Source organism: Paenibacillus sp. CAU 1782, from assembly GCF_054551715.1.
In genome coordinates this window covers 1-57,671 of the sequence record NZ_JBTOLL010000003.1, presented here as the reverse complement: position 1 = coordinate 57,671, position 57,671 = coordinate 1, and the positions used below count along the sequence as shown (strand labels likewise).

Genomic DNA, 57,671 nt, shown 5'->3' with positions numbered 1-57,671 from the left:
GAATCGAAGGCGCTTACATTCAAATTAACAAACTGTACGTCCTCTCGCCCAAAAGCCGATTTTGAAGCCGTTGTAAAATCGGAATACCTCGTGCCAACGCCTATAATGACGTCCGCTTCCCGCGCGAGACGGTTGGCTGCCATCGTTCCCGTCACGCCGACGCCGCCCATATTAAGGGGATGGTCCCAAGGCAAAACGCTTTTTCCCGCCTGCGTTTCGGTTACCGGGATGCCGAACGCTTCGGCAAAAGCTTGCAGCTCCTTCTCCGCTCCTGAATACAGGACGCCGCCGCCCGCAATAATAAGCGGCCTGCGTTTGCCGGCGATAAGCTCCGCCGCGCGTTCAACCTGCGCCGGAGAAGCCGGGCGTCGGTCAATGATGTGCACCCGTTTTGCAAAAAACGCGGCCGGGTAATCATATGCCTCTGTCTGGACGTCCTGCGGCAGCGCCAGCGTCACCGCTCCTGTCTCCGCGGGATCGGTCAATACGCGCATCGCCTGCAAAGCCGCGCTCATCAGCTGCTCCGGGCGAACGACGCGATCCCAATACCGGCTGACCGGACGGAAAGCGTCGGCTGCCGAAATGGTATAATCGCTTGGCACCTCAAGCTGCTGCAGCACGGGGTCCGGCTGGCGGCAGGCAAAATTGTCGCCTGGCAGCAGCAGCACCGGAATGCGGTTGACCGTTGCCGTAGCCGCCGCCGTAACCATGTTCAGCGCTCCGGGACCGATAGAGGAAGTGCAGCCGTAAATTTGCAGCCTGCCGGATTGTTTGGCAAAAGCCGCCGCCGCATGCACCATGCCTTGTTCGTTTTTGCCCTGAATGTAACGAAGATCTCCTCCGTCCCGCTCCAGCGCTTCGCCGATTCCCGTAACGTTGCCGTGTCCGAAAATCCCCATAATCCCTTTTACAAATTTGGTTTCCTTGCCGTCGACCGACACATACTGATTGTCCAGAAACCTGAGCAGCGCCTGTGCCATCGTTAATCTGACCGTGTTTGTTTTGCTCATACTCTTTTGTTGCCTCCTCCCATATAGTAACCTTCGCCTCATCCTCTTCTGTCTGCGCTTGATGCTGTTCGGGTTTTGCTTTTCCATTCCAGCTAACCATCCATTCATCTATATAAGTTCAACTAGTGAAATCCAGTTCAATAGTTGAATTTATATCCACTAATCCTTCATCACGACCCATCCTTCATCGAGACCCAATCTTCATCTTGGCATATCTAATCTTCTTGGCTTATCTAATCATCATGACTGCATCAAAAGCGTCTCAGGTTTGAACGATTTAGTCCGCCATTCCAGCAGGGTAAGCGCTTAACCTGCTAAATGCCAAGCATGCGGCTAACGCCCCATGCTGCTCATTTGTGTACCTTTAAGCCAATGCCTTCTTCAGCAGGCTGATCTCTACGCCCGCCAGCATCATAATGCCAATGCCATGGTTGTCATTGACGACTGTACGCAGGTCATACATGTAATAGTCCGCGCTATACGAATATCTGGAGCCGCTGCATACGCCATGCACGTTGCCTTTCCGGTCGATGGCTTCTCCCGCTAATCCCAGCCATGCTTTTAGCGCGGCAGCCGTGTACCGGTCCGGGTCCTTCAACCAGCCAAATCGGACGCCCCTCGCAAACGCGTAAGCAAACATTGCCGTACAGGAAGCTTCCTCGTAGGCATCTCGCCGGTTAAGCACTTGATGCCATAACCCCGACTCTGCTTGCGCTGCCGCGATTCCTTCGCACAGCTCATGCAGCATATCCAGCAAATCACTGCGAAGATGGTGGGTCTCAGGGAGCTTCTCCAACAGCTCCGTCAGGGAAAACAGGCACCAGCCGTTGCCTCGGCCCCATGGAATCCGGGTTGCTTTTCCATATTTAAAATCAAATACATGAGACATCATCCCTTCAGGCTCCATTAGCAGATAGCTGCGGAACAGAAGAAATTGCTTTGCTGCTTCGTCCAGAGCCTCGCTCCTGCCGGTTGCTTCTGCGTAACGGATCAGGAATGGCGCGCTCATGTACAAATCGTCGGCCCACATCGTATTGGCGGAATATTCCCCGGGGCACAGCCGGTAAAATGCTCCGTCTTCCCGCCGCTCCAGCTTGCCCAGCATAAACTCTGCGATACGGTCGGCGATTGTCAGGAAGCTTCGGTCGCCGGTCATCAGATGCGCCTCCAGCATGGCGGAACCAAACGAGCCGCAATTATCCAGCATTTTGATCAGGACGAGCTGATGGTTGATCGCCGGAAAACCGTATTCATCGCGGTCCCATAAGGAATAGGCGTGCATATCGGTGCAAGCCCGGATATGCGAAAGCGCGTATTCGCTCAGGTCCTGTCGTCCCAGCTCACGGCCCATGCGCAGCAAGCCGTACATCGTGACGCCAAGCGGATAATCCCAACGCCCGTAATTGGTAGCCGATCCGGTCGTCCATTTGTTGCTCAACATCGCATTTTCGTAAAATGGCCGCATCCTGACATCCGGCGCATCGAGACTCCAATACAGTAATCCACCCCGTATAGCGGAAGGAAACAAGGTCGATGCCGCGCATGCCGCTTCAGGTTCGCATTCATAAGCAGGATCGACGGGTCCCGCCAGCAGCCAGGCTCCGTCATGGCCGTGTACCGGCAGCGGCAGCTTAAACGCCAACTCTTGACCTGCCCCGTGGGCAGCGGCAGTCATCGTAAAGCCCCAGCCAGCACCGCTTCCTGTTGTTTTCACAAAAACCTGTGCGGCGCCAGGTTCGACCGAAGCCGAAACGTTGTAGCTTCCAGCACCCTTGATATCGGCAACCATAACGCCGGCAAGCCAGATCGTTGTTGGCCCTTTAACTTCTCCACGGAGAACAATTTCCCGCGAGCCATAAGGAAGGTTTACCGAGCTCCAGCCATACCCTACAGCACCCGCAAAAGGAACCTCCGCCTCCCTGTATACCCGCTCAAAATTGCTCAGCGCGGCTTCCTCCGGCTTCCACTGGAGACGCGGCAGCCACTCTGCGCCGCTTTGCTCTTCGCTGACGGCATAATCCGGCTCGCCAAGCGCTCCCCCGAATCGGGGTTCGCTAAAGGGACCCGCGTATACCCATCCTGCGCTGCCGGAGCGGTTGGCGAACGGGGCCAGCACCTGAAGAATCCTTACTTTCCCTTCCTCCGCGCCAAAACGGCAGCCAAAACCGGCTTCCGTCCGCCTGGCCTCCAGCAGAAGCGTATTCCAGCCCTTCTGCAGCAGCAGCGGAATAACGGCGTATGCGCCGGGCTTTAGCTCATCAACCGCTGTGGAACGGTAGGCCAACTCTCCGTTGACATAAAAGCGAACAGGACCAAAGGACTCCAGCAAGGCGTCCAATGATCGTTCGTCGTCACTCCACACCAGTCCGTACATGTACCCGTAAGCGCCGTCACCGGCTTCAGGCATCCTGGCTTGCAAATCCATCTCGTACAGTCCATCCCCGGTTTGCAAAAAGCCGGCCTTGGAGAAGGACCTCATGGCAAACGGAATACGAGGATTCGCGCCGACATAGCGATCGGCCAGCACCTCCAGTACAGCTTTTTCGTCTTCGCCAAACCAATAACGCGCGCTTTCGCGCGGCTCCAGATAACGGGTCATTGCGCTTCCCCTTCCTTTCCCGCACCTTTCCCTGACAGTCTGATGTGTATGGTATGATCGTAAGGTGTGAGCAAATTGACTACTAATGTCTGACATCCCGACGGGTACGAAACATTGTTTAAAGCGATTGCCGCGTGGCGCTTGGAAGCGCCTTCAAGTTGAATCCAGTCATCACCCATGCTGTAACGGACGATACCGGAAGCCCATAACCGGGACGATGGTCCGGCAGGCTCCAGCCCTTCACCGCCAAGTATTCCTCCTCCGTCAAACACCAGCGACAGCTGAGTCAACATAGGTTCGGACTTGCCGCAGGCAATCCTGATTGTCCATCCCGTCTCCGTTTCATCAACCACGGCTTCTACCAAATGCGTTTGCTCATGCGTGACGGGCCTCAGCTGATGGGGAAACAAATACCACGGACTAATGCGACCGGACGAGCTGTCGGGCAAATGCTCACCCGCAACGGGGCCATAATACCCTTTTTTCTCGCTTGCCCTCAGGGTATAGCCGCTTCCTCCTTCCTCCAGCGTCCCCATTTTGACGAAGCCGGGGCCAAAAGAGGATGCCGCCTGGACGGCAAGCAGTCTGGCCGCGCCATGTCTCAGCGCAAAAAAAGAAGTGCCTTCCGTCATAACGGTTGCGCTGGTCGCTCCGTCTCGTATCCGGGCAACGGGCGCTCCGAACTCGGGATGCAGCCGGCTGTGGTAGATCACCCCGCCATGACCCGCCTTCTCCATTCCGCTCAAATAATGCTCTCTGTCAAAATCTTTGTTCAGCACAACCCGATAAACTTCCGGCAGCGGAGCCGGTGTGACGGTGAGATCCTTCAGCCCTGGCAATCGCAATAGGCCAACCAGCACGTTGTTGGGCAAGCCGCCGGGATGGTCCAGCAGTTCTCCCGCCAGCTCGGACATCGCGGCAAACAACGGATCGCCGTCATGCTCCGCCAACCAGCGTGCAGCCAGGAAATACGGTCCAAAATGATGCTTTACGCCAAAATCCTGCCGTCCGGAATAATCCGTAACCACCTCGCCGTCTGGATGAAGCAGATATGACATCATTCGCAAATTGCGGCGAACGGGCTCCAGCAGCTCCGGCATTTCCAACTGCTCAGCCGTATAGATAAGCGCAATATCGCTTACGGCATTGTAGATGCCGTTGCTTCGTTCCGTCCACTCTCCGTCCTCCGTGCAGTCCAAACCTTCCGCAAGCCATTGCAGCGCACGTTCCCTCAGCTCTTCACGCCCCGTCAGCTTATGCAGAAATCCCAGCGCCGCCGTCAAAATCCAGCGATGATTTGGCGTATGGCAGCCGCCGCTCAGCATGGCGGGAACCGTTCTCTCCAGAAAGAGGCGCAGCTGGCTGGTGGCGGCCGCAAGCGGCGGCCAATCCTCCCGCGCCAACAGCTCATGCACTTGCGCAAGACCGCCAATCACAAACCCGGTGTCCGGCGGAGAATGCATATTGGTCCAAGGCGGGGATATCGTGCCGTCTTCATGCTGGGAGGCCAGCATGTATTCTATTCCCCGTTCCATTCCGGCCAGGAGCTCCTTGCTGCGGTACAACGAAGAATCCGGATTAACAATCGCGGTTGCCCAAATCGCCAGATGCATCGCCGTCCCCAAATGGCTCGGCGATGGCAACCCGGTTGCGGGTTCTGTCACGCCGCCAAAAAACAACCCCTCCTCCTGGACCTGCCGCTTCAATCCTTCCAGCGCCCAGTCGTCATTTCGTATGACTAGCTTGTCGTACATGCTCACAACGCTCCACTCCTCCATCTTTCATCCCAAACCCCAAGCTGGCAGCCTTGCTTCGATTGAATACCGAAGCATTTCCACTAGCAACAATGCTAGCATCTGTCTCAGCCTCTACCGTCTCTGCCATACCTCTATCCCAAGCTCAACCTTTGACAGCGCCTAACATGACGCCGCTTACAAAATAGCGCTGGAGCCACGGATAGACGATCAGGATCGGCACCGTTGCAAAAATGACGCTTGCCGCCTTCAGTCCTTCCGGCACCATAGTTGTAATCTGCGAGCCTTCATTTTGCAGCAGGTCGGTAATCATGTTGTTCTGGATCATCTGATAAAGCTTTAGCTGAAGCGGATAAAGCTCCGGTTTCGTAATGTACATCAGCGTATCCTGGAAGCCATTCCAACGGGCAACTGCATAAAATAGACTCAGCGTCGCAATTACCGGCATGGACAATGGGAGCATGATGCTCATCAGCGTTCGGAAATGGCTGCTGCCGTCGATTTCAGCAGATTCCTCCAGGCTTTCCGGGATGTTGTTGAAAAACGAGACTAATATAATGAGATAAAAAGGATTGATCAATCCCGGAAGAACCAGCGCCCAAATCGTATCCAGCAGGTTCAGATTTCGGATCAAAATGTATTCCGGGATAATACCTCCGCTGAAAAACATCGTAATGACAACCAGCAGCATAATCCATTTGCGGCCTTTCAGCTTCTTCTTGGACAACGGATATCCAATTGCGATGGTCATTAGCATGCACAGCGCCGTCGTCAATAAAGTCAGCCCCACAGTAAAACCCAAGGAACGGATCATAGCCGCATTGGTAAAGACTTTGGAATACGCCTCAAAATTTACCTCGACGGGAAGCAAGCTTACCTTGCCGGAGGTTATGGCTCCCGGCGAGCTGAGGGAAACCGCAAAAATATGCACAAAAGGAGCCAAACAAACCAAGGTAGTTAATAAGAGTATGATAAAATTGGCGGTATTAAACGTCCGATCGGCGGTTTGAGCTTTCACGATTCTCCCGCTCCTCTCCATATCAGCTTAATCAGGAGGGTGCCTCCTGTTTATTTTCAGATTACATAATGCCTTCGTCGGTCAGCTTTTTGGACGTATAGTTGGCGCCTAATACAAAGATCAGACCTACAACCGCCTGGAAAAGCCCAACAACTGTGGCAAGCGTATATTGGCCGGACTGAATGCCCACCCGGTATACAAAGGTACTGAGCACATCCGCGTATTCGCGAACCGCCAAATTCCCGATCACGTAAGGGCGGTCAAAACCGATCGTAATCATGTGCCCAAGGTTGATAATGAGCAGCACCACAATTGTTGATCTCAGCCCCGGCAGCGTAATATGCCAAATTTGCTTCAGTCGTCCCGCGCCGTCGATTCCCGCCGCTTCGAACAATTCCTTGTTGATGCCCGTCAGCGCCGCCAAATAAATAATCGTTCCCCAGCCTGCGCTTTGCCACACGCCAACCAGCAGGTACGTAATCAGCCATTCATTTTTGCTGGTAAGGAACGGCACGGCGTCAAAGCCAAGTCCGGTAATCAGGTTGTTGATCATGCCCGATTGGGTGCCGAACACCTGATATACGATCCCCCCGATAATAACCCAGGAAATGAAATGGGGAATGTAGAGAATCGTTTGAGAGAGTTTTTTGAACCATACCATTTTCATTTCATAGAGCAAAATCGCTAAAAACAGAGGTGCCGGAAAAGAGATCAGCAGATCCAGAAAGTTCAACATCAGTGTATTGCGAAGCGTCAGATAAAAATCCTTCATCCCAAATACTTCCCTAAACGCCTCCAGACCAATCCACTCGCTTCCCCCGATGCCCTGGAAGAAGTTAAAATCCTTAAACGCAATTTGAATCCCGTACATGGGACCATATCTGAAAATCAAAAAATAGGAAATCGGCAGCAATAGCAGTGCATAAAGCTGCCAGTATCGAAGCAGATAAGAAGTTGTACGCACGGCGGTTTCCTCCCTGATGGCGCCGGGCGGCGGAGCCGAGGCCTCCGGTCTTTTAGACCTGAGCCCCGGAACCATGCTCAACTAAAGCATGCTCCCCCGCATCGGGCCAATCTCTTTATTTGGACTGCATTTCCTTGTAAACCTCGGTACGCTCGTCCAGAATGGCCTGGCCGCCGCTTGCCATATAATCCTTCATCATCGATTCGTAAATGCTTTCGAATTGATCAGGCTTAGCCATCGTCGTTTTTACAATAATCTCGTTGAACTTATCTTTAAGCGTTGTTGCGTATTTGGTCTGCGCTTCAATTGGTTTCGACATCAGAAGCGGTTCGATACCGTCCGTATGTGCGATTTGTTGCGCTGCTTCAACTTCTGCAAAAAACTTGCTTGGCATTTGCATAGCGCGAGCTTTGAGGTTTTTCTCCTGGCTGCCTAGCTGCTTGCCGTTGGAGATAATGCCCATGTCGCCGGAGTTGTACAGACGGTCAAGCACTTCCTGAGGCTGATCATCCATTGCTAACGCAATGCCGTCGACCAGCTTGTAGTTTTCGTTTTCGATGCCGTTTTGGATGTGGAACAAATGGTCGTCCGAAGCCATCCACTCCAGGTATTTAATTGCTTCCGCAGCGCGCTCGCTGGATTTTGGAATCATGATGTACATGCCGTTTGCCGCATATAGCGGTTTAGGATGTTTGCCCTCTTCATTCGTGAACGCATCAATTGGCGTCAGCTTGGCGCCCGGAATATTGGTTTGCAGCAGATCATACATAAGATTTTCATAGAACGGGTTAATGTCATCCTCCGAGAAGAAACCAATTTTTCCGTTGGACACGTCTTCGCCCAGCTTTTTCTTGTCATTGTCCAGGCCAAAGTCTTTGCTGATCAACCCTTCGTTGTACAGCTTGTTCATAAATTGCAAGCCATCCTTGAAGCCAGGAAGCAGGATTGGATAATCGTTGGAACCAAGCTGCTGGGTAAGCGTATATTTTTGCTCGTCAGTCATGGACTTGATAAACGACCAGAGCAGCGGCTCGAATTGAGCGTTTGCAATCGTCATGCCCATCGGGATCACTTGACCGCCTGTTTGGCCGGGATCTTTTTCTTTAAACGCTTTCAATACCTCATAAAGCTCATCTGTTGTTTGCGGAATCTCCATGCCCAGCGTATTCAGCCAATCCTCGCGGATAAAGGAAGCATATTTGCCAATGTTGGAGCGTTTGGCCGGAATAGCATATTGAACGCCGTCGTATTTGCCGTAAGCCAATACGTCTTCGCCAATAAACTCTTTAAGCTTTGTGCCATGCTCATCCAGCAGCGCGCCTACATCCGTCAAGCCTTTTTGCGAGGCGTAGCGGTTAAATGTGTTGGGATCGTACGTAAACACGATATCCGGTACATTGGAGCCGCTTGCCATCAGCACGTTCAGCTTTTCTACTTCCTCGGACCGCGGAACCGGAACAAATTCAACGTCAATGTTGTTGGGATCTCCAAAGCTTTCCTGTACATAATTGGTTAAATAGTTGTTAGTAATTGTGACTCCCGCCGGCGAATTGCCGCGGTCGAACACTTCAATCTTTAATGTTACGCGTTTAGCCGGCTTTTCTCCGCCGTTTGATGAACCCGGTTCACTGCTGCTGCCCGAATTGGACGAGCATGCCGTAAACACCATTGCACAAGCCAAAATCAAAGCTGCAACCGACCCTTTTTTTCTCCATACATTGCGTTTCTTCCCGTTCATTGTTCCAACCCCTTCATAATGTGATGTTGGTCATCCGATGAGGCGTACGCGTTTAATGTCAACGCTTACATCTGCTTTGATTCACGTCGTCATCGGATTGGCTACAGTATGTCATGGAAGTTCGGGGCGCCGCAATAAACCAGTTTCTGATCCATAAACCTTGCCGTTTTTGGGCGAAAATAAAGGGAATAAACGTTTTTCGTATGCTAAACCAAATTCAAATTATGCTGTTGTAGCGCGCTTTTCCGGGTTTCATCTGCAGTTTTCTGAAGTCGCCCGGGGTTACCCCGACCAGCCGCTTGAAGACCCTTCCGAAGGTAATGGAGTTGGCGTATCCAACCCGCAATGCAATTTGCTGAACCGTCTCCGACGTATCCGCCAGAAGCTGTTCCGCGCGCTCCATTCTCAGCTGTACCAGAAAATCAACAAACTTCATATTAAACTCTTCCTTAAAGAGATAACTGCCGTATTTGGCGGATACCTGAAAACGATCGCTTAAATGCTTCAGGGACAAATCGGGATTATCAAAGTTTTCTTCAATATAAGATCGCATCTCGTTAATCATGGCGCGATGGTTTTTGGTTTCGCTATAAGCAACGTACGTCCGGTAAATTTCCGTGAGGCGATCCAGGAAAAGCGACTTTAACCCTTCCAGCGTTGAAGCGGCATCAACCGCTGCCCGCCAGTCCACGGCTTCTTTTCCTTCAAAATGGGCCGTCAATTCCCTGGACATGCCGTCCATTTCCCGTGCCAGCATTTCCAGCGTCGTATCCAGAAGCATCACAATTTCCGTGTCGCGCAGACAATCCCGCTGCATCTGCCAGAACATTGCCTCCGCGCAATTCCGCCAGCTGCCATCGGCAAGCCGGAATTCCCTCACCAGCTCCGCGCCGGACTGGACGTAAACATACCAGCTGCGGCTGCCAGGACCCGGCATTTCGTCGCTGGCGAAAACCGTCCGGTCGCCAAGCGACATTTTGTGCTGCAGAGCTTCAAGCGCCGCGGAATAGGATTGCCCGATTTCGGTCCAGCTTCGGACGACAGGCCCTATGCCAAACAGCAGCGACATGCGCAAATGATCCTTGACCCAGCCGTTTCCTTTTTGCGCGAAATCAGTGATTTGATCTTTTGCAGGAGCATTCTCATCGCTGAAACCAACGATAATGCCGATCCGGTTTTCGGATACCCACTCCGCTAGCCCGTACATGCCGTCCGCTTGGGCCAGCTCCTGCATCACATTCATAAGGGCAAATTTCAGCGCATGCTGGTCCCTTGAGGAAAAATCGCTCCGAAAATCGCCGTATTGGCTAATTTCCGCCACAATAAACGACATTTTGGACAGGGTTACCCCTTCCGGCACCAATCCCAGCTTCCATAGTCGCCCTTTTACCTTTTCAAGCTGCTCGCCATGCACGATATCATGAAATAGCTGCCGCCGGTTGACCAGCAAATTCTCATGGCGCTGCTTGTCATAATCCTCCGTTTTTTGAATCAGGTTTTCCAAGGCATGATCGATAAAAGCAAGTTCGTCCACCTTCTGGCCAAATGTGCCGCTGCGCAAGGAGACCGACTCCACCCGGTTCATCATAACCCGGATCGGTTTATAATTTTTCCGCGTGATGTAAATGATATACAAGGATGCAAACAATACCGTCAACACGCCAATACCGACCCAAATATACGAAACCAGCGACAGCCACATAAACAATTGCTCCGTCACGATGCCGCTTTCGAAAGTCCAACCCAGCAGGTCCACTTCAACGCGATTTAGCACCTTGGGCGGTTTGCCGTCTGCTTCCGCGCTTCCGCTTATGGTGGAAAACAGCAGTTCCCCGTTCCCGTCCCGCACATTAAGGACCGACACTTCATCGTTGATCATTGTGCGAAGCATCTGCTCCACCGCGTACATATTTACATTAATGATGACTATGCCATCTGTGCCAAAAGGAAGCGGCTCCCGCTTATACATCGAAATGATTCGCTGCTGCGGCTCCAGCTTCAGCTCGTGGTACGTGCGAATATCCGACCAGCCGCCGTATTCCGGGTTGGCCAATGCCTGTTCAATAAAGGCTTTATCCGCAAAAGAGTCCCAGCTGACAAGCCCGCTCCGTGTCAGCACCTGTTTGTCCTTAATCCGGTAAATGTACATGGAATCAATCAGCGTATCGCTGGCCACGATATCGCGCATGCTGGCCACCACATCGAATATGATCTGACTGTTTTCATTTGCCTTCTCGGGCTCCAGAAATTCCCGGTAATTATTATTTTTTTGAACCTCGCTCAGCATATCCATTTCAATAGCTTTCAGCGAGCGGGTTATCCGATCCGCCGCATAGTTGGTTGTGGTACGGTCCGCTTTGATGGTTTCTTTGTGAGAGATATCATTAAGCATAATAAAGGAGATAAAAACAAGAATCGTAACGGTAAACAGAAATATCGGAAAGTAGGAAAAAAACAATCTCCTGAACCAGTTTTTATTCATTGCGGCACCTCCATTGTTGTAAGCGCTTACCAATAAGGGTAAGCGCTTACCTTCACGCTCTATTCTAACCAATATTCTCATTCGTTTCAATGGAAAAAATACTGAGCATAACGCCGAACGTCAGGATGGAGCCGCCTGCAAAAATGTGAACATAAAGGCGTGCGCGTGACTGGAGTTGCCGCTCATGAAAAAACACCCCATTTCTAGCGGAAGCCGGTTCAACATCATGTTGATTTCCGATATCCGCTATATGGGGTGCATGTTATGTCTTTAGAGTCTTAGCCTTTGGCGCTAACGGTATATTTCTCACGAGCTTTTACCGTCGCTTCAACCATGATGCGAAGCGCGGCTACGGTTTCTTCCTGTTTGCGCGTTTTCAGGCCGCAGTCCGGATTGATCCAGAACAGCTCCGGCGGCAATACGCGCAAAGCGCGGTCGATCATGGAGGTCATCTCGTCGACGGAAGGAACGCGCGGGCTATGGATGTCGTAGACGCCAAGGCCGATTTCCTTGTCATATGTGAATTCCTCGAAGCTGCCAACCAGCTCGCCATGACTGCGCGATGTTTCAATGGAGATGACGTCAGCGTCCAAAGCGCTGATGGATTCGATGATATCATGGAATTCGCTATAGCACATATGAGTATGGATTTGCGTTTCGTCCTTCACTGTGGAAGTGGACAAGCGGAACGCTTTGACCGTCCAGTCCAGGTAATGGCCCCAATATTCGCGCTTGAGCGGAAGTCCCTCGCGCATTGCCGGCTCATCCACCTGGATCATGCCGATACCAGCGGCCTCCAAAGCCTCAACCTCTTCCCGAAGCGCCAATGCGATCTGGTAAGCAACCTCCTCGCGCGGCTTGTCATCCCGTACAAAGGACCAGTTCAGAATGGTAATCGGTCCTGTCAACATGCCTTTTACCGGTAGCTTGGTCAAGGATTGCGCATAAACCGTTTCCGTCACGGTCATCGGCGCAGGCAGCTCCACGTCGCCGAAAATAATCGGCGGTTTTACGCAGCGTGAACCGTACGATTGAACCCAGCCGCCCGACGTAAACGCAAACCCGTCCAGCTTTTCACCAAAAAACTCAACCATGTCATTGCGTTCGAACTCGCCGTGCACAAGCACATCCAGGCCAAGCTCCTCTTGAATGCAGATCCAGGTTTGGATCTGCTCGTTGACGAAACCTTCATATTGCTCGTTGCTCCACTCGCCCTTGCGCCATTTTTGACGTGCGCTGCGCACTTCCGGCGTTTGCGGGAAGCTTCCGATTGTTGTTGTCGGCAGCAGCGGCAAATTCCAGCGCTTGCGCTGCGCCGCGCTACGAACTGCTGTATAGCTTGGTCTCGCGGAAGGCTGCGAGTCCAGTTCCGCAATGCGGCGATGAACTTCGCTTCGAGCGCGGGAAGGCGATTGGTTCAGCGCATCGCGGCTTGCTTTGCTAGCCGCCACTTCGCCTGCAACAGCTTCGGCTCCCCCTTGGCCGCCTTTAGCCAATACGGCGATTTCGGTCAGCTTTTCCTCTGCAAAAGCCAGCGCCTCGCGCAGCACGGAGTCCAAGCCGTGTTCTGCCGCCGCGCTTACCGGCACGTGCAGCAGGCTGCTGGAAGGTTGTACGACGATGCGATCCGGGGATACAATGCCCGCCAGCTTGCCCAGCAGCTCCAGCTTTTCACCCAGATCCGCTCTCCAGATGCCTCTTCCGTCGATCAAGCCGGCTCCAAGCACTTTGTCGGCAGGGAAGCCATGTTTAATGACGGATTCCAGATTGCGCCCGCCGTCATGGACAAAATCAAGTCCGATGCCTTGTACCGGCAAAGCCGTTACGGCCTCGTAGTAGTCGACCGCTTCAAAGTAGGTTTGAAGCTGGATGTTGAGACCCGGCGCAGCTTTCGCCAATTCACCGTAGAGCGAAGCGATCAGCTCCAGGTCGCGGTCGCCAAGCGTCGTGGCCAAAATAGGCTCATCGATTTGGACCCATTGAACGCCTTCTTCCGCCAGTTCCCTCAGGATTTGGCTATACAGCGGAAGAAGCTTGCCGATCCAGTTCTCCAGCTCTTCCTGTCCATATCCTTTGGACAATTTAAGAAAGGTGTACAGGCCCAGCAGCACCGGGCGGCCGTCGATGCCAAGCTCCGCTTTTGCTTCGCGGTATGCTGCCAGAGGGCGGTTGATCGTCAGCTTTGGTTCAATGCCGCCAAGCTCCGGCACGATATAGTGATAGTTGGTGTTGAACCATTTGGTCATTTCGCATGCCGTTGCTTCTTTATTTCCGCGTGCAAGGGCGTAATACAGCTCCAGACTTGGCACTCCGCCGTCATATTGGAAACGCGATGGTACCAGGCCGAACATGGAGGAGGTGTCCAGCACATGATCGTAGTAAGTGAAATCGCCAACCGGAATAATGTCGATGCCGCGCTCCTGCTGCGTTTTCAGATTGCCCAGGCGAATGCCTTTCAGCTCCGCGTGAAAATCCTGTTCGTTAAGCTTGCCGCTCCAAAATGCCTCTAATGCTTTTTTCCATTCACGGTTCCGCCCGATGCGGGGATAACCCAGGTTGCCGCTTTTCATATGGTAATCTCTCCCTGTTCAAATGTAATTGATCTATATAAGTTGAATAAATAATTTCAGCGAAGAGGGGCCGACATGTGAAAAGTTCTTCCAAGCATATGCTTTTCTACAGAACCATTCATACTCTAGCCTGCCGCTTGTTCCTATTGTCCAACTTATTTCTACAGCTTAAATGCTTGCAAGAAGAAGATACCATACGGGAAAGGGTATAAAGTAACACTCATTAGCTATTGCTGGTTATAGCCAAAAGCTATATCGGAAAAGATGCCAAAAAACCTGCCCAAAGACGGGCAGGCATGGCATTGACTCATTATGTAGCTCAGCGGACTTTTTGAACTACCTCTCAAAATGAAAGTTCAAAAAGTTCGCTTTTCAGTACCAAGAAGATGGCAAGAAGCTAGAAATCGAGGAGCGGAGCTTAGTGTAAGCTAAGTGAGCACCTCCAATGTTTCCGGAGGAAACATGCTTCGTAAGCATACGCTTATTTCAGCTGAATGCCATATTCGACGCTGGCCATGACGCCAGTCATGCCCCGTAATGGAACGCGGACTTTTTGAACATCCTCATAAAATGAAAGTTCAAAAAGTTCGCTTTTCAGTACCAAGAAGATGGCAAGAAGCTAGAAATCGAGGACCGGAGCGTAGTGATAGCTACGTGAGGACCGGAGATTTCGGCTGAATGCCATATTCGACGCCGGCCATGACGCTAGTCATGCCCCGTATTGGAAAGCGGACTTTTTGAACATCCTCTCAAAGCGCCAGGGTTTCGTGTAGCGCTTCGATGTAGGCCGCCCCCAGCTTGGAAAGCGCCGCGTTCCGGTGGGCGATCCAGCCAACATGAATGCTTTCGTCGCTTTCCAGCGGAATCGGGATAATTTCATTGCCGTTCAAATCGGCGCTTAATACGCCTGTAGAGATCGTGTAGCCGTTAAGTCCAATCAGCAAATTAAATAATGTGGCCCGGTCGTTGACGCAGATGCTTTTGCGATGGGACAACGTGCTTAATATTTCTTCCGAAAAATGAAAGGAGTTGTATTCTCCCTGCTCAAAATAGAGATACGGATACTCCTGAAGCTGGTCCAGCGTCACGCTGGCATGCTGAGCAAGCGGATTTTTGACGCTGATAAAAATATGGGCCCGCGCCTTAAACAGGCTGGTAAACGTCAAATTGGCATTTTTGAGCAGGCGGTTTATTACTTTGGAGTTAAATTCGTTGACGTAGAGAATACCGATTTCGCTCCGCTGAGTTTTTACATCCTGAATGATCTCATGGGTTTTCGTTTCGCGCAGCGCCAATTCGTATTCGTCGTGTCCGTGCTCCGCCACAAGCTTTACGAAGGCGTTGACGGCAAAGGCATAATGCTGGGTTGAAACGGAAAAATGCTGCGGCGCGGGTTTGGCGTTCAGATACCGGCTCTCCAGCAGCTCCGCTTGTTCGATGACTTGGCGCGCGTAACCCAGAAATTCCGCCCCGTCCTTGGTCAAGGAAATGCCTTTGTTCGTCCGTTCAAAAATGGTTAGCCCGATCTGTTCCTCCAGCTCTTTGATTGCGCTCGACAAGCTGGGCTGGGAAATAAACAAACGTTTGGCCGCTTCGTTCATGGAGCCCCTCGTCGCAACCTCGATTACATACCGCAATTGTTGAAGCGTCATGCTCCACCGCTCCTTTGCCACTGGGCATCGCTGCGGGTGAAATGCGCAACGGAATCACGGGTCAAAATCCGCTCCGGCGTTTCAAAGGGCGCATGCTGCAAATAATGAATCATCATCCCCGTTCCTCTCCCCATGTACATGTTGTTTCCCATTATACCACTGGAGCAAAATTCCGGGAAACGTTGTGATCCCAAGAAAAAAAGGCCGCTTTGCTCCGGGGAGGGAAGCGTACAAACACTCCGTTCCGGTGCAAGCGGCCTTCCTAAGAAAAAAACTTCATGACGCTATTGGTTTACTAATAACATCTAACCTCGTAGATGCTTGCCGAGGCGTCGCCGTTGGTCGCCTGGATAACGATGCGAATGGCATCCGTAACTACCGGCGCTTCAAGCCGATGAACTCTCAGCCGCTGGTAATTGCCCCGTTCTTTGGCCACGACCTCCCATTCCCCATTAATCCACGCTTCGATCACATAATCCTTTGGACATTGCGGATCGCGATAAAACGGCGCGTAACGATGATATTCCGTGCGCAGATGTCCCGGAAAGGTGAAGTGCACCTCACGCAGCTTCCGTGCATCCTCCCAGTCCAGCTGCAGCCATTGATGGAGCGGCTGGCTTCCGTCCGACCGCCAAACATTGGTATACCGATGCGGTCGAGTGACGCCGCTGATGACATTGCCCGGCTCGTAGCAGCCCTGCGGCGGCGAAACCCGATAGCTCATCGTGGAGCCGTCTCCCGAGTAACGTCTCATCCGACCGGCTCCGATTTCGTAGGCGGAAGGATGTCCCGGCACAAATGCGCCTGCGGAATGCCATTGCACGTTTGGATTCGGCAGCAGATCCAGCCTCACATATGATCCCGGCTTCAAGCCGCTTCCTTCACCCAGATTAAGCTCCCATCGCACCCACTCTTTAGCCGACCGTGGCGGTATATCCAGCCTGTGGGTTGCGAGAACAGTTCCTGTATCCACGCGATAATCCCAGATGTGATCCACTGGCACCAGCTTTAAGTCAAGGGATTGGATGATGTCGCTGTCATTGCTCAAGCAAACCTCCAGATGTGCAATCCCGTCTCTTCCAACCGCAATCCATTGACCCCGGCGGTGATCCAGAGGTTCAGGCGGAGCTGCCGGGTTGTTACGGTTCCATGCAGATTCCAGCCCTCCCGTATGGTCAACGCTTTCCGGTCCGGCTCCATGAAGAAGCTCCTGGCTGCTGGCCGTAACCTTTGCCTCCCGTGCAAAATCATCCGGGTCCTCGTTAACGACATTGGGCAGGAAGCAGCCGTCGCGCAGCAGCTTTTGCTGCAGCTCCTTTGCCGCTTTTTCCGGAAGCTCCTTCAGCGGAATGCCCTTTTGCAGCGCCATTGCCGCCGCCGTTCCCGCCGCCTGTCCCATCAAGGCGGTGGTCGCCATGACGCGGACCGTGCCAAGCGCCGCATGCGTCACGCTGACGTTGCGGCCAGCCAACAGCAAATTGTCGGCATCCTTTGCAATCAATATCCGCAGCGGGATGCCGTAAGGACCGCAGTAGCTTTTGACCGCGTATTCCGTCGTTTCCGTGTAACCTTCCGCGCTGGCCGGTTCCGCCGTAGGGGCCAGGAGGCCGCCCGGGGTATGCAAATCGATAAACCATCCCCCAAATGCGATTTCATCGGGAAACACCGTACGGTTTAAGGGGTCGTGCTCCGTCATCAGGTATTGCCCCATCACTCTGCGGCTTTCCCGCTTGCCCGGCACTTGGCCGATCCAGTCAAGCGCCAGATTTTTGGACTGCTCCTTCAGCTTGGGGTCCTTGTTTTTGATCCAGTCCCAAATGCCCAGCGTATGGCGGGTCAGTTCATGACGGATCGTTTCATTGTCGTAAACCGTATTCCACGGTACTCCGATCTCGATCCACCAGTAGCCCGCTTCGATGTCGTACACCATACGTCCCTGTTTGTCGAAAAAATCGGGATCATCGTAGCTCACCGCCCAGTCGGGAGCGGCAAACGGCACCGGTCGCCCCATATCCTTCGCCCGAAAATGAATGGAATTCCCCATTGTTGCATCGCTTGCCTCCAGCGGCGCATGCGGCTCATTAAACTCGTCGCGGCCTTCGGAGCCCCAGCGCCACTCGCAACCCGCCATATCGGAAACAACGGCATCGCCCGTGCAATCGATAAACACATCGCCCTGGATTTTCAACAGCGTTTCCGCCCCGGCCACACGGCCCGAAACGGCCGTCAGCTTCCCTTTACCATCCTGTTCGACCTCAACAATGGACGTGTTGAGATGGAAGGTTAAATTGGGCGTATTCACCGCCATGTTGTACATCGTCAAATCCCATACGCTGTTGGTCCAGCCGTTTTCACGGATTTTCTCATGGTTAAGCGCTCTTTCTTCAATCAGCAGCTCCGATATAATGCCCGTTTCACGGGCATAGTTGTGGAATGCGGCGGCTCCATGCGGAGTTACCCGAATTTCCGACGAGCTGTTTCCGCCAAACACCGGCCGGTCCTGAATCAAGCATACGCTTGCCCCCGATCTCGCCGCAGCCACCGCCGCGCAAAAACCGGCCAATCCCCCGCCGCATACAACAACCTCATAACGTTCTGTCACATTTTTCATCTAACAACATCTCCTTTATTAGAATAAACCTATAAGTTCAACTGACGATAAATTTTACACGTGTAAAATTTTAAGTAAAAGAATAGCCCGCCGGCTCCGGGCATTTTTTTTATACGGAGCCGCGAACAGTCAACTCGGCTTCAAGCACTCCTGCGGCAGGCCTTTCGTTGGCTTCGCCGGTCATTGCAGCGGTAATTGCACCGATAAAATAAGCCGTTCCCAGGCTGCCCAATTCTTCACGCGGATACACCAGCGTTGTCAGCGGAGGCGAGGTTTCTCCCGACATCAATATGCCTTCACAGCCGGCAACCGCCAACTGAACCGGGACGTTAACGTCCATCTTTCGGCAAGCGGACAATACGCCAAGCGCCATCAAATCATTTACGGCAACGATCGCGGTGTAAGGCAATGTGGCCCCTTGAGCGCAGCTCTCCAGCTTTTCGGCCATAACAGCGCTGGCCTTTTCAAAGGTTCCGCCACCAAACAGCGTCATCTCATCGCTGCACATCAATCCTTCGGCTTCCGCCGCTTCACGGAACGCAATTGCTCTGGAACTTGTATAGTGCCGTGGTGAACCATGGGTCATGAGCGCTACCCGTTGGTGTCCGCGTTCCTTAAGATGCGCGGCCAGCTTTGCCATCGCTTTTGTCCAGTCCAAATCCAGGGACTTTACCCCTTCATGGGCGATCGCAGGCGCCATCAGCGAAAAAAGCGGCGTGCCGGTAGATAAAAAATGATCAATGGTATCCTCTCGCAGCGATTGGCCCAGCAGCATAACGCCATCGACCCGGCCATGAAGTTGCTCCTTTAACTCTTCCTCGCCTTGTTCGCTGTACGAGTGGAAAAACACGGCATATCCATGCCGTTGCGCCGTTTGTTCGACATGCAGCAGCACGCCTGCTTCAAAGGGATTGCCAAGCGAACCAACAAGCACGGCGATTTGCCGGCTCTGCTTCATCTTCAGTCCCCGCGCCATCATATTGGGACGGTAACCAAGCTGCTGTATCGCCTCCAGCACTTTGCGCCGGGTCGTCTCCTTGACTACCGGCTTGTTGTGCAGCACATAGGACACAACCGCTTCCGATACGCCGGCCAGCTCCGCTACCTGTTTACGCGTAGCCATACATCGCCTCCTCCATATAATTTACTCGTGTAAATTTATTATATGACGCTCTCTTCTCTTTGACAACCGTTTTTTTCCTGCAAAAACTCCAAGGAGATGTTTGGCTCCGGTATTGTCAGATCTTTGAAACTTTTTTGAAATGATGAAAATATAGGGAAAACGACGCAATTGATAATAGCGTTTCATACGTTGGAAGAGTATGATAGAAGTGATAAATTTAGGACAGCCGGGAGCAGCTTATGATGACACTCACACGTTTTAAAACATTATGCGTGCAATTCCAGCAACGCTTGCAGAACAATCTGGCCTTAACCGCGATACGGAACGGCTTGCTTTATTTGATTCCCTTGCTGTTTATCGGCTCGATCGCTCTTGTGCTCGCCAGCTTGCCTATACCAATCTATCAGGAGTTGATGGAGCGGTTGTTCGGCGGCGACTGGCAGAGAGTATTGCTGGCAATCCGCAATGGCACCTTCGGCATCCTTGCCATCCTTATGCTGCTCGGCATCAGCTATGCTTTTACCGTAGAGTTTAATACCCGCAAAAATAGAACAGTCAGCCCCATCATCGTATGCGTGGTTGCACTGGCCTCCTTTATAGCGTTAACGGGGCAACGCTCCCCTAATGTGGCCTTTTCCGAATTCGGCGCCATGAATATTTTTTTCGCCGTTGCCACTGCCCTACTTTCCAGCTATCTGTTCCTGAAGCTTTCTGGCATTCCGCTTTTTGCGCTTAAGACGTTTAGTCACGGCGCCAATGCTCAATACATAGAAGCTTTGTCCTGGTTATTTCCAACTGCATTGACGATCGGACTTTTTGGCACGATTAACGCCGCTTTGGCAGCATGGTGGGACATTACCAATATCTCATTATGGTTTTCCGATTTACTTGTTTTGATGTTTACTCAGATTCACTCCAAAGAAATCGCCGCTTTATTGTTTGTTCTTCTCGTACATGCTTTCTGGCTGTTCGGCATACACGGCAACAAAATTCTGGAGCCCGTAGCTCAGCAATTGTTTGCGCCACACCTGAATTATAATCAGCAATTGCTGGCCGCGGGGCAGGACGGAGCCGAAATTTTTGCCCGCTCTTTTTTTGATGTGTTTATATTGATGGGCGGTTGCGGCAGCGCCATATCGCTGATGCTTGCCATCTTGCTGTTCAGCAGGCAAAAAACAGACAAAAGCGTCGCCAAGCTTTCCATGGTGCCTACGATTTTTAACATGAACGAACTTCTATTGTTTGGCCTCCCCATTATTCTGAATCCGGTATATGCCATTCCATTTGTGGCTGCGCCGCTCATTATCGGCTTTATCTCTTACGCCGTTACGGTTGCAGGCTGGGTTCCCGTCACCGTCAATCATGTTGATTGGACAACGCCGCTGTTTTTAAGCGGTTATGCCGCAACGGGCTCCATACGGGGAAGCTTGCTTCAGCTTTTTAACCTGATCGTGGGTATTATGATATATTTGCCGTTTGTCCGGTGGTCGGATGCCATTTCCAAAGAACGGATGAAGAGCAGTCTGGACAAGCTGTATGCTTTGTTTAAACCTTTTGAGCGGCAGGGATCGATTTTGCTGCTTACCCGTTCCGATGAAGCCGGGATTTTGGCCAGAAAATTGGCGGATGATTTAAAACATGATCTTCAGCACGGAAGACTTGCCCTCTTTTATCAACCTCAGGTAAATGCTCAAAAAGAGGTTTTTGGCATGGAGGCGCTGCTCAGGTGGAAACATCACGAGTTTGGCCTGATCTATCCCCCGCTTGTAATCGCGCTTGCGGAGGAGGCAGGATTAATAGACAAGCTTGGCTACTGGATTATGGATACGGCTTGCGGCGAGCTTAAACGGCTGGAAGCACTCAGCAGCAAAAAACTGACGATGTCCGTCAACATTTCCGGAATGCAGTTAGAAAACAGAGGGCTGCTGCAGGAGCTGGATGAAATTCTGGCGCGTTATCAATTATCGCCGTCCCAGCTCGAAATCGAAATGACAGAGCAAATCGCGCTTACCTCCAGCCAAGTCATTTCGGATCAAATTCAACAGTTGAAAAGCCGGGGCGTCAAGCTGGCTATGGATGATTTCGGGATGGGGCGCAGCTCGCTGCTGTATTTAAAGGAATATGATTTTGACACGGTTAAGCTGGACGGATCGCTTGTCCGTGAAATTTTATATAACCACAATTGCAGAGAAATTATTTCGTCCATTGTTTATTTGAGCTCTTCCTTGGGCTTTTCCGTTCTTGCGGAGTTTGTGGAGTCAGAGGCCCAGGCAAACATTCTCGAAGAAATCGGGTGCACAAGATATCAGGGATATCTGTACAGCAAACCTCTTCCTCCGGAAGAGCTGCATCAATATTTAGAGGCGATAGAAAAAGAGGCTGCTGAAGCTTGAGCTGCTTCTCCTCATCCACCACAGATCAGCAGACCGCAGGGCTGGCAGGCGGTTGGACTGGTAGCCCATTGGACAGTAGGCCGGTGAACTTATAATGTTTCACTTATAGTAAAAGGCCGCTGCCATGGATTCAAATCCAGGCAAGCGGCCATTATTGTCTATCACTAACTAGCCTCAATCAGGTTTCTTCCTTGAGGTTAGCAGCGTAACGGTCATCGCTGACCGTTAGAACCGAAAATTGCTCGATTCTCCTTGTGCAACGGTCATCCGTGTCCGTTAGCGCCCAGAATTAGTGTATATGAGGCAGAAAACGAGGTGTAACGGCCACAAATGACCGTTAGAAGCTCGCTTTCCCCCAAAAAAGGCTCCTAATGGCCACAAATGACCATTAGAAACACCTTTCCCAAAAACAGGCTCCTAATGGCCACAAATGACCGTTAGAAGCTCGCTTTCCCCCAAAAAAAAGCTCCTAACGGCCACAATTGGCCATTAGAAATTCCCTTCCCCAAAACAGGCTCCTAATGGCCACAAATGACCGTAGGAGCGGATACACCATCCGCCATTCGCAGTACTTCATTAACAATAAGTCCAGGCTCGCTATACATGACCATGTGGCCGGATTCCGGTGCATCGATGAAACGTCCGTTTTGAAGTGAAGACACCGTTTTTCGATGTGCTTCGCCAATGCCTATTCGAATCTTTTTCTCCATAAAGGTAAGCTTGGAGCCAGAAATAAGGCTTACCTCAAGATTTCCCAGATGGATTGGCTTCCTCCGCAGCTCGGCCAGATCGTCCAGAAACGGAGTCATTTCGGCAACTGCAGTCTGGGCTGCCCGGAGGGTGAAATCCTCCTTCACATGATCCTCCGCGACATCCTTGGGCTGAACCATGCCTTGTTTGGCCGCACCCATCAAGCGGGTTAACCCAAGCTTTGCCATGCCTGGGGCCAGCTTGCGGGACAATGCAAACTGAAACGCCGCGGCCCGCGAAAAATAAAGATCGGAATTTTCGTCGGCAGGGTCCACCAGCACCAGCCCCCTCAGACACGACGGCTCCGTTGCCAGCAGTCTTTCCGCCGCTCTGCGGACGATCGGACCTCCCCAGCTATGCCCTACCAGTATGAAGGGGCCCGGGCCCAAATCATTCAACAATAATAGAAGATCCTCCGCTATTCTTGCCAGCGTTCGCGGCGCAGGATCATCATCGCTCCGCCCGAAGCCGGCACGGTCATACACGACGGCGCGCATTTTCTCCGCTACGACGGGCTGAACCAATCCCCAGTTGGAACGCGAACATCCCATGCCGGATTCGAATACGACGGTCGGGGCCCCCGTTCCCTTGACCATATAGTGGAGCTTTCTTCCATTCCCGGCGTCCGCGTATTTGCTTATTCCATATGTATGCGAGTCTTGCATCATTCTGATCTCCTCTCCAGAAACTGCTTCAGAATCATGGCGTGATTACATGCCTTGTCCTTGGCGGCATAAAGCAAGGTTACGCTCCCTTGGGACGCCCACTCCAGCAATTGCTCCACATACGGCGCCATCTCCACCTGCGACAGTTCTTCCCGATAAAGGTCGGCAAAAACCTCCAAGCGGTCCGGTTGATGTCCAAACCAGATCCGTATAGAAGGACTCGGCGTAACCTCTTTCATCCAAAGGTAAAGCTTTGCATCGCTTTTTTTGACACCTCTGGGCCACAATCGGTCCACAAGAATGCGTTTGCCGTCAGTATCGTCGGGATCTTCATAAATGCGTTTAATGACAAAGGGCATGCCAGGATCACCTCATTGCGCAAATATTCCTATGTCTTCATTCAGCCAGAGCAAGCTTAACCGCGCTTTCCGCGTGAATTCTAGCCGTATCAAATACGGGCAGCGAACAGCTATCTGGATCAACCAGCAAAGCAATTTCCGTACATCCAAAAATAACGCCTTCCGCTCCCTGAGCCGCCAAAGCGCCGATGATGTCCATCATGGCTTTATGGGAATCCTCCTTGATGATACCCCTGCACAATTCCTCGAAAATAATTCTGTTCACGGAATCCCTGTCCTCCGCCTCCGGAACGATAATATCCAATCCATGACCGGCCAGCTTTTGCTTCAGGAAATCCTGCTCCATCGTATAGCGCGTGCCGAGCAATCCAATTTTGGACAAACCCTGGCTCTTGATGACTTCGGCGGTTACGTCGGCTATATGAATAAGCGGCACGTTCAGATCGCGCATCACCCTATCCGCAACCTTGTGCATCGTATTGGTGCAAATGAAAATAAAGTCGGCTCCTGCCCGCTCCAGATTTTCCGCACCTTCCGCAAGCAGTTGTCCCGCTGTATCCCAGTCGCCTTGCTTCTGAAGCTTCTCCACCTCCGCGAAGTTAAGGCTGTTCAGCAATATTTTCGCAGAATTCAACCCGCCCAGCGATTCAGCTATAGCTTCATTAATAATTCGGTAATATTCAATTGTCGATGTCCAGCTCATGCCGCCCAATAGACCAATCGTTTTCATTATGTCAAACATCCCTTATGCTAGATTGAGATTCCCTATGGACACTCTTCCTTAAAGCTAACATAGCCCGCCCCATAATTCAATGTCGCGGGCTTTTTGAACTACCCGAAAAAATAAATCGAACGGGATGCAAAAGACCGCCAATCCTCCAGGTTGCCTGGGCCGTTGGCGGTCTTCTTACGTTATTCCTCGCAGTATTCTACGCTTGCTTTTTGGAGTACTTCTTGCCGTTTTCTATGTTGTTTTCTCGTTATTGTAGTGGGCTTCAGTCTCATAGACGCCAACCGACATCAAGGTCGGCTGCAGACGCGATTCTGCAATGACGACCCGCAGCCTGGAGGCACGAACCGGTTCAAAACGGCATATCTTCTTGTAACCCACGAGAGCGCCCTCATAAAATGGCTTCCAGTGGACTCCGTCCCGTCTCTCCAAACGGAATGCTTCAATTCGCTGACCAGCCTTGATCCACTCCATCAGAACGACACGGTCAAATACCAGGTTGCTGCCAAAATCCAGTTCCAGCATTGCCTGCTCCAGTCCCTCGGGCGGGCACCAGTACGTATCGCCGCGACCGTCTACCGCCTTGGCCGCATTATGGTTGTCGTCTAACTCAGCAGACGACGTCGTCGCAGCGTTAAGTGCAACATTAGATGCATATCTGGCCCGAAGCCAGTCACCAAACGACTTCATCCGGGCAACGTCATTTTCATGAATCAGCCCTCTTCTATCCGGTGGCAAATTGAGCAAAAAGGTCGCATTTCCGCCAACGGCCCTTTCATACGTATCTTGCAGTTCCTCAAGCGTTTTGACCTTGCTGTCCTCTTCAGAATGATAAAACCACCCCGGCCTGATGGACGTGTTTACTTCTGCGGGATACCAGATTAATTCCTCCGCTTCCGCAACAACCTCCCTGCTGCCAAGATCATCGTCACCCGAGCCGACGCGGCGGGCAAATTCTCCGTCATCCTGCTGCTGCGATTCCGATTGTATTTTTTCATTATCCTGCATCGTTGCCGGAACAACGCTCCATTCGCGATCCCGCGTATGTCCGCCTTCATTGCCGCACCAGCGCACATCGGGACCGCAGACCGAAATGACAGCTCCAGGCTGGAGCTCTCTGATGACAGCGTAATATGCATCCCAGTCATAAATCTGCCGCTTGCCATTAGGCCCTTCCCCGCATGCGCCGTCGAACCAGACGCAGAACAATTCACCATATCCCGTAAGCAGCTCGGTTAGCTGGTCGACAAAATAGGCATTGTAACGCACCGAATCTCCGTAGCTTGATTCATGCCGATCCCATGGCGACAGGTAGACTCCGAATTTGATGCCTGCCGCACGGCATGCCTCCGACACTTCCTTCACCAGATCCCCTCTGCCCCCGCGCCACGGACTGCTGGCAACAGAATGCGCGGTGAGCTTGCTTGGCCACAGACAAAAGCCATCATGATGCTTGCAGGTCAGAATCAATCCTTTCATGCCAGCTGCAACGCAAGCATCCACCCATTGAACAGCGTCCAGTTCGGAGGGATCAAAGATGGCTGGTTCTTCAGTGCCGTCTCCCCACTCTCTATCCGTAAACGTATTGACCGTAAAATGAATAAAGCCGTAAAATTCCGTCTGCTGCCAAGCTAGTTGTCTATCCGAAGGCACGACTCGGGCTGCTTCGTTCATAGAAATACTCATCTAAGCTTCCGTCCTTTCTTGGGGCGTGTAAACAATCCTGCATAAGGTCATGTTTTAAGATCATGTTTCAAGGTCATGTTTCAAGATCATGTTTCAAGGTCATCCTCCACAGTCACCTTGCCCCTGTGGCGTTTGCATTCTCGAACTAGCCTAACTCGGGCTTGTCAGTAAAATATACGGTGTGCGACTTTGTCCCATGAAGCTCGAATACGATGATTTCATTGCTGCCCTTGCGCAATAACGGTGCGGAAACATACAACGTGCGGGTTGGCCCTTCCACCCAATAGCGGCCTAGATTGAAGCCGTTCAGCATGACATGCCCCTTGTTCCAGCCGTCCAGGCGCAAGAAGGTATCCGCGGTTTCCTCCACCGTAAAGAAGCCTCGATAAAACCTCGGATCACCGGATGCAGCGGCGGACTCCATATCTCCTATGGTTGGAGCGAGCACGATCGACAATCCCGCGAACAGGGAACCCCAGTCCGTGGCATATTGCTGAATTTGCATCAGGTTGGATAAGCCAACCGGAATCGTTTTTTGGCATCCGTCGTTATGAAGGTCATCGCCATGGGCAAAATTATGCGGATCAACGTGCCAAAGTAGCCGAAGCCGTCAATCATGGCCGCTTACTCGTAATCATGCGGGATCGATTTCATGAATCCCGTCAGCAGGAAAACGGAAAACGGCAGGCTCCCGGTCGCATAAATCGAGTTAAGCCAGAACAGATTGTCCAGTATGTTCATATCATTCATCATAATGAATAGAGGAACAATAATATAGACCCCTCCGACGAATATGCCGGCCATATAGAAATTTTTGAAGAAGGTAACGCCACGGAAACTCATTCGTCCGATGGCATAAGCGGATGGAACAGCCGGAAGCAGCAGCACGGCCATCGACATCACTACAACCGCAACGGAATTCAACATATAATCGCCGATTCTGGCCGTTGTGAACGCTTGGACATAGTTGTTCCATTCAAATCCCCGCGGCAAACTCCACGGATTGTCCATTACCTCGGCATTTGTTTTGAAGGAGGACATCACATTCCACAGAAGGGGATATACCACAATCACAGCCTGAAGGATCAGAAATACCCGAAGAGCCAGAGTGCCAAAACTTCTCCATGCTCCTCCTTGTCTCTGGGAGCCACTGTCTGAACCGGGAGCTGCGGGTTTTGTTGGTATCGTCGATGAGGATTGGTCCATATTAATGCGACCCCCGTTCCGTCAATTTATTACTGATCAGAGCAAGTACCATGGATATGACAAAAATAAACACGCCAATCGCCATCGCATTAACAAAATTGGAATTAGTGAACGCCTGACTATACAGATACCCGCCATATACATAACCATGTATTAACCCGCGGCTTGCCAGATTAGCGTGACCGCAAGCGCTCACAGCACCGTGCGTTGATCGCCAAGCCATGGCAGTGCCAGCTCACCTAATCCAATTAGCTCAAGACCGGAGTTCAGAAAACCCGTCGTCGGATGGTAAATAAACGACCACAAAATAGCAATAACGACAAAGGACAAAATGCTAGGGAAGAAAAAGACTTTGCGATAAACGTTCCTTTCCCTTAGCTTGGAGCGCGTTAATATAGAAGCGTTGATTAGCGCCGCCAGGAGCGTTAATACGGGAACAATCAACATCAAGAACCCCGTGTTGCGCAGCGACTGCAGGAATACATCGTCGCGGAATAAATCACCGTAATTTTTCAAACCGACGAATACCGGACCTTCGCTAAGACCGGTCCACAAATAAAGCGACTTTTGGAAAATTTGTACGGTGGGATAAACTTTGAACAGCATAAACAACACAAGCCCGGGCAGCAGGCAAATTGCGATAAACCATGCTTTTCTTCCCTTTAGTGTCATAAACCGCCCCTTCCTTTCCTTGCTTACGATTGGTTGCTTTCATTATAGATTCAAGGATCATATCTCCAAATAAACAAAAGAAGGGATGTATATGGATGATTTTATGAGATTGGAACAGGGACATGTCCCACCATAAAATCGTACAGCTTTTCAGGAAAAATCAAAATTTGTGCCTATACAAAAAAAGAGGACCTGGAGAAGCGCTCATTCTCGCGCTTCTCCAGGTCCTCTTTGGTATTCATTAGTTTATCAGGCATGAATCAGGGAGGCCAGCAGTCCTTCTAGCCTGCCTTCATTTTGTTCAAGCCAGTTAACTCGTTCAATCAGTTGGCTGGCAAGGTAGGAAAACGCGGTAGAATTGTCCTTACCTGCTGCGTATTGTCCAATATATATGTGTAGTACAGCTATATGGTACAAACGCGTCAATGCGGGTAATTGGCTTAACTCCTTAACCGAACAAGTTCGAAACCTTGCATACCCTTTTACAAATGCCGCCGCCATCTCATATGAATTGCCGGACATCTGGAGAACATGGTTGAAACTGATAACGAATTCTAAAAATGAGATATCGACTGAGAGAAAATCGAAGTCCAAGACCCCTGTTATGCAGTGGTTTACGGATAACAGATTGAATACCAATAGGTCGTGATGGACCCATTGACGGGGCAAAGCCAATAAAGCCTCCCTATTTGCTTCAACGAAAGCCAATGCTTCGTTATAGTAATATTTTTGCTCATCTGCAATGGAAAAAGGCGGCTGTCTCCAGAAGGAAGCTATACTTTCTTCATTAGCAAGCGGATGTAGCTGATACAGGTCAATAAATGAAATACCCTCGTAGTTATTATTGATCGGATGTTTATATTCGCTTAATCTGGCACTAACCTCACCGACGACGCGACCTAATAAATATGCATCGTCTAGTGTTTGAAGCACCGGAGCTGTTCCTTTAATATAAGTGACGAGAGCACCCATTGATCCGTCCGATGCCGTCACAAACAAATCGCCATTTTTTGTTGGCAGAAACAACGGAACATTAAACGAAACATCTGAGCCTTGCAGAAATGATGTCACATCCATCTCTAATTGCAAACTTTCCAAAGACTTGGTGTAACGGTCATAATGACGAACTACGTATATTTGGTCGTTCATCGTGACGAAGCAGGTTGTATTCGTTAACCCGAAGGGCACTGGTGAAGTTTTTACGAGTTCCAGAGGGAAATAATGTTTAATTATGGCCTGCAATTCATTCATCAATTAAGCCCTTCCCTACTCCAAAATCGCAAGTACATTTATTTTATTATCCCCTATTCAAATACTGCTCCCACTCATGCTGCAAATCTTGCTCGGATTGCTGGAAAATTCCCTGGAAATCATCCGGATTCCGGATGAGTTGATTTAGCGCCTTCTGCCCGTATTGGGCGACAATGAAATCGACGATTAAATAGGTGAACTGAAATCCGCCCTTGGTTCCAAAATCCCAGGATTCATCGTTCAGCTCCCGGAATGTCGGAACACCCATTTTCTGAATGTAATGACTCACGCTTTTTCGGGTTTCTTCTTTGCTCATGCTTTTTGCCTCAATGCCTCCGATCCCCTGAATCAGCCATACGGGCGCTTCGGGATTAATATCCCGAACCAGCCACATCGTATACAAATGCACCGTTGCCGTCAGAATCGACTGATACGTATGCTGAGGTCCCGGATTTAGCGGAGAAACGATTTTTAAATAGCGACCTTTGAAGGTTCCCATAAACCAGTCAGGCGCATTTTCTTGTCCCGCAGCTTGATGGAAGGTTGCCAAATCGGGAAAAATTTCAATGATGATTTTTTGGGAGGGCTTGTGGCTGTATTTGGCCGTCAAACGCTCTACGCTGCCTTTTAACTCGTTGAACAAATCGGCATGGACTTTCTCCTGCTTCTCGCCCCCATTATTTCCTGCATCTTTATTTACAATGGCAACCATATCCTGAATGCTCTTCATGGCAATGTCACCCCATTCGTTTAATTGGCTTCGCAGTTTTTCCAACGCCCGGTACAATCTGTTTTTAACCGCGCTTTCACGCATACCCACGATTGCAGAAATGTCCGACAACGTGCAGTCCACAAAAAATCGCAAGGAAATGATCTGCTGGTCCAGCTCGTTTAGCTTCTTTAACGCGGCGCTAATGTCGACGCGAATCTCCACGTATTGAGCAAAATCAAGAGAAATGGATTGTGATTCGTAGGCTGTAAAATCATAAGGATATTCATTTTTACGTGATCGGCTTCGATATTCATTTTTTGCCGTATTCTGAGCGATTTTGAAAATCCAGGTGAACAAGCTGGAGTTTCCATTAAACGACCGTATATTTTCAATTGCGCGTAAAAACGTTTGCTGTGTTAAATCCTCTGCTGCCATATCACTCACTTTCAGCGAAAAATAGGTGCGGATTACCTTACGGTATTGTTCGCAGGCAGCTTCAATCGGTTGGAGTGTGCCATATTCATCCGGATAAACATGGCCTTGTTCATGGACTCGAGTCATTGTAAAACCACCTCCTACACTACATTAGACACCGCAGCCGGCCAAAAAGCCACATACGAAAAAAATTCATTCTACGTACGGTTTCCTTACGGTCAAATTTGTCTGATAGAGAACTTGATATGTTAATGAAATGCAGAAAAATGAGGCGTGCTACGCCATTGACGGGTCGTTCATCCGCTCTTCTCAAAGGATTGTTTTCTATATTCGCCCGGCGTAACTCCAACCACTCTCTTGAATACCCGATTAAATGAAAAGTAATGAAGGTACCCTACTTGCAATGAAATATCTTGAACGAGATCATCCGATGAGGTTAACAGATGCTTGGCATGTTCAATTCGTTTACGCGTTACGTAATCAACAAAATTTTCACTGAATTCTTCCTTGAACAGTCGGCTTAAATAACTTTTATTAAGCTGAAATTGATGACTAAGCAGCTGCAAGGATAAATCTGGATCGCGATAATGCTGATCAATAAATTTTTTTGTTTCATGAATTAAATCTTGACTATTACGTCCGCCTCGAAGCCGTTCCATCTGCTCAGTTGCCAATTCCAGCTGCAGTAGAAATGAGTCACGCATCGCTTCAAAAGAGTCGAACGTTCTCAACTCACCACTCAACTCCGTCATTGTATTTTCCCAAATGTCTTGATAAGGTGTCGGAAGCTCGGACATTTCCTTTGACACTTGAAAAAGCATGAAGTTTAACAAATTCACGATATCTTGAAGTAAATAATATTTGCTATGAACAACCTCCATTAGTTGGTTAAAGCTAACCTTCCAGTCTAGATTGCGCTGCTTGAAATGCACCGCAAAATCGCGAATTAGCTTAAGCTGCTCCACCATACCGTCTAGAACATTTCCCTCCAGCTCCCAATAGGCGATAACTCGATTGCCTCCAACGGAAGTCGTATAAGATAATGCCTCTGCCGCTTCTTGACAGGACTGGGCAATCTCCGCCAACCTGCTTGTTCCCGAACCAATGCCAATAGAAATGGAGTAGTCCAGGTTATTTTTTATCCATAGTCTGACCTGGTTGCATAAATCACTGATCCTCAAGTTAACAGGCGCATGTTCATCGGTCATTTGGAACAGTACGGTCAATCGGCCATTATCCAGCCATTCCGACCAAATCTGAATGTTGCTCGATTCTATTATTTCCTCCATGACATTCGACATGACGTATTTCATAAGATACTGATCGCTGGAGCTGTAAGTGCTGCAGAAATCACTATACTTATCGATCTCAATAATAACAATATGAAATAGTGGGGTGTCGCTTAAATCCATGTACAAATGAATTAGTTTCTCGCTTTGATCAGAAGTCATTGCTGTTCCCCCGCCTATCAGCTCGGTAAACAGTTGCTTTCGACGGTACAGCGCATTTTCTTTATTTACATCACTGTATTGATTGGCAAGCTCGATGAGATGATTGACTGCCTTATCAATAAAGCGGGGATGATCATTAAGAATTTCAGGTAGTTCCCCTGATTTTGATTTGATATATTGGGATATCCCGGTCATCATACTGTCAATGGGTGATGTATATCTCCTGGCCAAATAAATAATAATAACCGTTCCTACCAGGATTGAAATTACCCCCAAAGCTATCCAACCGTCATAAAGATTCGTTATAATTCCATAATTGTACTTGTCCTTTATTCCATTACGTATTTCCCAGTTCATATAATCAGAGTGAAGATGGGAGATAAGATCGCTGCCGTCCTCATCGCCCTCAACAATTGCATACCCGTTCTGATCATGTATCGTCGTAAAGCTGACATTAAGTGTGTTCATATCCTGCACCATCTTTTTAATGGCGCTCGTAGATACATTGACAACTAAAAAACCACTGGGTTTCGATAACAGTGGAATTTCCTTTACCAAGGACACTACGGGATAAGCGTTTTGTTCTGAAGTGAACAATTGATAGGGTCTGCTGCCTGTCCATCTATAAGAGAAGTCTCCGGCTAGCAATTGCTCTACAAATATCTGATCACCAAAGTCGTCCAGAGAAAGCGAAGCATTGGTGCTTAGCACCTTCCGATCATTTGTACGCACGATATAGATAGAATCAATAAGTGAAAAATCGATTTTCAGGGTGTTGAACTTTTTGGATAAACGACTCTCGAGGATATAGGGATTACTATCATCTTCATCGTTCAATTTGTACAAATACCTTTTTATATCCTTATTGTTATTGATTTCACCAATGATCAACCGCTCAATGTTTTGTAAGGAGGACTCGATTTGCTGTGTCACATATTTTGCATAATGATCACTGCTATTTACCGTTTGACGTTCCATAACCTGACTAATGACCATAAAGAATAGAAACAGGAGAATGCCAACTACAAAATAAAAGACAGGAAGATACGTAAAAATCCATGTATTAAACCATGATCTGGACTTCATATTCACGACTCTCCTCAAGAGTTCATCCATGAAATAATCCTGTCGGCAGCCACGACACTCTGCCGACAGGATGTATGTTTCGTCTAAAAATTCATATCATATAGATCCTTTGTAAATACCCATGTATCCTTATTTTCCTTGTACCATTCTGCATAAAATTGTTCGACCTTCTGACCATCGGATTTGCTCCAAAGAGATTTTGCATCCTCGACAGCCTTGACTACCGGCGCATTGCTGCCTCCAACAATTGCTCTGTTCCACAGATCCGCTATCGGTTCATTGGCATTGGAGACAATAAACTGAATATCCTCTGGCAGACCAGGCATATATTTGGTAACCTCGGGCAAAGGCCGGTCCTCATTGATATAAAGCTGAAAAGCCTGTTCCAGCAAGTCATACACTTCCTTGTCAAATGCATTGGATTGGTCCAGATCATCCATATATCTTGTGAATTCATTAATAATATGCTGAGAGCCCAGCATTCGGAAGTCTCCAAGCCAGCTTACTTCCTTTTCGTACTTCTCCTGATCAATTGTAACTTCCTTACCGTCCTCCATCTTGTAATGAACGCCTTCATGACCATACTTCAGCGTATGTGCAACAGATTCGCTGCTTAATAAATCAACATATTTCATAATGGATTGCTGATCTTTAGCTTTTATATTGACAACGCCCGTCATTTGAACCGGATCATTAAAGAAAGGACTGAACTGGCCAAACTCACTGCGCGGTATTGCGATAACTGCCATTTTGGCATCAGGGTTATTTTGCTTCAAGATTTCATAATTGTTATAAACCTGCATAGCATTACCCATATAACCAAATATCAGTGTCTTGCCTTGCAAGAAATCCTGCAGCGCTTTTTCGCCATTCTTATCCGTTAAGAAATCCTTATCAACCAGACCTTCATCGAATAACCTCTTCTTATAGCTTGTCACGGCTTCAATACGATCCCAATCCCGTACCATTTCACCATTCTCGACTACCCAGGTTGTATTCTGAAAAGCAGTGTCCATCCAGTTGTAGCCACTTAAATTGGTGCCGTATGAGTTTGGATTGTTACTGACAAAAGTCTTCATTACTTCGAAAGCCTCTTCCATTGTTTGAGGTACTGCATGCCCAAGTTCATCAAGCTGATCCTGGCGAATAAAGAGATACGCACCCGGAATATATCCAAGAAGCCGTCCAAATTCATACAGCTTGCCATCCGCTTTTGTTCCCAGCTGCCTTAAAAGTGGAAATTCATCCAGAAGCGCCTTATAGTCTGTACTATACTGATCAATCATTTCGTCGATCGGCATAATCTGTTTCTGCAAATACAGCTGATTGCGATAAGCGCCGTCATAATCCAGAATGAGATCGGGTCCGTCTCCTGCTGCCAGCAATGCATTTAACTTTTGGACAGATTCCCATCTCGGGACTGGAATGTAATCCACCATGACGGTTTCATTAATCCACTCAGTCCACAGGTTCTTCTCAACTGTACCTATTTCCGGGGGAATATTTCCCCGATCATACATGGATACCGTTATTGGCTTTGTTTGTTTATTAGAACCGTTTTCTTTACTCTCATTATTATTATTGCTAGTTGTACATCCTGTAAGTATTAAAGAAATGATAAGAAACAAGCTGACAAACGGGATGAAGCATTTTTTTGTATACGTTTTCATATTTTACCTCCATGATATCATGTTATTTCTAATCTTACACTAACCTTTAATAGCCCCAATCAGCATTCCCTTTATAAAATACTTTTGCAAAAAAGGATAAATCATCAACATCGGTACAATCATGACAATGATGCCAGCCGCCTTTATCGATTCCGGAGTAATCGATTTGAAGTCCTCAGGGGATAAATTCCCTATTTCCTGAAGAATGGACTGACTTTGAATCATCTGCTGTACCATTACAGCCAAATTGTGCTTATCTGCAGTATTAATAAAGATCAACATATTGAAAAAAGAATTCCAATGACCTACCCCGTAGAACAAACCCAATGCGACAATAACGGGGATCGACAGCGGCAAGAAAATACGAAATAGTATTTTCCACTCTCCTCCTCCATCCATACGCGCCGACTCTACCAACTCCTCGGGAATATTCGTGAAGAATGTACGCATGACCAGCATGTTGTATACACTCACTAGACCCGGCAGCCAGATTGCACCGTATGTATCGATGAGCCCCAACGACTTTACTAGCAAATATCCGGGAATCAAGCCTCCAGAGAATAACATGGTAAACACAATCGCCAAGGTAAAGAATCGTCTTCCATACATATATCCTCGCGATAAAGGGTAGGCGCATAATATCGTGAACAACAGATTAAGACCGACGCCTACTAGTGTAATGACAACACTGTTCTTCAATGCCGTTATGATTCGGGTGCCATCAAGCAGCTTATCATATGCCTGACTGTTGAACCCAACGGGCCACAGACCCACAGCGCCGGAAATAATGGCCGATTGATCACTGAATGATAATGCGAAGAGATGGATCAGCGGCAGAATACAACTGACCGCGAATAGAATCAACAGGATGTTACTCACATTTTTTAACACTTTATCTGCAAAAGAATCTCTCAAGCTTCATCCCCCTACCATAATCCATTGTTGAATCTTCGTGCGATCCCATTTGCAACAAGGACTAGAACAAGACCTACCATCGATTCAAAAAAACCAAGTGCGGTAGCCAGACTGAATCTTCCGCCATTGATCCCGACCTTGTAGTTCCATGTGGAAATAACCTCCGATATATGCGATACCACGGAGTTTTGTAGAACATACACCTGGTCAAAGCCAACCTCCATAATGTTCCCAATGGATAAAATCAGGATGATGAAAATAACAGGTTGGATAGCCGGAAGCGATACATGCCAAATTTGCTTTAATCGGTTTGCTCCATCCAGGCTGGCAGCTTCGTATAGGGCCTGGTCAACTGCTGATAGCGCAGCTAGATAGATGATTGCCCCCCAACCCGCGCCCTTCCAAATCCCAGAGCCAATGAAGATCGTTAACCATGACCCTGCATTGTATAGAAACGGGAAGCTGTCTCCAAAAACAAGCTTTACGAAATGATTAATAATTCCATTTTCTTGTGCAAAAATGGTGATAATAATACCGCCGACAATAACCCAATTGAGAAAGTGCGGCAAAAAAACGGCGGTCTGCACACTCTTCTTAAACCAACTGCTTCTTATTTCATTAATCATAAGTGCAACCAGAATTGGAAATGGAAAACCAATAACAAGCTGTAAGATACTTAGCATTAGAGTGTTCCGCAATATGTTCAACATACTGGGGTTCGTAAATAACAGCTTGAAATTGTCGAATCCGATCCATGCACTTCCCCAAATACCATCTGTAAAATTATAATTTTTGAAAGCGATGATAAGCCCCGCCATTGGTGAATACTTGAACACAACAAAGTACAAGATGATCGGGATAAACATAATAAATAAAGGGACATTAAGCTTAAGTCTCCGTTTGTTGATATTCATTTGTACCCCCTCAAACTGATCGTTCGGCTGCAGCCAACTCTAATTATTAGGAAAGGCACCTTTATTATCAAGTAGCACATTTTTTAGGAGCCACAATTCTTCACTCTTTCCCTTGGACTTCTCGAATTCATGCCTGAAACAAAAAAAGACACCTCAGCAAAAAAAGGTGCTACGTCGTTTTACAGTGTATTCAATTTATGCCGACGGTCGCAATCCTCCGTCCCAGCTCTTTCTTAAAATAATTGCCCAAAAAGTCTGATACCGTGAATCGTTATTCAGCAAAACCGGTCCCTCCCGGAAAAGGGTGTCTTGGAAGCTTCAAACATTTTATCCGCTTTATTTTGTTCCTACCCTCAAGACATCCTTTACCGTCCGGTCCTCTTTGCTGAATCTTTATTCATTCCACTTGACTTTTCGGACAGCCACCTCCTCTGCCTCGTTCCATATGCCTGCCATAGAAATCCGGTGAACAATGAAAAAACGTCTATGCCTGCAGCACCCGACCAGGCATGGCCATATAGGCAACTCCCAGCGCATGGGGACCAGTATGGGAGCAAATGACGCAACCTGCGTCGATAATGGCAACCTCCTTGACGGAAGTGCGCTCCAGCAAGCCGCTGCGCAGCGACTCTGCAATCCTGTTGGACAAGGTCTGGACGATAATAACCAACTCCGGATCGATACTGCTTACGTTCTCCACCATTTTTTCCATAATGCTGTTGACAGCCTTGTCCATCTTTCCTCTGTGCTTCCGGCTCGCCCGAATACGACCGTCCTCTACTTTAAGCTGTGGACGTATATTCAACAGGCTTCCCAGCATATTTTGGAGACCGCTCACTCTGCCGCCTTTATGCAAATAATCCATTTTGTCTACCACCACGTCAAAATGGACGCGCGGAATATTTTCCTTTATATCGTCAACAATACGTTCCATTTGCTCGCCGCGCTCAATGGCTCTAGCTGCCTGAATTAGCAGCAACGACGCTCCCGCCGACAGATTCAAGGAATCAATGACGGTTATACGGTCTGCCGGAATATCATCAGCTGCAATAACGGCATTTTGATAAGAGGAAGAAATCAATGAAGAAATACTGATATGCAATATATCGTAGCCTTGTTCAATATAAGGCGCGTAAGCCGTACTGTAATCGGAAGGCGCAGGCGCGGCCGTACGTGGATATCCACCCTTCTCTTCAACCTTCCGGTACATCATCTCAGCCGTAATTTCCGCCTGATCCTTAAGCGTTTCTTCTCCAATGGTAACGTATGCATGAACGACGCCGATGTCGTATTGCTTTATCCATGACCGCGAGGGGTCAGCAATGCTGTCCGTAAACAATTTAATTGGGCGCAAGCTCATCACTCCTGTATCTGTAGGTGTTATTGCCCCCCATTATACAGTCCGGATTGATATCGCGATATTTACACTTGTCATATCTTTTGCATAAAATAGTGTCCTTTTTCATCATCCTTCACACTTTAGTCAATTTTTGCGAAATCTTAAAAAATGGGATGGCCGGGGTTCCGTTCCGCCCTTCGTTTAGGTCTGGTTTTTGACATACTGCTTTGGCGTCTGCCCGTAAGTCCGTTTGAACATGCGGATAAAATAGCTGGCATCCATGCCGAGCTGCTGCGCAACCTTCTCTACGCTGACCCCCGGCTGCTCCTCGAACAGCTGAATACTTCGCCGCATGCGCAGGTTCAGCAAATATTGCTGCGGCGTCACGCCGTAAGCCGCCACGAACAGCCGGTGAAAATGCTGAACGGAATACCCCGCCGCTCTGGCTACGTTCGCAAGCAATAAACGATCCTGATAATGATCGTGAATAAGCTGCACTGCCACTGTCAACGCGGCTTGCGGCGTTTGGGGAACCGGATTCCTCCCGCCGGCGGGGCTTCGCCGCTCAGAACGTCCGCCGCCTGAAATATCCTGCAGCATAAACAGCAGCATGTCATACATAAGCCGCGATGCCTCCCAATAAGCCTGGTCGCTGCTGCGGTTAATCAGATGCCAGATGGTTTCCAACTGCTCCCACAGCTTGGAGAACTGGGGAGCCTTGACAGGCTTCAGCAGCGCAAGCTCCAGCGATTCCGCCATAGACGGAGCGGCCTTTCCTTGAAAAGAAACAAATCCCAGATCCCATAATTCTTGAGATTGTTCGGGATAATAGGAATGCGGAGTATTGGCAGGAAGCACCATCAGGTTGCCTGCCGACAACACTATAGTGCGATTGTCCTCAAAACGGAAGATGCCGGAGCCCGACCGGCACAAAAAAATCTGGTGAGCGGGAAAACCCTGAGGCCGATCCAGCGCCTTTTGCTCATGGCTGCCAACGCAATAAACATACAGAGGCATCAGATTTTCGAGGCTGGCTATTTGCGCAATCAAAAATGGCATCATGATGGGCAAAACTCCTTCATGTTAAGATCCGACGATTTTTCGCTGTGTCTGTTCTATGATTATAATTCAAAGGTAAGCTATGATCAAAGCATAGCAAGAACACGTTTAAAAAGTCCCGTTTTCAGTAACACGAATACGGCTTTTCGGCTGAATGCCATATTCGGTGTCTGCCCTGCCGGAAGGTGCGTCTCGTAATGGAAGGCTGACTTTTTGAACAACCTCAGCAAGAGAATTATACGATTATGAAACAGGAGTGATAACCTTGACAAAAAAACATTTACCCGTTAGCCCAAAGCTGCCTGTGCTGATGCACGGCGCCGACTATAACCCGGAGCAATGGCTCAAATATCCGGAAATTTTGAAAGAAGATATCCGCCTGATGAAGCTGGCTGGCTGCAACGTTATGGCCGTAGGCATTTTTTCGTGGGCGGCGCTTGAACCTGCCGAAGGCGTATTCAACTTTGAATGGATGGACAACCTTCTGAATTCCTTTGCCGAAAATGGCATTTACGCATGGCTGGCAACGCCAAGCGGCGCGCGTCCGGCATGGATGTCGCAGAAATACCAGGAAGTATTGCGCGTGGAATACAACCGCGTCCGCAATCTGCACGGCATGCGCCATAACCATTGCTACACTTCGCCGGTATACCGCGAAAAAATTACAATTATGAATAACAAGCTGGCCGAGCGTTACGCCAATCACCCTGCCGTCATCGGCTGGCACATCTCCAATGAATTCGGCGGCGATTGCCATTGCGATCTCTGTCAGGACGCTTTCCGCGCATGGGTTAAAAACAAATACAAAACGCTGGATGAGCTGAACCACGCTTGGTGGACTCATTTCTGGGCGCATACCTACACCGATTGGAGCCAAGTGGAGTCTCCTGCCCCGCACGGCGAAAACGCCGTTCACGGCCACAATCTGGATTGGCGCCGTTTTGTTTCGGAGCAAATCAACAATTATATCAACGTGGAGGTTGCCGCTGTTCGCGACGCAAACCCAGAATTGCCTGTAACGACAAACATGCATGCGATCGACGGGCTGGACTACCGCAAAATGGCGAAAGTGCTTGACGTAATCTCATGGGATTCTTACCCGACCTGGCATGATCAAAAAGACGACAGCCAACAGGCGGCAATGGTGGCCTTCTACCATGACCTCTATCGCTCGTTGAAATTGAAACCGTTCGTCCTGATGGAAAGCACGCCAAGCAGCACGAACTGGCAGGCCGCAAGCAAGCTGAAGCAGCCGGGCATGCACAAGCTGTCCTCGCTGCAAGCCGTTGCCCATGGCGCCGATTCCGTGCAATACTTCCAATGGCGCAAGAGCAGAGGCTCCAGCGAAAAACTGCACGGCGCGGTCGTTGACCATGCCGGCCATGAAAATACGCGCGTCTTCCAAGATGTAGCCGAGCTTGGCCGCTCGCTGGCCGACTTGCCTCAACTGGTAGGCACGGATACGCCTTCGCAAGCAGCTATCATTTTTGACTGGGACAACCGTTGGGCCGTCAAGGATTCCCAAGGCCCGCGCAACTGCGGCATTGGCTACGAATCCACTGTTTATGCCCATCATCGCGCGTTCTGGGAGCAAGGCGTACCTGTGGACATTATCGGCTCCGAGGATTCCTTCGATCGTTACAAGCTGATCGTTGCTCCTATGCTGTATCTGTGCAGCGAAGAAACCGGCAAAAAACTGGAGCAGTTTGTTGAAAACGGCGGCACGCTTGTTACGACCTACTGGTCCGGCGTGGTTGGCGAAACCGACAATGCCCACCTTGGCGGCTTCCCGGGCCCGCTCCGCAAAACGCTTGGCATCTGGGCAGAGGAAATCGACGGCCTGCACGACCACGAGCGCAACGGCTTGGCGCTTGACAGCGGCAACCGCCTTGGCCTCAAAGGCACGTATGAAGCACGCGAGCTTTGCGAGCTGGTTCATCTTGAAGGCGCTGAGTCGCTTGGCGTTTACACCGATGACTTCTATGCCGGCCGTCCCGCTTTGACGGTTAACAACTTCGGCAAAGGCCGCGCCTACCATATGGCTACCCGCCTGGGCGCCGACTTCCTGCTGGACTTCTACACAAGCTTGATCGCCGAAACCGGCGTTAACAAAGCGCTGGAAAGCGAGCTTCCTGCCGGCGTAACGGCGCAGGTTCGTACCGATGGCGAAAATGATTTCCTGTTCGTCATGAACTTCAGCGGCGAAGCTGTCGAGCTGGCACTGGACGGCCGCTCCTACACCGACCTGGAAAGCGGCGAAGCCGGCGTAACGAAGCTTGCCCTGCCGGTTAACGGCATCCGCTTGCTAAGCCGCCCCGCGCAAGGCTAACAAAAATCGGATAGCTTGTCAGCTTGTCAGCTTGCTAGCTTGCTAGCTGGTTACTCAGCTGGTAAATTTTAGCCTAATTAATTGGATAATTAATATGGTAGCGCTGGTTGGTTGGTTTGCTAGTTGGTCTCTTGATTGATCTGCTGGTTGCTCTCTTGATTGGTCTGCTGGTCGGTTATTGGTTTGGTGGTTGGTTCGTTCATATGGCAGTTGGTTAATTGGTCGGTTGTCGCTGCTCAGATGAGTGGCGACAGCTCGACTCTAACGGACAAAAATGTCCGTTAGAAGCCAATTTCCATTGTATTTTGAATTCTAATGGACATTTTTGTCCGTTACAGCCTTTTTTCCTCGATTTTTTCGAGATTTTCGGCTTTAATGGACATGCATGACCATTAGAAATGCAAAGTACCCGGAAATCGAGGTCTAACGGTCATGAATGTCCGTAAGAGCATAAGGACCTCAAAAATCTTGAGAACGCCAATGCTTTTCAAATCTCAAGGACTGCATCCTGGGACTGAATCATGACAAAATCTCATGGATTGACTCTCTAGGACTGTTCCTCTTCGACTGAATCTCTGCGAATGAATCCTGCGACTGAATTTCTTAAGCCGATAATATTTGGCACCACGCAAATCGGCATAAGCTTGCTATAATCGCAACATAAATCGGCGTAAGCTTGCAATAATCCCAACATAAATCGGCGTAAGCTTGCTATAATCGCAACATGCAGATCGGCATAAGCTTGATATGATCGCAATCGCAACACGCAAAAAAGCGCAGCTGCTACTGGATTAGTGGTTTCTCCACCATTCCTGCAAGCAGCATGCGCTTTTTTATTTTGCCGCTACGAGTCATCGTTTTCAGATTTCATAAAAATAATGAAATCCCCAATGCGTTTCAAATAAGGTGATTACAATTGCCCTATTACTATTGCTCATTTCAATCGCTCTGTCAGCTTCACTCTTCAAGCGTAATCACCACCCAATTGGCTTCACTCTTCAAGCGCCTTCACTAGCCAAATGGTTCCACTCTTCAGGCGCCTTCATTAGCCAAATGCTTCCACTCTTCAAGCGCCTTCACTCGCCAAATGGCCTCACTCTTCAAGCGATGGCACTCTCCATGCGACTTCACTCATCAAGCGGCTTACTTCCGTCGACGATAAATGAAATATCATGCGCGAATTCATTGATCGCCAGATTTCCGGATTGCGCATCCGTGACCGGTACTCCGTTAATAACAACATTTTGGAAAACAACGCCTTTTACAAGGCGATCCTGGCTAAAGCCGTAAATGCGCGACGGATTGCGATTTGACCCGTTGTAGACAATATCGGAGTAATGAATCCCCTCGATCCGGCTGCCCGGCACAGGATTATAATCCTTGTTCCAAATTACGCGAATATCCAGCAGCTGCCCCAGTTCAAAATCCTCGACCCGAATGTTTTTGTATTTTACGTTGCGCACCGTGTTTTTGTCTCCGGCGTTGATGGTCATGGCTCCCCAGTAATTTTCCTGCGGCTCGTGATGCTCCAGAATGTCGATGTTTTCATAGTGAATATTTTCAATGAAGTCACCGTCCCGATGATGATCGCCATGAGTCCCGATCATGAGCGGATGCGCCACGTCTGCCCATAGAATAGCATTCGTCACCTTAATATTGCAGGAATCGCCGTAGAAGTCCCACCGGCTGCCGTAAATGGCGATGCTGTCGTCGGAGGTTCGCAAAAAGACATCGTGTATGACGATATTTTGACTTGCCATAATATCAATGCCGTCCGACCACCCTCTTGTGCTGAAGGTCTTGAAATTTTCGATGCGGATTTGCTCCGACTTTCCGATGTAGATGCTGTAATGGGGCGGATCAACCGTTATAATGCCTTCAATCAATATACGCTTTGAAAATACGATGCGGATTCCCCGAAATGAGGAAAAGCGATGAAAATCGGATAGATAAACAATGCCTCGCCCATATATGGACACATCCTCTACATGATCGCAAACCAGCGATCCCACCAATACGGCGCCGCCTGCAAGATAAACATCCGTTCCCGAAGGGATGTGCAGCAGCGTCTCCTCCAAATAATGCATCCCCGGCGCAAAATAAAGCAACGGACGGGGACCTCCCGCTTCCTTCTGTTCCACGGCCTTGCGTACAATGTCGATGGTCCGGTGAACGGCTGGATTCAATAGAATGACGCCCTCGGAATCCGTGTCGGGCTGCTCATGCTGCAGCGGATTGCCAAACAAATGCAGGTTGGAAAAGCGCTCGTCGTTTATTTCAACGGATAGCTTTGCCGGGCCGCTCAGCTTGAACAGGATGCGGTTGCCCTCCAGCAAATAAGGAACCGCCTTGGATAAAGGCCGAATTTGCACGGTGACTACTTGCGACTTGCGAGGTTCGACGCAAATTTCCACCTCTCCCTCCATATCAAAATAAACCAAGGAGGCTTTACGAACCTGATGCATATCCACCTTTACTTCATACACGAACAATTCTTTCCACTCGCCTCCCGGCGTTCTTGCCCATACTACAAAATCATTATTACCGTTAGCCGCCGCCGGCGCATCGTACACAACCAATCTATTGACCACCAGATTCGCCCCCCGATGAAAAAGAGTCGCCGCCGTCCCGCAGAAACTGCCGGATGGCGGCGCTTTGAATAAAGCTATTTTGATGCGAAAAACAGTTTAAGCGCTACATTCCTTTGATCTGAAGAAGGTTATACTACACTCCTTTGATCTGAAAAAGGTTATACTACACTCCTTTGATCTGAAGAAGGTTATACTACATTCCTTTGATCTAAAAATTATGCTATATTCCTTTGATCTGAAAGTGGTTGTGCTATAACTATTTGCTGTGAAGAGAAAAGTTTAAGGATTATACTTGTTCCTTTGGAGTGCTACACATTACGTTCCTTGTACACTTTATTCACTTCGTCCAGCACTTCCTGACCGCCGGATTTCAGCCATTGCGATACGAACTCGTCGAAACCTTTGTCGGTATCCACTTCGCCGCTGATTGCTTTAACGAAAAACTGATCCTGCATCGAGCGCAAAATTTCGTCGTATTTCGGCTTGGATTCCAATACCGCCGGACCCAGCGCATCCGTTATCACTTTTACGCCGCTTGTATATTTTTCGCGGAATGAGATTTTATCTGGCGTCATGTAGAACTTCTCCATCGCCACCACGCGGCCGTTCAACGCGTTATAGAATCCCCCGATCCCCATTTCCGCCCGCTTGTCGGCAATGCTGTATTCGTCTGTCCAAACAACAACGTCGCCGTCAAACGTATAAGAAACGCCTTCTTCGCCATACACCGTTTTCAAATAACCTTCTTCGTTTGTTGCCATATACTCAAGCATTTGCAGAATGCGCACTCTTTTTTCCTCATCATCCTCAAGCTGCGCGCCAAACAGCATGGGGGCTTGCAATGCGCCGTTTGACATGGAGTAACCTTCACCGTTTGGTCCCGCGACCGGCGGTCCAACGACCAGCTTTCTTCCCTGCTCGATCGAAATTTGGCCAAAATAACCGTCATCGTAAAGGTGATGCCACATGCCCGTATCGAACATGCCGGTGCGCGCGCTTACAAACTTTTCTTGAATTTTGCCGTTATCGTCCGTGATAAACTCGGGATCAATGATGCCTTTTTCATACCAGCTATTCAGCAGCTTCAAGCCTTGTCTCGTCTCCTCTGACAAACCGGAATAAACCAGGTTGCCGTCAGCGCCTACCGCATATTGATAGGGATTGATGCCAAAGGCCGAAAAGACAGAGTTAAACATTTGATTTGTTGCGTCCTTGGCTCTTCCCGTCATGCCGTAGGTATCGTTTTTGCCGTTTTTGTCGGGGTCCTCAAACGTAAACTTCGTCAACACGTCTTCAAGCTCCGTCAAATTTTTAGGAGGTTCGGAGTAACCGATTGCTTCCAGCCAGTCGCCGTTATAAGCCGGAAGGAATCCCGTCGAGCCGTTATGCCATACCCGGGGAACGCCCCAGTTTTTGCCCTGGTAACGTCCAACAATCCAGGCATTTGGCGCAACCGCCTCAAAATCCGCTACATAGCTTGGCATATAGGTACGAATGTCTTCTTCGGAAATGCTGGCGATAATCCCTTGGCGCGCCCATTGAACCATGTCCGAGTCGATCGCGTCACCAGGCAAAATATCCGGAATTTCGCCGCTCGTCAGCATGACGTTGATTTGTTCCTTCCAAGTGGCGCGTTCGAATTTGATGTTTTTGATTTTAACGTTAAACTTTTCCTCCAGATATTTCTGGGCGTAGTTGCCGTCATCCTTTGGCGGATCAAACGTATTGGCTATCGTAATTTCAATCGTTTTTCCATAAGGGCTGTTTGCGTCCGGGGATTCCGCAGGCTGCGATGAGTTCGACGGCCCCGGTTCGTTTTTGCTGCCATTGTTGCCATTATTGCCGCCGCTGCACCCGGCGAGAAGAGACACGGACAGCAAAGCTGCCGCAGCTGTCATTGCAATGCTTTTTCTTTTTTGCAAGGTAAATCCTCCCTTTTTATGTTGAATGACTCAGTATTTAAACGGAAGGCCCGGTCGGTCAGGCCCTCCGGCTAAACCAGATTAACCTTTTAGCGAGCCTACCATAATGCCTTTAACGAAATATTTTTGCAGGAACGGATAAAACATCAGGATTGGAAAAGCGGTAAACATGATGGTTGCCGCCTTGATGGGTTCGCCGTAGCCGATCTCGGATTTCCCGGGATTGGCGATCATCTGGAGCTCTTCCCCCGTTATAACAAGCCTTCGGAGGAAGGTTTGCAAAACCAGCTTGGAATTGTCCTGAATGTATAATACAGCGTCAAACCAGGCATTCCAATGAGCGACCGCGCCCCATAATGCCAACGTGGCCAAAATAGGCTTTGACAGCGGAATGACGATCCCGAACAAAATACGCATATCGTTGGCTCCGTCGATTTTGGCGGAATCCTCGATTTCATCCGGAATGCTCATAAAGAAGTTGCGCAGGATCAGCATCGAAAAAGTACTGATCAGAGTCGGAATAATGTAGACGAGACGGCTATCGATCAGTCCAATCCCCTTAATTAGCAGATACGTCGGAATTAACCCGCCGCTGAAAAACATCGTAAACACGATAAACATCGTATAGAAGGTGCGGTGCGGCAAATACCTCCGGGACAGCGGGTAAGCCGCCATCGACATAAAGACCAGCGACAGAGCCGTCCCCACAACCGTCCGAAATACCGAGTTGCCAAGGCCGGTCCAAATATTGGTGGTGTTAAGCACACGCTCCCAGGCATACAGCGATATCTCCATCGGGAAGATATGGATGCCCAGCCTGCGCGCTTCTACCGGCGTACTGAATGAAATCGACAATACATGAACAAAAGGATAAAGCATGGAAATGCATAAAAGCGTTATGAACAAAATCAGAAAGACCTGAAATATTTTGTCGCCGCTGCTCATCTTTATGCCCATCAGAAAATCCCTTCCTGTCCCATTTTTTTCACGACAAAGTTTGTGGTCAGCACCAGCGCAAAGGCGATTACGTTCTTAAACAAACCTACGGCTGTTGTCATGCTAAGCTGGAAGTTTTGCAGGCCGACCCGATACACATACGTGTCCAGTATGTCCCCGACCTCGTAGACCGCGGGATGATAAAGGTTGAGCACCTGGTCGAAACCGGCGTCCAAAATGCCTCCCATACGCAAAATAAACAGGATCGCGATGACCGGAAGGATCGACGGAAGCGTAATTTTGAGCATTTGCTGCCAGCGATTGGCTCCGTCTACAACGGCTGCTTCATATAAAGTGGGATCGATCCCCGCAAGCGCAGCCAGGTAAATAATCATCCCCCAGCCAACTTCCTTCCAGATCCCCGATACGACCAGCGTAAAGCGGAAATACGCTTTATCACCCAGGAAATAAATCGGGTCCAGACCAACCAGCTCGATCAAATAATTGACAATGCCAACGGAAGGCGACAACAAAGTGACCAAAATGCCGGAAAGCACGACCCATGAGAAAAAATGGGGCAAATACGTAATGGTTTGCGCCACCCGCTTAAACCGTGCCAACCTGATTTCGTTAAACAGGAGAGCCAGTATGATCGGTGCGGGAAATCCGAATAAGATGTGGTACAAACTGATGATCACCGTATTCCCCAATATTCGCAGAAAATCGGGGGATCGGGTAAACAGATATTCAAAATGCTGAAGGCCTACCCACGGGCTGTTCCAGATGCCCGCTCTTACATTAAAATCTTTAAAAGCCAGCTGTATCCCGTACAAGGGACCATAGTGAAATACCGCATACCATAGCAAAACAGGGATCAGCAGAAAAAAGAGATATTTTGTTTTTTTGTACTGTTTCCACGTTTCCGCGAGCCTGCTCTTGAAACCGGGTTTTTCCCGCCTTCCCGGTTTCGTGCCCAAGGCGCTAGAAGGATTCATTCAAACTTGCTCCTTTCTGGATGTCGCACTGTCGTTCATGCCGGAAGCAAGCGCTTTGCCCCCTCCGCATTACAAACATACAACCGTGAAAGCGCTTTTTCTACTGCAAAATCATTTAAAAACCTGCAAAAACATCAGATAAAGGGCTCTGCTGCATCTTTTGAATAAAAAAGCACATCCCGCCTTGGGGAAGGCGTGATGTGCCTGGCTGCTTGGGTAACAGAACGGGCCTCGCATTGCGGGATGGCGAGTTTCGGCGCTGCTTGAGAACATCAAACGGTACCTCATATGCCGATAACGAGTTTCGGCGCTGCCGGAGAACGTCAAACGGACTCCCATGTGCCGCATGTACCGGAGCGGCTAGTTGCAACGTTGCTCTACAATAGCAAGTTGATTCCGTCGATGGCGGCAGCCCTTCCAGCTCAAGTATGCTCGGGCACTTGCTGCTGTGCCTTTAATGCCCTTCTGTATTGCACCGGCGTTATGCCAAAGCGGACTTTGAATTTGTTGTGGAAATATTGGGAGTTTCGGTAACCAACTTGCGACGCCACATCCGCAACCGACATCCGCGGTTCGTCAAGCAGCAGCTTTGCGGCTTTGTCCAGACGGGATCGGGTTACATATTCCGTGAAGGTTTCCCGCATGACTTCTCCGAACAGCGTGGAAATATAGGCCGGAGCCAAAGCTGCTTTTTCGGATAATACATTAAGCGACAAGTCTTCATGAAGATGCTCGTCAATATAGGCTTTAAGCTGCAAAATAATATCGGTATGCGCATGGCCGCCGGATTCCTTGACATGATGGACAATCTGCTGCGAATGTTTTCGTATGGCGGCGATGGTATCGTCAAGCGAATCCTTCTTTAATTCGTCGAACAGGCTCGACGGCTGAACGACCTTGAGCAATTGCAGGTCGATTACCGCCTGGTAAAGCGCCGACACCAGCTGCAGCAAACTTAATTCTACCGCCTCCAGTTGGTGACCGCCTCGAGACAATGTTGCGGAGAAATCGTCCAGGAACCTGCCGGCTTGTTCCATGTCGCCCGCTTTCAGCGCGTTAACGAACTGCTCGTAAGGCATCAGATGGGGCGCTGCGTCGTAGCTGGCCACTTCGGCGTAGGACATAATAGCCTCCGGCCCGTAGATGAAGGAATAACGGAAGGTGCTCTTCGCAAACTGATAGGAAATCGGTATTTCATCGCTGCTGCTGACACGTGGGCCCAACGCCGCGCCAAAGGAAAGCTGCTCGGCGGCATGTCTGCGAAAGTCGGCGAGATGGGTTTTGATTTGCTCCTCCGGCCGAATCTCGGCGGGATCGACAAAATATATAATCGCCGCCTCTTCTGCGTTCAGGCATACCACCTCGTATTCCCTAACAGCGTACATCGCTTCGTACAGCGTCCGAAGCTGAGTAGCATCGCCCTTGGTAATACGGATGTAAGCCGTCAGCAATGCCATTTTTTCCGGAAAATCGCCGGTAAACTCCAGATTGAGATTGGCGCCCAGCACCAGGTTTTTCATTTCGTTTTGTTTGGCGCTGGTTTCCAGGCGAGATATCTTCTGATCCATCTGGTTTAAGGCATTGCCGATATAGGCATATTCATTGCCTGTTGTCTGGGCCGGATGGCCATAGCTGGTTCCAATGCGCTGCAGCAGCCCCTGCATAGGCATATACAGCTTTTTAGAAAATAGATACGACATCAGAATTCCTACAAGGAGCACGATGCCGCAAATCATAAAAATGCTGTTTTTGAAGCCCGCGAACGACAGCGAGAAGCTTTGAACCGGACGTATGATGGCAAAACTCCAGCCCAGCCCCGGCTGAGAGGAAATCATATGCGACAAGATCGCATCCCCCTCATCACGTAACGGCACCTCGATCAACGGCTGGGGATCCGAAATCGCCTCCCGCACCACCTCGGCATAATCCATGCTGTTGGCTCCGGTCGCCATAATCAGTCGTTGTCCTTCATCGAACACATACAATTTTTCATGGGGCGAAGTCACGATTTGAGCAATCGCATTTTCCAAATAATCGACCGTTGCATCCAGGAAGAGGTAACCTTTCGGCTCTAGACTAGGCTGATTGTACGGCAGCTTCAATACAAAGGTCAGCGCTTGTTGTCCGTCCGGCAACTCCCGCGCAATCCAGTGTCCGTGCAGATCGGGCGAAAGCTTCTCCATAAAGGCGGAATCCTTGGAGTTGCCCGGGGCCATAAAAAACGACGTTTTGTCGATCACGTAATTGCCGCTTTTAAAATAGATGGTTGAATTAAATACGCCGTCATTCGTCAGCGCATACATCTCCAGCGCTTTGCTGAACAGAGCAATCCGGCTGGAGTTGCCCTGCCACGTATTATCGAGCAGGTAATTCAGATTGGCATCATTTTTGGCAAAACCGGCTGACAGCGAGATGTTCTGTGCGAAGTTTTCCAGCTTCAGCAGCAGCGTTTCTTCAATATAGTCTCGTGCCGACTCCAGTCTCTGCTGGCTGTCTCTAGCCATCTCTTCCTTCATTAACCCGCTAGCTCGCGTATATAAATATCCGCCCGCCAATGAAATCAGAATGACAGCCATCACCGTATACGAAAAAATCATTGAAGTGAAAACACTGCTTCTATATTTGGACATCGTTTTCACTCGCCCCCTCTAGTAAGTGAAAATATGCCCTTCTTGCCCGCAACGGCAAAAACGGCATATTTTTTATAAACGCTAGCTTAAGTGTATAGTGTTTGACACTTTATTGAAAGCGCTTTTCCATTGCAGTTTTTTTGATTTTTATGTGTGATCTTTCATTCCCATGTTTTTTCCGCGCAACCGGAAGCTGCCGCCAATAAAACAATCATGTTCCAAGCGCCCAAAAGATATAAATGAATATAGGGAGAAGAAATACGCGAAAACGCAAGTTGCGTTATCAAGCATTTGGAAGGGCGGGATAGGTTGTGGAATATTGGGTCAGGGTAGCGCCGGATGTGAGGATCTATGTTAACGATATAAACCCCGGGGGGCGGAATCCGATTTTGTTTATTCATGGATGGCCGGCCAACCACAGAATGTTTGAGTATCAATACAATGCCCTTATCGGGGCTGGCATTCGCTGTATCGGAATTGATATGAGAGGGTATGGGCTCTCCGACAAACCGGTGTGGGGTTACGATTACAATACGCTTGCCGACGATGTCAGAGGCGTAATCGATGCATTAGGCTTGCGCGGCATTACTCTCTCCGGACACTCCACAGGCGGCGCAGTCGCCATACGTTACATGGCACGGCATCAAGGACACGGCGTCTCCAAGCTGGCTCTTTTTGCGGCTGCGGCGCCAAGCCTCATCCAGCGTCCCGGGTTTCCGTATGGATTGAAGCTTAGCGATGTAGAAGAAATTATTCATGCCGCTCATACCGATCGGCCACAGCTGGTGTGGGATTTTGGCGAAAAGCTTTTCTACAAAAAAGTGACCGCTCCTTTTTCGGAATGGTTTTTCCAATTAGGACTGCAGGCGGCAAGCTGGGCAACGATTGCTGTCGCGCATTCCTGGATCGCGGAGACGCTATTTCAGGATTTGGGGCAAATCAGAGTGCCAACGCTGATTCTGCATGGCATTCACGATCAGGTCTGCCTCTACCCGCTGGCGCTCGCCCAAAACCAAGGCATTGCCCATTCCAAGCTGGTGCCGTTGGAGGAAAGCGGGCATGGCTTATTCTACGATCAGCGGGAAACCTTTAACCGCGAGCTTCTTGGTTTTATCGGGTAAGGAGTGGATGCAAAAAGAGCCGCTGCGATTATTGAACCGCATCGTTTGGCAGACAAAAGTCGCCCTTCGGGACATTGTTCATGAATCGCAGCGGCTCTAACCGCATAATTGAAATGAGAACCGGCTGTTACTGCCCGCCAATACAAACGGAGCGGATCAAACCTCTACTCCGTCCCTCCCGAAGCAAAAGCATTCATCTCGGAAAGAACGCCTCGAACCGCCTGCAGTATCTCCTCCAAAACCTCTTCCTCATCGTCTTCCTCAATCGACTGGAAGCGTACGCCTGTAATAGACCCCGGAGGAATAACAACTTTCTGGAGCTTCAACTCAAATTGAAAGGAATCACGATATGGCATGCCGTCCAGGTCACGGTAACAATAAAAACTCGAAATATCATTTTCATCCAGGATCAAAATTGAATTTTCTACGATTTTCATTGCAATTCCTCCCAGACTGCTAGCTGCCGCAGATTATTTCTATTCGCTAGTATTATACCAGCTAGTCACCGATCAATCGACCATTTACCGGTATTCCGGCTTAACGGTCACCGTGGCGGTTACCTCGGCTAGCGCTTCATTCAAATCTTTATCCTGCGTCAAATCAAGGACGGGATAACCCTCGCCGTCAAAATGAACTCGCCGCAGACCGGAGCAGCGCGGATCATCCAATCCAGCTTTGGCGTGGTAGACATTCCATACGATGCCATCATCATCCGTAACATAGGAGTTATGCCCCGGACCGTATTCTCCCGGCACGTTCCGGGAGGTCAACAACGGATAGTTGCCCTTAGTCCAGTTGGCGGGGTTCAGCAAATCCGCTCCATTATCAATGGTAAGCAATCCTACGCAATAAGAAGCGTCCGTCGCCGCGCTGGAAAAGGTCAGAAACAGCTTGTTTTCCCCATAAAGAGGAAACGGTCCTTCATCCACAAAGGTTCTGTTGTTGGCCCAGCCATAATCGGGCTTGGAGAGGAGGATAGGTTCGCTTGCCAGCCTCCACGGCTCCTTTAAGTCCAGCTTGGCCAGATAGAGCCAAGCCCCTAGATCATCGGGAAGAAACTGCCGCTCCGACCATGCCGCGTAAATTTCGCCTTCCCAATGAATCACCGTCATATCCAGCGAAATGGTTTTTCCCGCTTCGCACAGATCCGAACCGTCCATCCGCACCACGCGCCTTGGCTCCGACCAATCTCCGGCGCTTAAGGGGTTTCCGTCTTTTTTCAGCTTCATCACATGAGCTTCTTCTTCAAAAAATTCCTTTGGCGTCGCCGCATGGAAAATATACAAATCGTCTTCTATGATATGGAATTCAGGCGCCCATAACAATCCGCCGATATGCTCATAAGTCTCCGAATTGATAATTTGCACCTCTTGAGCATCGACAAGGCCCTCCAACGTTTCAGCTTCCCGCACCGAAAACGTTTTTTGCCCGTCGGCATCATTTGTTGCGATAAAATAATACTTTCCCTTCCATCTGGCGATGTTGGGATCAGCCCGATGGGACGCAAAGGGGAAGTCAAAAAATGTCTGGCGCAGCGTTCCTTTTATTTCATAGGTGCCTTCGCTCGACCAATCCACGCCTTCAGTCTGCCAATCCACATTTTTTGGCGAAACCGTGCCGTCGCTGTATAGGGCTTTGGCCTTCACTTCACGCAGCTGCGCCTTGCCGGAAACCGTAATGGCACCTGGCCCTTCGGTTCCGACATGATGGGGAGAAGTCAGCTTGCCGACAAGACGGTCGGCAATGCTTTTTGGCACAGCGATGTGATTCCGGGCTTGAATACCTTCGATCTCCGCGGACACAGACTCCAGAACAGGAGGTTGCGCCAATGCCGGTGCGGAGATTTCACCCGGCTTCGAGAGATCGGCGATGACGTTTTCATACCCCTTCCCCGACTCATCTGACCAGGTGATCACGTATCCCTTTTTAGCTTCGCTGTAATGGCAAGCAGCATCCTCTACAAAAACGCTGCCTTTGAGGTCGAGCAAGCCAATTTCCTCGTATTGAAGCAGATCGTTCGTTACAGCAAGCAGAACGCTGCCTTTGCTCAACTCGTCATTTGCGCCGTCTGCCTCCGTACGGATTGCCATTACGCCAAAACCGCCATCCTTAAGCGCAAACAGATAAGGCTTTTTCAGGCTTTTGGCTGTGAGCGTGCCGTTTTCGTTATCCGTCGCTTTGGCAAAAAACACGCCGGAGTTGTTATTCAGCGCCTTGTAGGCACGACCGTTCTTGCTGTAGGCCAGATGCATGCTGTAAGCCAGCTTTGGCGCATACAACAATTCTTCTTGAGGCAAACGCGTGTAGCATAGAATATAGCCTTGTTCATGATCAATCGACATGGGGCTTCTTCCTTTCATCTTTCAGCGTTATTAACCCAAACGGTACAATGCCGCTCCATGCGGAGGCACGATCGCTCCCAGCTTGCCGCCTGCAAATTGCACGGTATTTCCACTCCAAAGTTCCTTTGCTTCGCCGGTCTCTTCGGAAAGGCCCAGCTCCGACAACGTAACGGATACGTCCGTTGATTCATCATTCGTATTGAACAGCGCAGCATAAGTTTCACCATCCGGCCCTTGCGCCGTCCAGACGACCTTGCCCTCCGCGCGGCTAACCTTCCTGGCTCCGGAGCTATTGCGATGCATGTGCAGCACGTCGCTGTTAGTCAGAAGCGACAGCGTCCACTCGTCATTGTCGCGCATCTCGCCGCCAAACATAAGCGGGGAGCGGAATATGCTCCACAATGTCATCATGGTAACCTGCTCGTCCTTCGTGAAGTTTGTCCAGCGGTCTCCGGAGTTGCTCCGAATGCCGATCCGGCCGAGCGGAAGCATGTCGCAGTCCGGCCAACAGCCCGGCTTTGGTCTGCCTTCCCACGTTTCGCAGCGGTCGAACATATCAAGCAGCAGCGACCATTTGTCCCAGAAGTCGTCCGTCATTCTCCACAAGTTGGCGTTGGCTTCAAAGAAGTCGGCATGTTTGACGGGCGCAGGTCCCGGCGACAGACTAAGCACCATCGGACGGCCAGCATGATCGATCGCTTTGCGGATCAGTTCAATCTCGCCCAGATGGGTTCCGCCATGCAGCCAGGAATCGGCGATATCGTCAACCTTGATGTAGTCGACGCCCCATTCCGCATACATTTCGAACAATGAGTTGTAATATTCCTGCGCGCCTGCTTTGGAAGCGTCAACGCCGTACATATCCGTATTCCATCCGCAGAAGGAGCAGGTATGGGCGATATCGCGCGCCTTTAGGTTTGTTCCTTTAATCGGCGTGTTGTCGTGAACGGCTTGGCGAGGAATGCCGCGCATAATATGAATGCCGAATTTCAGACCTAGCCCATGCACGTAATCGCCAAGCGGCTTAAATCCTTGTCCGCCTTCCGCAGACGGGAAGCGGTTTACTGCCGGAATCAAACGGGAGTAGTCATCCATCTCCAGTCTAACGAATGGCCGGTAGGCATCCGAAACCGCCCCTGGCTCGGACCATTGAATATCAACTACGATATATTCCCAGCCGTGCTCCTTCAAATGTTGAGCCATATAATCAGCGTTGCCGCGAACTTCGGACTCCGTTACGCTGGCGCCGTAGCAGTCCCAGCTGTTCCAGCCCAAAGGCGGAGTTGGCGCAACTTGATGATGATTCATGAAAAAACCTCCCAGTATATGATGAATGGTCATTTATTGCAGATATACTCTAATCATATATCCTGCAAAAACGCTATTCCACCGTAATATTTTTTCATGAATAGCACAAAATTGCTCTTTTACAAGCATGGCCATTAATCAAAAAAAAGCCTGCTGTAAGGAAGCTCCCTCGACGAACGGAAACGGGCGGGCGTATGCCCAGTCAGCTTGCGAAACACCTTGATAAAATAGCTGCCGCTGGAATAGCCGACGGAGGCGGCCACCTCCTCGATGCTGAGGTTGCTTTGGCGCAGCAGAGATATGGCTTTTTCAATACGAATCCGGCTCAAATATTCGCCTGGCGTCATGCCCGTAAATGCCGCAAAGGTACGCAAAAAATGATATTTGGAGACGCCAACCTCCTGCGCCAGCTGTTCCTGTCCCACCATCTCGCTGTAGTTGGTTTCCATAAATTGTACCGCTGCTTTAACGGCTGGCGGCCAATCCGCGCCTGCAGCGCCTTTGTTCATGGAAAAACGGGCAAGCTCCATGATAAAACGATAGGTATGTGCTGATGCGGTGTAAGGATCGGTGATTTTGCCTGTAAGCGCTTCCCGGTATAAGTCATTGAGAGCTGCGATTGGCCCGCTTCCTTGCGGCAAATAAGGCGTCTCGCCAATCCTTCCCTTGATCTCCTCCCATATGCCCATTACGGGATGGGGCCGGAGCAGGATATAGAGAAACTCCCATTCCTCCGTATCGTCAGGCAGCCAGTAGCGGTGATTTCCCGGTATTTCAACGAGAAAGGCTTGTCCCCGCTCCATTCGGTAATGTCTTCCCTCAACCTCCAGCTCGCCCCGCCCCTCCAGCGTATATTGGAATAACAGGAGAGGCCCGTCGGTTCTTGTCAAACCGTTCCAATTATAGGTATGACTACGCTCCAGTTCAAATCCGATAGCAAACAAACCGCAAAGAGGGAGGCCGGGCTGCTCGGCAAAACGAAATCCATAGGTGCCTCTATGCTGCTCCAGCGTCATGCCACTATACTCCTTTCACAGCTTTTTTTCTTGAGTTTCAAAATAAATGTCATTCATTACACCATACCATAATCCCGTGAATGTAATATAGCATAGCTTGCCATCCTTACTACATTGCTCCGCATACAACACGGTCTTATTCATTGATTAATTCTGTGCCTGCTGCTTTATTTTTGAGGTTTTGCGCAAAGCAACGGCTAATGAGGCAGCCGCGATCGAAATGATCATAATCAAGAGAAGTGCCATTGACTGTGACGCGACCCCGGGTCCCCCGTACAACAGGTTCATGCTTCCTTCCACTGCGTAGGTTGCAGGCAAAATCGTGCCTAATCCATGGTAAAAATCTGATAGCAATTCACGAGGCATCGTCGCCCCGGAAGTCACGAGCTGAGAGGATAGGGTCATAATATTCAACAACATGCCTGCGCTGCCGAATACGATCAGGAATAGCTGAGAAACAAACATAAAGGTCAAAATAAACAAGGCTTGAAAACCCCAGACCGCGAAAAATCCTTGCTCAATTTGTCCGCCTAATGCAACGAGGAGCGTAGTTCCGACTAATGAAACGACGACCGACGAGACAATGTTAATGATGCCCCGTGCCGCAAACTGTTGCCAACGCCCCAATTGAGATGATGTCATCATTGCCGATTGTTGAAGATTTAGGCTCAAAAGCATCGCACCGATGTACCCGGCAAGGACCATCATCATCGGTACCATCTGGTTATTCATACCTTGGACGGGATTTGAATAGGCAATCTCGGGCATGACTCGTTCTGACAATAACTCGGCGGCACTTTCCGCTTGCTGTGCAGGCATATTGGTTTGCTCCAGCAATTTTGCTGCACTTAAAGTAATGGCCTGTTTATTAACAGCGGATGTTACCTGGGTTGCGATGTTACCCATCATGCTCTTTACTGTTGCGGCATTGGACTCATTAATATCAAAATGTAACATTGCTTTCCCATCCACATTCATCGCATGTTGTGTAAAGTCGGCCGGGATAGTAATGACCATTTGCAATTCGCGCTCATTCAACTGATTTTTCGCAGTGAATTCATCCATAACCAGCAGCGTGTTGACAGGCAGTGAATCCTGAAGTTGTTTAGCGATCTCTGGGCCCATCTCGGTATCCAGCGAAACGATACCTACACTTAGATTTTTCAAACGATCAGCACTTGTCGTGTCGTTATAACCGGTCATCCAGATCACAGAAAAAATGATCTGAAACATAATAGCTGTAATGATCCCCACTTTGGTTGTTGGTTTTTTGAAAAAGGTGTTCAATGCTGTTTTCATGATGTTTAATCCTTTCTCCTTGCATTTCGGCAGGACGTAAAATAGATTTTTCACTCTCTCCTCACTAACAGCAAGATGGAGTTTCCCGGGTCTCTTTATCTGTGTCTGAATAGTGACGAAAGTGAACAAAACTATAATAACACCCCCCTGTCAACACCCTGCATAAAATTAATTCATTGTCAATGTATTTATTTTTTATTCAGATTTCTGGAAATGGGATTCGATCTTATCTATCTCTGCATAAAAAAGGGGCTGTCCAAAAAGCCGATCCGCGTATCTGATTCAATTAAAAACGCTAATGGACATCCGTGTCCGTTAGCGCTTATTTTTTAACTTTTTGCGTTTGTAACGGACATTGATGTCCGTTA

The 57,671-nt window shown here is 49.5% G+C and carries 39 protein-coding genes (1 of these 39 running past the window's edge); 3 read left to right on the top strand and 36 right to left on the bottom strand.

Annotated features, from left to right (window positions below; genetic code table 11):
* The 11 genes from iolD to ACX93W_RS10950 form a co-directional block, all read right to left on the bottom strand.
* Positions 1 to 1,010 carry the 5' portion of a 3D-(3,5/4)-trihydroxycyclohexane-1,2-dione acylhydrolase (decyclizing) gene (gene iolD, locus ACX93W_RS11000; protein WP_459392419.1) on the bottom strand. The gene continues 856 nt to the left of window position 1, outside the view, so only the first 1,010 of its 1,866 coding nucleotides appear in the window; the start codon lies at positions 1,008 to 1,010; its stop codon lies beyond the left edge, outside the window.
* A gap of 364 nt (positions 1,011 to 1,374) precedes the next feature.
* The gene (locus ACX93W_RS10995) at positions 1,375 to 3,609 is read right to left on the bottom strand and encodes a glycoside hydrolase family 88/105 protein (RefSeq protein WP_459392418.1); all 2,235 of its coding nucleotides are present in this window, start codon (positions 3,607 to 3,609) and stop codon (positions 1,375 to 1,377) included.
* On the bottom strand, positions 3,606 to 5,363 hold the full coding sequence (locus ACX93W_RS10990) for a hypothetical protein (RefSeq protein ID WP_459392658.1): 1,758 nt from the start codon (positions 5,361 to 5,363) through the stop codon (positions 3,606 to 3,608). Before ACX93W_RS10990 ends, ACX93W_RS10995 begins: the two co-directional genes overlap by 4 nt.
* Positions 5,364 to 5,508: 145 nt before the next feature.
* Positions 5,509 to 6,381, bottom strand: a complete 873-nt coding sequence (locus ACX93W_RS10985; RefSeq protein WP_459392417.1) for a carbohydrate ABC transporter permease — start codon at positions 6,379 to 6,381, stop codon at positions 5,509 to 5,511.
* A gap of 61 nt (positions 6,382 to 6,442) precedes the next feature.
* Entirely contained in the window at positions 6,443 to 7,345 is a 903-nt protein-coding gene (locus ACX93W_RS10980; RefSeq protein ID WP_459392416.1) for an ABC transporter permease, read from the bottom strand.
* A 115-nt stretch (positions 7,346 to 7,460) separates the two neighbouring features.
* Entirely contained in the window at positions 7,461 to 9,083 is a 1,623-nt protein-coding gene (locus tag ACX93W_RS10975) for an extracellular solute-binding protein (protein WP_459392415.1), read from the bottom strand.
* A 217-nt stretch (positions 9,084 to 9,300) separates the two neighbouring features.
* Positions 9,301 to 11,565, bottom strand: coding sequence for a helix-turn-helix domain-containing protein (locus tag ACX93W_RS10970; protein ID WP_459392414.1), 2,265 nt, complete (start codon positions 11,563 to 11,565; stop codon positions 9,301 to 9,303).
* A 278-nt stretch (positions 11,566 to 11,843) separates the two neighbouring features.
* Complete coding sequence (gene metE, locus ACX93W_RS10965) at positions 11,844 to 14,135, bottom strand: 5-methyltetrahydropteroyltriglutamate--homocysteine S-methyltransferase (RefSeq protein WP_459392413.1); 2,292 nt, start codon at positions 14,133 to 14,135, stop codon at positions 11,844 to 11,846.
* A gap of 749 nt (positions 14,136 to 14,884) precedes the next feature.
* Entirely contained in the window at positions 14,885 to 15,787 is a 903-nt protein-coding gene (locus ACX93W_RS10960; RefSeq protein ID WP_459392412.1) for a LysR family transcriptional regulator, read from the bottom strand.
* Between the two features lie 295 nt (positions 15,788 to 16,082).
* Positions 16,083 to 18,398 (bottom strand): FAD-dependent oxidoreductase, encoded by a 2,316-nt coding sequence (locus tag ACX93W_RS10955; protein ID WP_459392411.1) that lies wholly within the window; start codon positions 18,396 to 18,398, stop codon positions 16,083 to 16,085.
* Between the two features lie 109 nt (positions 18,399 to 18,507).
* The gene (locus ACX93W_RS10950; RefSeq protein WP_459392410.1) at positions 18,508 to 19,521 is read right to left on the bottom strand and encodes a LacI family DNA-binding transcriptional regulator; all 1,014 of its coding nucleotides are present in this window, start codon (positions 19,519 to 19,521) and stop codon (positions 18,508 to 18,510) included.
* 239 nt (positions 19,522 to 19,760) lie between these two features.
* On the opposite strand from ACX93W_RS10950, the gene ACX93W_RS10945 reads away from it, so the two are divergent.
* On the top strand, positions 19,761 to 21,914 hold the full coding sequence (locus ACX93W_RS10945) for an EAL domain-containing protein (RefSeq protein ID WP_459392409.1): 2,154 nt from the start codon (positions 19,761 to 19,763) through the stop codon (positions 21,912 to 21,914).
* 518 nt (positions 21,915 to 22,432) lie between these two features.
* Here the strand turns inward: ACX93W_RS10945 and ACX93W_RS10940 are convergent.
* The 15 genes from ACX93W_RS10940 to ACX93W_RS10870 all read right to left on the bottom strand — a co-directional run bounded on the left by ACX93W_RS10940 (position 22,433) and on the right by ACX93W_RS10870 (position 38,817).
* Positions 22,433 to 23,332, bottom strand: coding sequence for an alpha/beta fold hydrolase (locus tag ACX93W_RS10940; protein ID WP_459392408.1), 900 nt, complete (start codon positions 23,330 to 23,332; stop codon positions 22,433 to 22,435).
* Entirely contained in the window at positions 23,329 to 23,688 is a 360-nt protein-coding gene (locus ACX93W_RS10935) for a DUF488 domain-containing protein (RefSeq protein ID WP_459392407.1), read from the bottom strand. The genes ACX93W_RS10940 and ACX93W_RS10935 overlap by 4 nt, the downstream gene beginning before the upstream one ends.
* A 37-nt stretch (positions 23,689 to 23,725) precedes the next feature.
* Complete coding sequence (locus ACX93W_RS10930; protein WP_459392406.1) at positions 23,726 to 24,418, bottom strand: aspartate/glutamate racemase family protein; 693 nt, start codon at positions 24,416 to 24,418, stop codon at positions 23,726 to 23,728.
* A 234-nt stretch (positions 24,419 to 24,652) separates the two neighbouring features.
* The gene (locus tag ACX93W_RS10925) at positions 24,653 to 26,104 is read right to left on the bottom strand and encodes an alpha-L-fucosidase (protein ID WP_459392405.1); all 1,452 of its coding nucleotides are present in this window, start codon (positions 26,102 to 26,104) and stop codon (positions 24,653 to 24,655) included.
* Between the two features lie 145 nt (positions 26,105 to 26,249).
* Positions 26,250 to 26,609, bottom strand: coding sequence for a hypothetical protein (locus ACX93W_RS10920; RefSeq protein WP_459392404.1), 360 nt, complete (start codon positions 26,607 to 26,609; stop codon positions 26,250 to 26,252).
* Positions 26,610 to 26,728: 119 nt separating this feature from the next.
* Positions 26,729 to 27,310, bottom strand: coding sequence for a carbohydrate ABC transporter permease (locus ACX93W_RS10915; protein ID WP_459392403.1), 582 nt, complete (start codon positions 27,308 to 27,310; stop codon positions 26,729 to 26,731).
* A 192-nt stretch (positions 27,311 to 27,502) separates the two neighbouring features.
* Positions 27,503 to 27,982 carry a carbohydrate ABC transporter permease gene (locus ACX93W_RS10910; protein WP_459392402.1) on the bottom strand — a complete coding sequence of 160 codons (480 nt, stop codon included), beginning with the start codon at positions 27,980 to 27,982 and terminating at the stop codon, positions 27,503 to 27,505.
* A gap of 249 nt (positions 27,983 to 28,231) precedes the next feature.
* Positions 28,232 to 29,233 carry a phosphotransferase enzyme family protein gene (locus ACX93W_RS10905; RefSeq protein ID WP_459392401.1) on the bottom strand — a complete coding sequence of 334 codons (1,002 nt, stop codon included), beginning with the start codon at positions 29,231 to 29,233 and terminating at the stop codon, positions 28,232 to 28,234.
* 46 nt (positions 29,234 to 29,279) lie between these two features.
* Positions 29,280 to 30,506, bottom strand: a complete 1,227-nt coding sequence (locus tag ACX93W_RS10900; RefSeq protein ID WP_459392400.1) for an RNA polymerase sigma factor — start codon at positions 30,504 to 30,506, stop codon at positions 29,280 to 29,282.
* Between the two features lie 170 nt (positions 30,507 to 30,676).
* Entirely contained in the window at positions 30,677 to 32,917 is a 2,241-nt protein-coding gene (locus tag ACX93W_RS10895) for a helix-turn-helix domain-containing protein (protein ID WP_459392399.1), read from the bottom strand.
* An 83-nt stretch (positions 32,918 to 33,000) separates the two neighbouring features.
* Complete coding sequence (locus tag ACX93W_RS10890) at positions 33,001 to 34,587, bottom strand: extracellular solute-binding protein (protein WP_459392398.1); 1,587 nt, start codon at positions 34,585 to 34,587, stop codon at positions 33,001 to 33,003.
* Positions 34,588 to 34,626: 39 nt separating this feature from the next.
* On the bottom strand, positions 34,627 to 35,502 hold the full coding sequence (locus ACX93W_RS10885) for a carbohydrate ABC transporter permease (RefSeq protein ID WP_459392397.1): 876 nt from the start codon (positions 35,500 to 35,502) through the stop codon (positions 34,627 to 34,629).
* Positions 35,503 to 35,513: 11 nt separating this feature from the next.
* Positions 35,514 to 36,416: an ABC transporter permease gene (locus tag ACX93W_RS10880; protein WP_459392396.1), complete on the bottom strand. Its 903-nt coding sequence runs from the start codon at positions 36,414 to 36,416 to the stop codon at positions 35,514 to 35,516.
* Positions 36,417 to 36,900: 484 nt separating this feature from the next.
* Positions 36,901 to 37,770 (bottom strand): DegV family protein, encoded by an 870-nt coding sequence (locus ACX93W_RS10875; RefSeq protein WP_459392395.1) that lies wholly within the window; start codon positions 37,768 to 37,770, stop codon positions 36,901 to 36,903.
* Positions 37,771 to 37,956: 186 nt separating this feature from the next.
* Positions 37,957 to 38,817 (bottom strand): helix-turn-helix transcriptional regulator, encoded by an 861-nt coding sequence (locus ACX93W_RS10870; protein WP_459392394.1) that lies wholly within the window; start codon positions 38,815 to 38,817, stop codon positions 37,957 to 37,959.
* A 262-nt stretch (positions 38,818 to 39,079) separates the two neighbouring features.
* On the opposite strand from ACX93W_RS10870, the gene ACX93W_RS10865 reads away from it, so the two are divergent.
* A complete protein-coding gene (locus ACX93W_RS10865; RefSeq protein ID WP_459392393.1) occupies positions 39,080 to 41,143 on the top strand; it encodes a beta-galactosidase in 2,064 nt (687 codons plus the stop codon).
* 1,127 nt (positions 41,144 to 42,270) lie between these two features.
* On the opposite strand, the gene ACX93W_RS10860 is transcribed toward ACX93W_RS10865, so the two are convergent.
* From ACX93W_RS10860 to ACX93W_RS10840, 5 genes are all read right to left on the bottom strand, one after another.
* Positions 42,271 to 43,734, bottom strand: a complete 1,464-nt coding sequence (locus ACX93W_RS10860) for a glycosyl hydrolase family 28 protein (protein ID WP_459392392.1) — start codon at positions 43,732 to 43,734, stop codon at positions 42,271 to 42,273.
* Between the two features lie 308 nt (positions 43,735 to 44,042).
* Positions 44,043 to 45,656, bottom strand: coding sequence for an extracellular solute-binding protein (locus tag ACX93W_RS10855; RefSeq protein WP_459392391.1), 1,614 nt, complete (start codon positions 45,654 to 45,656; stop codon positions 44,043 to 44,045).
* 81 nt (positions 45,657 to 45,737) lie between these two features.
* Positions 45,738 to 46,613, bottom strand: a complete 876-nt coding sequence (locus ACX93W_RS10850) for a carbohydrate ABC transporter permease (protein WP_459392390.1) — start codon at positions 46,611 to 46,613, stop codon at positions 45,738 to 45,740.
* Positions 46,613 to 47,587: an ABC transporter permease gene (locus tag ACX93W_RS10845; RefSeq protein ID WP_459392389.1), complete on the bottom strand. Its 975-nt coding sequence runs from the start codon at positions 47,585 to 47,587 to the stop codon at positions 46,613 to 46,615. The genes ACX93W_RS10850 and ACX93W_RS10845 overlap by 1 nt, the downstream gene beginning before the upstream one ends.
* 422 nt (positions 47,588 to 48,009) lie before the next feature.
* A complete protein-coding gene (locus ACX93W_RS10840; RefSeq protein ID WP_459392388.1) occupies positions 48,010 to 50,217 on the bottom strand; it encodes a helix-turn-helix domain-containing protein in 2,208 nt (735 codons plus the stop codon).
* A gap of 311 nt (positions 50,218 to 50,528) precedes the next feature.
* On the opposite strand from ACX93W_RS10840, the gene ACX93W_RS10835 reads away from it, so the two are divergent.
* On the top strand, positions 50,529 to 51,338 hold the full coding sequence (locus ACX93W_RS10835) for an alpha/beta fold hydrolase (RefSeq protein WP_459392387.1): 810 nt from the start codon (positions 50,529 to 50,531) through the stop codon (positions 51,336 to 51,338).
* 164 nt (positions 51,339 to 51,502) lie between these two features.
* Here ACX93W_RS10835 and ACX93W_RS10830 read toward each other — a convergent pair whose 3' ends face one another.
* The 5 genes from ACX93W_RS10830 to ACX93W_RS10810 all read right to left on the bottom strand — a co-directional run bounded on the left by ACX93W_RS10830 (position 51,503) and on the right by ACX93W_RS10810 (position 57,303).
* Positions 51,503 to 51,775, bottom strand: a complete 273-nt coding sequence (locus ACX93W_RS10830; protein WP_459392386.1) for a hypothetical protein — start codon at positions 51,773 to 51,775, stop codon at positions 51,503 to 51,505.
* Between the two features lie 84 nt (positions 51,776 to 51,859).
* On the bottom strand, positions 51,860 to 53,680 hold the full coding sequence (locus ACX93W_RS10825) for a family 43 glycosylhydrolase (RefSeq protein ID WP_459392385.1): 1,821 nt from the start codon (positions 53,678 to 53,680) through the stop codon (positions 51,860 to 51,862).
* A 30-nt stretch (positions 53,681 to 53,710) separates the two neighbouring features.
* Positions 53,711 to 54,988 (bottom strand): glycoside hydrolase family 27 protein, encoded by a 1,278-nt coding sequence (locus ACX93W_RS10820; RefSeq protein ID WP_459392384.1) that lies wholly within the window; start codon positions 54,986 to 54,988, stop codon positions 53,711 to 53,713.
* A 134-nt stretch (positions 54,989 to 55,122) separates the two neighbouring features.
* Entirely contained in the window at positions 55,123 to 56,004 is an 882-nt protein-coding gene (locus ACX93W_RS10815) for a helix-turn-helix domain-containing protein (protein WP_459392383.1), read from the bottom strand.
* A gap of 147 nt (positions 56,005 to 56,151) precedes the next feature.
* Positions 56,152 to 57,303, bottom strand: coding sequence for a YhgE/Pip domain-containing protein (locus tag ACX93W_RS10810; protein WP_459392382.1), 1,152 nt, complete (start codon positions 57,301 to 57,303; stop codon positions 56,152 to 56,154).
* Positions 57,304 to 57,671 lie beyond the last annotated feature (368 nt).

Excerpts from the sequence above, each read along its gene's own strand:
- ACX93W_RS10870 (WP_459392394.1), bottom strand. The coding sequence starts at position 38,817 with ATGATGCCATTTTTGATTGCGCAAATAGCCAGCCTCGAAAATCTGATG.
- ACX93W_RS10810 (WP_459392382.1), bottom strand. The coding sequence starts at position 57,303 with ATGAAAACAGCATTGAACACCTTTTTCAAAAAACCAACAACCAAAGTG.
- ACX93W_RS10825 (WP_459392385.1), bottom strand. The coding sequence starts at position 53,680 with ATGTCGATTGATCATGAACAAGGCTATATTCTATGCTACACGCGTTTG.
- ACX93W_RS10955 (WP_459392411.1), bottom strand. The coding sequence starts at position 18,398 with ATGAAAAATGTGACAGAACGTTATGAGGTTGTTGTATGCGGCGGGGGA.
- ACX93W_RS10930 (WP_459392406.1), bottom strand. The coding sequence starts at position 24,418 with ATGAAAACGATTGGTCTATTGGGCGGCATGAGCTGGACATCGACAATT.
- ACX93W_RS10975 (WP_459392415.1), bottom strand. The coding sequence starts at position 9,083 with ATGAACGGGAAGAAACGCAATGTATGGAGAAAAAAAGGGTCGGTTGCA.
- ACX93W_RS10880 (WP_459392396.1), bottom strand. The coding sequence starts at position 36,416 with ATGAATATCAACAAACGGAGACTTAAGCTTAATGTCCCTTTATTTATT.
- ACX93W_RS10970 (WP_459392414.1), bottom strand. The coding sequence starts at position 11,565 with ATGAATAAAAACTGGTTCAGGAGATTGTTTTTTTCCTACTTTCCGATA.
- ACX93W_RS10910 (WP_459392402.1), bottom strand. The coding sequence starts at position 27,982 with ATGACACTAAAGGGAAGAAAAGCATGGTTTATCGCAATTTGCCTGCTG.
- ACX93W_RS10845 (WP_459392389.1), bottom strand. The coding sequence starts at position 47,587 with ATGAATCCTTCTAGCGCCTTGGGCACGAAACCGGGAAGGCGGGAAAAA.
- ACX93W_RS10815 (WP_459392383.1), bottom strand. The coding sequence starts at position 56,004 with ATGACGCTGGAGCAGCATAGAGGCACCTATGGATTTCGTTTTGCCGAG.
- ACX93W_RS10960 (WP_459392412.1), bottom strand. The coding sequence starts at position 15,787 with ATGACGCTTCAACAATTGCGGTATGTAATCGAGGTTGCGACGAGGGGC.
- ACX93W_RS10995 (WP_459392418.1), bottom strand. The coding sequence starts at position 3,609 with ATGACCCGTTATCTGGAGCCGCGCGAAAGCGCGCGTTATTGGTTTGGC.
- ACX93W_RS10850 (WP_459392390.1), bottom strand. The coding sequence starts at position 46,613 with ATGGGCATAAAGATGAGCAGCGGCGACAAAATATTTCAGGTCTTTCTG.
- ACX93W_RS10920 (WP_459392404.1), bottom strand. The coding sequence starts at position 26,609 with ATGCAAATTCAGCAATATGCCACGGACTGGGGTTCCCTGTTCGCGGGA.
- ACX93W_RS10840 (WP_459392388.1), bottom strand. The coding sequence starts at position 50,217 with ATGTCCAAATATAGAAGCAGTGTTTTCACTTCAATGATTTTTTCGTAT.
- metE (WP_459392413.1), bottom strand. The coding sequence starts at position 14,135 with ATGAAAAGCGGCAACCTGGGTTATCCCCGCATCGGGCGGAACCGTGAA.
- ACX93W_RS10950 (WP_459392410.1), bottom strand. The coding sequence starts at position 19,521 with ATGGCTACGCGTAAACAGGTAGCGGAGCTGGCCGGCGTATCGGAAGCG.
- ACX93W_RS10925 (WP_459392405.1), bottom strand. The coding sequence starts at position 26,104 with ATGAGTATTTCTATGAACGAAGCAGCCCGAGTCGTGCCTTCGGATAGA.
- ACX93W_RS10820 (WP_459392384.1), bottom strand. The coding sequence starts at position 54,988 with ATGAATCATCATCAAGTTGCGCCAACTCCGCCTTTGGGCTGGAACAGC.
- ACX93W_RS10895 (WP_459392399.1), bottom strand. The coding sequence starts at position 32,917 with ATGAAGTCCAGATCATGGTTTAATACATGGATTTTTACGTATCTTCCT.
- ACX93W_RS10940 (WP_459392408.1), bottom strand. The coding sequence starts at position 23,332 with ATGATGCAAGACTCGCATACATATGGAATAAGCAAATACGCGGACGCC.
- ACX93W_RS10915 (WP_459392403.1), bottom strand. The coding sequence starts at position 27,310 with ATGGACCAATCCTCATCGACGATACCAACAAAACCCGCAGCTCCCGGT.
- ACX93W_RS10935 (WP_459392407.1), bottom strand. The coding sequence starts at position 23,688 with ATGCCCTTTGTCATTAAACGCATTTATGAAGATCCCGACGATACTGAC.
- ACX93W_RS10890 (WP_459392398.1), bottom strand. The coding sequence starts at position 34,587 with ATGAAAACGTATACAAAAAAATGCTTCATCCCGTTTGTCAGCTTGTTT.
- ACX93W_RS10990 (WP_459392658.1), bottom strand. The coding sequence starts at position 5,363 with ATGTACGACAAGCTAGTCATACGAAATGACGACTGGGCGCTGGAAGGA.
- ACX93W_RS10945 (WP_459392409.1), top strand. The coding sequence starts at position 19,761 with ATGATGACACTCACACGTTTTAAAACATTATGCGTGCAATTCCAGCAA.
- ACX93W_RS10905 (WP_459392401.1), bottom strand. The coding sequence starts at position 29,233 with ATGAATGAATTGCAGGCCATAATTAAACATTATTTCCCTCTGGAACTC.
- ACX93W_RS10900 (WP_459392400.1), bottom strand. The coding sequence starts at position 30,506 with ATGACTCGAGTCCATGAACAAGGCCATGTTTATCCGGATGAATATGGC.
- ACX93W_RS10830 (WP_459392386.1), bottom strand. The coding sequence starts at position 51,775 with ATGAAAATCGTAGAAAATTCAATTTTGATCCTGGATGAAAATGATATT.